Genomic DNA, 56,863 nt, shown 5'->3' on the forward strand with positions numbered 1-56,863 from the left:
GTCGGCCCCTAAGGCGAGGACGAAAGTCGTAGTCGATGGGAAGCAGGTTAATATTCCTGCACCTCGCGTAAGTGCGATGGAGGGACGGAGAAGGTTAGGTGTACCCGGCGTTGGTTGTCCGGGGGAAAGGCGGTAGGTTTGGATCTTTGGCAAATCCGGGATCCTTCAAGACCGAGCACCGAGACGAGTCTTTAAGACAAAGTCACTGATACCACGCTTCCAGGAAAAGCTCCTAAGCTTCAGCTTACGCAGACCGTACCGTAAACCGACACAGGTGGGTAGGATGAGAATTCTCAGGCGCTTGAGAGAACTCGGGTGAAGGAACTAGGCAACATGGCACCGTAACTTCGGGAGAAGGTGCGCCCTTTTTGGTGGCTCATGCGAGCTATAGCTGAAGAGGGCCGCAGAAACCAGGCCGCTGCGACTGTTTATCAAAAACACAGCACTCTGCAAACACGAAAGTGGACGTATAGGGTGTGACGCCTGCCCGGTGCTGGAAGGTTAATTGATGGGGTCAGCCGCAAGGCGAAGCTCTTGATCGAAGCCCCAGTAAACGGCGGCCGTAACTATAACGGTCCTAAGGTAGCGAAATTCCTTGTCGGGTAAGTTCCGACCTGCACGAATGGCGTAACGACAGCGGCGCTGTCTCCACCCGAGACTCAGTGAAATTGAAATCGCTGTGAAGATGCAGCGTTCCCGTGGCAAGACGGAAAGACCCCGTGAACCTTTACTATAGCTTTACACTGAACGTTGAGTTCGTCTGTGTAGGATAGGTGGGAGGCTATGAAACTGTGGCGCTAGCTGCAGTGGAGCCATCCTTGAAATACCACCCTGTCGTGCTTGACGTTCTAACCTGGGCCCATTATCTGGGTCGGGGACCGTGTATGGTGGGTAGTTTGACTGGGGCGGTCTCCTCCTAAAGAGTAACGGAGGAGCTCGAAGGTACGCTCAGCGCGGTCGGACATCGCGCACTGTGTGCAAAGGCATAAGCGTGCTTGACTGCAAGATCGACGGATCAAGCAGGTAGGAAACTAGGACTTAGTGATCCGGTGGTTCTGTATGGAAGGGCCATCGCTCAACGGATAAAAGGTACTCCGGGGATAACAGGCTGATACCGCCCAAGAGTTCATATCGACGGCGGTGTTTGGCACCTCGATGTCGGCTCATCACATCCTGGGGCTGTAGTCGGTCCCAAGGGTATGGCTGTTCGCCATTTAAAGTGGTACGCGAGCTGGGTTCAGAACGTCGTGAGACAGTTCGGTCCCTATCTGCCATGGGCGTTGGAGATTTGAGAGGGGCTGCTCCTAGTACGAGAGGACCGGAGTGGACGAACCTCTGGTGTTCCGGTTGTCACGCCAGTGGCATTGCCGGGTAGCTATGTTCGGAAGCGATAACCGCTGAAAGCATCTAAGCGGGAAGCGCGCCTCAAGATGAGATCTCCCGGGGCACAAGCCCCCTGAAGGAACCATATAGACTATGTGGTTGATAGGTCAGGTGTGTAAGTACAGCAATGTATTGAGCTAACTGATACTAATGATCCGTGTGGCTTGACCATATAACCTCAAGTTGCCTTGGCCGACATGACATGTCGATAGATACCAAGTGCACGCTACGTCACAAGAACTATGAGAGGCAGGCGCAGTATGGCCGTGCTTTTTCCCCAAGGGAAAATCACGACATCGCGACGCTCCAACCGTCTCCCTGGTGAAATTAGCGCTGTGGAACCACCCGATCCCATCCCGAACTCGGAAGTGAAACGCAGCTGCGCCGATGGTAGTGTGGCTCAAGCCATGCGAGAGTAGGTCATCGCCGGGGTTTACACCCCGAAAACCCCGCTGCAGATGAAGTGGGGTTTTCCTTTTTTTGCAAGCCCCCGCTTTTCGGGAGTCTGCACCGGTAGCACACGACCGTCGGTCGTGTGACACGGGAGACAAGAATGCTGAGCTGGCGCACCGCGCTGCTCCAACCGTCTCCCTGGTGAAATTAGCGCTGTGGAACCACCCGATCCCATCCCGAACTCGGAAGTGAAACGCAGCTGCGCCGATGGTAGTGTGGCTCAAGCCATGCGAGAGTAGGTCATCGCCAGGGTTTACACCCAAAAACCCCGCTGCTCACGCAGCGGGGTTTTTTCTTTTCCGCATCGGCTGTTTCCCCGACATCACGTTGCACGCGGTTCCTGCACCTCCATACGCAATTGCCGGATACTGCCCGCTACGGGTAAACACCACCCTGTGGGTATGTCCAGCCCACGTCTCCTCATCGGCCGCCGCTCCATCCAGGGCGCCTGCTACATGCTCACCACCACCGTGGCCGACCGCCAACGCATCTTCATTGATGACGCCACGGTGGAATCCGTCATCGAAGCCCTGCGTTGCTCAGACCGTGAAAAGCGTTCGCGCACGCTCGCCTGGGTGGTCATGCCTGACCATGTCCATTGGCTGATGCAACTGGGCAACGGCAACATCAGCCGGTGCATGCAGGCGTTCAAATCCCGCTCCTCGCGCGCAGTGAATCTGCACCGAGGCGGCCAAGGGGCCTTGTGGCAACGCGGGTTCTACGATCATTGCGTGCGCTCCGACGAATCCCTGCTCGCCCAGGCCGACAACCTGATGCAGAACCCGGTTCGTTCGGGGCTCGCTACAAAGGTAGGCGAGTACCCGTATTGCTGGACGCGGTGGCCCTCCGCTACCGAGTGACCCCCAAAAAAGAAGCGGCGCCCAAAGGCGCCGCTTCCTTTCAACCAGCGATGTGGGCCAGGCTTACTTCGCAGCCGCCTCGGTCTTGCCCTTCATCATCTCGTCGCGGGCCGCCTTGAACGGGTTGCCCTCGTACCAGTTCGGCCACTGGCCGCCCACGGCGATGGCCTTGCCTACGCCGTGCAGCAGTTCCAGGTCTTCCACGGTGCCGTCCAGCTTCCAGGTGCTGGCGTCGTACTCGTCCTTCGGGCCGTGGTAACGGTCGCGGCCGTATGCTTCAGCCGCCTTGCGGCCGGCATCCACGCCACCGTCGAGCAGGTCCTCACCACCGTCGGCATACAGCGCCGGCACGCCGGCCTTGGCGAAGTTGAAGTGGTCCGAACGGAAGTAGAAGCCGCTCTGTACCGAGGTTTCGCCATGCAGCGTGCGACCCTTCTCCGCCGCCAGCGGCTTGAGGATGTCCTCCAGCTGCGAGCTGCCGAAGCCGGTCACGGTCAGGTCCTTGGCCTTGCCGGCCACGGACATCGCATCGATGTTGATCACGCCGGCAATCTTGTCCAGCGGGAAGGTCGGGTGGTTCACGTAGTACTTGGAACCCAGCAGGCCCGATTCCTCCAGCGTCACCGCCAGGAACACCACCGAACGCTCCGGTGCGGGCTGCTCATGCGCCATCGCGTCGGCGATCTCCAGGATGCCGGCCACGCCGGTGGCGTTGTCGATGGCACCGTTGTAGATGTTGTCGCCCTGCTCGCCTTCATGCTTGCCCAGGTGGTCCCAGTGCGCCATGTACAGCACGGCCTCGTCGGCATGCTTGGTGCCCGGCAGCACGCCGACCACGTTGCGCGACTTCTTCTCGGCGATGGTGCTCTTCAGGTCCAGCGAAATCTTCGCCTTCAGCGGCACCGGCTTGAAGCCGCGCTTGTTGGCATCCTTGTAGGCCTGGTCCAGGTCCAGCCCGGCATCGGCGAACAGCTGGCGCGCCGCATCGGCACTCAGCCAGCCCTGCGCCGGCAGGCGGGGTTCCGGATCGTCCTTGGCCGGCAGGTCGTACTGCGGGCCGGCCCACGAGTTCTTGACCACGTCCCAACCGTACGAAGCGCCGGCGGTGTCATGCACGATCAGCGCCGCGGCGGCACCCTTGCGGGCGGCCTCCTCGAACTTGTAGGTCCAGCGGCCGTAGTAGGTCATGCGCTTGCCGTCGAACAGCTTCTCGTCGTTGACGTGGAAGCCCGGGTCGTTGACGAACATGACCACCGTCTTGCCCTTCCAGTCCTGGCCGGCGTAGTCGTTCCACTTCTGCTCCGGCGCATCCACGCCGTAGCCGACGAAGACCAGGTCGCTGCCGTCGATCTTCACTTCCTTCTGGCCACGGCGGGTGCCGATCACCATGTCGGTGCCGAACTTCAGGTCGCGCTGCTTGCCGGCCTGGTCCAGCTTCAGCACGGTGGTCTCATCGGCGGTGGTTTCGGTCATCGCCACCTCCTGGAACCAGCTGTCGCCATTGCCCGGCTGCAGGCCGATGCGCTGCATCTGGTCGCGGATGTACTCCACCGTGCGGTCTTCGCCGGTGCTGCCCGGCGCGCGGCCTTCGAACGCATCCGACGACAGGGTCTTGACCAGCTCGCCGAAGTCGCCGGCGTTGATCTCAGCCGAGAAGGCGTGGCCGGCGGCGGCCGGGGCGGTATCAGCAGCCGGCGCGGCGGCCGGTGCAGTGGTCTCGCCCTTGCACGCGGTGAGCGCGGCGGTGGCGGCCAGGCACAACAGAAGTTTGCGGGACATCATGGATTCCTGGAGACAAAGGGCCGGTGCGCGGGCACCGGGTGAAAGCGTATCAATTGGCGGGCGCGGCGTCGGTGTCGAACGGCACGGGTTCGGCGCCGGTCACCGGGCCGATGCTGGCCGTACGGTGCACGTACAGCACGACCTCCCGCTCGAAATGCAGCTCGCCGGCGACGGACGCCTTCGGGCCGATGATCACGCGCGGCTTGCGCGGCGCGCTGAGCGAGATGTTGAAGTTGGGCTTCTCGACGTGGATGCCGCCCTCGACCTGCGAGCCGACGCCGACGGTAATGTCGCCGTTGACCGTCGTAATGCTGTTGCGCAGGCGCGTTTCGACCAGGCCGATGCCACCGTTGACCGTTTCGATGCTGCCTTCGATCTGGCTGCCGCGATCGGTGAAGATGCTGCCGTTGACCGTTTCCAGGTTGCCACCCGCGATCACGCGGGGGCCGATCACGATCCTGCCGTTGACGGTCGAGACGCTGCCGGTGCGCGCACCTTCGTCCACGGCAATGCTGCCATTGACGGTCTCGATGCTGTGGGTGCTCGCGCCCGCGCCCACCTTGATGTTGCCGTTCACCGTTTCCAGGTCGCCATAGGCCTGGCCGGGTTCAGCAGTAATGCTGCCATTGACCTTGCTGATGTCGTCAGCGGCCCAGGCCGACCCGCAGGGGATCATCAGGGCCAACAGCAGCGGAAGCGGGGAAAGTTTCATGGGGGCATCGTCCGGTATGCGGCTGGCAGGCCGCCTTCAGGAATGTCACCATGCAGCGCTGCGATCCGCATCTGCCTGAAGTCACTGGAAAGCCCTTGCGCCCCAACGTCTTTTCCTCACGCCGGAATAACAATCCGACCGCTGGGCACGGCCGTGGCTCGCGCTGGCCGGTGGCGCTGTCGGCGCTGGCACTGCTGCTGGCCATGGTGGGCGCTGCGCCGCTGGCCGCGCAGAACCCGAAGGAGGCCGAACGCAAGCTGCAGAAGCTGCGTACCGAGCTCAAGGGCGTCGCCCAGGAACGCCGCACGCTGGAAGGGCAGCGTGGGCAGGCCTCGCGCCAGCTGCGCGAGGCCGATGAGAAGGTTGCCCGCACCGGCCGCGTGCTGGCCCAGACCGAAACCGCGCTGGAGCGCGAGACCCGCGCCCTGCAGGAACTGCAGCAGCGCCGCACCGAACTGCAGGCCGGCTTGAAGGCGCAGCGCCAGGAACTGGCCTCGCTGCTGCGCGCCGCCTACCGGATCGGCAACAACGCACCGTTGAAGCTGCTGCTGTCGCAGGACCGGGTGGCCGATGCCAACCGTACCCTGGCCTATCACCGCTACCTGCAGCGCGAACGCGCCCGGCGTATCGGCGCGCTGACCGCCGACCTGACCGAACTGGAAACGGTGGAAGCGCAGATCGAAGAACGCCGGCAGACGCTGGAAGGTACCCGCCAGCAGCAGAAGCAGCAGGCCGCCAGCCTGGCCCAGGACCGGCGCACCCGCGCGCAGACCGTGGCCAGCCTGGACGAACGTTACAAGGACCGCAGCGAACGCGAAAAAGCGCTGGGCCAGGATGCCAAGGCGCTGGAAACGCTGCTGGCCAACCTGCGCGCCGCCGCCGCACGGGCCGAAGCGGAACGCCGTGCCGCCGCGCGCCGCGCCGCCGCCGAAAAGGCCGCCGCCGAGAAGGCCGAGCGCGCTGCCGCCGCCAGTGGCACCAAGCCGCCACCGCGTCCGGGCAAGACCCCGCCCGCCGTGGCCTCGGCGCCGGCCCCCAAGGTGGGCGGCCTGGGCTGGCCGCTGTCGGGCAACCTGCTGGCGCGCTATGGCGGCAAGCTGCCGGACGGGCGTACCAGCAGTGGTGTACTGATCAGCGCGCCCGCGGGCAGCACGGTCACCGCCGTCGCCGATGGCACCGTGGTGTTCTCCGACTGGATGACCGGCTACGGCATGATCCTGATCGTCGACCACGGCAACGGCTACATGAGCCTCTACGCACACAACGACACGCTGCTGCGCGATGCCGGTGGCACGGTGAAGAAGGGCGATGCCGTGGCCAAGGTCGGCAACTCGGGCGGGCAGGGCGTTACCGCGCTGTATTTTGAACTGCGTCGTAACGGGCAGCCGGTGGATCCGTCGTCGTGGCTGCAGCGCCGGTAGCCCGCCGTTCAACGGGAATTTACCGTGCCTTCGCGCATAATCGGGCCACGCATCATTGGTGCGTGTGGTCCCGTCCCCCGCTCAACCTGGAGTGCTTCATGCGCGTAGCCCGTTCCGCCACCCTGCTGCTGGCCCTGGTGCCGGCGCTGTCATGGGCGCAGCAGACCGCCCAGGTTCCGGAACGCGGCGGCGATGCGGCCTCCACCGAAGAGGCGGTGACCTCGCGTGTGCCGCTGGATGAAATCCGCCGCTACGTAGCCGTCTACAACGCGGTGCGTGCCGCGTATGTCGAACCGGTGGACGACAAGAAACTGATGCAGTCGGCCATCCGTGGCCTGCTGCTGGACCTGGACCCGCACAGCACCTACTTCGACAAGGAAGATGCCGAAGCCTTCGACGAACAGGCCGAAGGTGCCTATGAAGGCATCGGCGTGGAGCTGCAGCAGCAGCCCGACAACAGCAGCCTCAAGGTCATCTCGCCGATCGACGACACCCCGGCGGCCAAGGCCGGCATCCTGGCCGGCGACCTGATCATCGCCATCGACGGCAAGCCGATCAGCGCGATCGAAGCCACCGAGCCGCTGCGCGGCAAGGCCGGCAGCAAGGTCATCCTCACCATCGTGCGCGAGGGCAAGCTCAAGCCGTTCGACGTGCCGATCACCCGCGAAACCATCCGCGTCACCAGCGTGCGCAGCCGCATGCTGGAACCCGGCTACGGCTACATTCGCCTGAGCACCTTCCAGGCCGATACCGGCGCCGATTTCCAGAAGCACGTGGCCCAGCTGCAGCAGCAGGCCGGCGGCAAGCTCAAGGGCCTGGTGCTGGACCTGCGCAGCAACCCCGGTGGCCTGCTCACCGCGGCGGTGCAGGTGGCTGATGACCTGCTCGACAAGGGCAACATCGTGAGCACCCGGGGCCGCATCGCGATCAGCGACGCGCGTTTCGACGCCACGCCCGGCGACCTGCTCAAGGGCGCGCCGGTGGTGGTACTGGCGGATGCCGGTTCGGCCAGCGCCTCGGAAGTACTGGCGGGCGCACTGCGCGACAACGGCCGTGCGCGCGTGATCGGCAGCCGCACCTTCGGCAAGGGTTCGGTGCAGACCGTGCTGCCGCTGGACAACGGCGATTCGGTCAAGCTGACCACCGCGCGCTATTACACCCCGAGCGGCAAATCGATCCAGGCCACCGGCATCGTGCCCGACGTGGTGCTGGTGCCGGAGAAGAAGGCGGGCGAAGACGACGACCTGCCGGCCAGCCTGTCCGATTACAGCGAAGCGACCCTGCCGGGCCACCTGCGCGGTGATGAAGAGGGCGGCGAAGGCTACCAGGCCGGCGACGTGCTGCCCGGCGACGGCCCGATCAACGACGCGCTGGCCGAGTTGAAGCAGCCCGGTTCGGTGGCCGCCAAGCAGAAGGCCGAAGCGGCGAAGAAGCCGGCGCCCAAGGTGGAAGCAAAGCCGAAGCCGGAAGCAAAGCCGGAAGCAAAGCCGGAAGCCAAGCCGACGCCCTGACGTCGGCCCCCCGGGGCGCGCACGCTTAAAACCCGTGCCGCTTCCGCAACCGCCGCGCGATCGCCGCGCGCACGTACACCCCATACACCAGCCCGAACACGAACCCCGCGATGTGCGCCCACCAGGCCACCATGCCGAAGGTCGGGCCGATGTACGCGAACACCACCTGCAGCCCGGCCCACACCCCGATCAGCAGGTAGGCCGGCGCCCGCACGAATTCCAGGAACAGCCCCAGCGGGATCACCACCCCCAGCCGGGCGCCCGGGAACAGGGCCAGGTACGCCCCGATCAGCGCCGACACCGCGCCGCTGGCGCCGATGATGATCTGGTCCGGGCTGCCCATCGTGTAGATCGCGGTGAGGTTGGAGATCGCCCCGCCCACCAGGAACAGCAGGATCAGCCGCCACGGCCCCAGCACCCGCTCGGCGGGCAGGCCGAAGATCAGCAGGAACACCAGGTTGCCCAGCAGGTGCGACCAATCCGCGTGCAGGAACAGCGCGGTGAACAACCGCAGCACGCTGCCGTCCTGGAAGGTGGCCCACCAGTCCAATGGCCGGGTCAGCCCGGTGGACAACGCGCCCCAGTCCATCCACAGGCTGCGCCGGGCATCGCCCGGGCGCGAGATCGACCACAGGAATGCGGCCCATAGCGTCGCGAACAGCAGGGGCGTCGCCCAGCGGACGGCGGACTTCTTGCGGGAGGGGAGCGAGACGAACATGCGTGGGCGCTAGCCTAGCGCGGCAACGCGCCTGAAGGAGCGAAGACGCGTTCAGCCTGAATAGCCGGAAAGGGTGATCGCGTTATTGTTTCATTAACTGGTCTGGGTATACTCGCATACGGCGTCGTATGTCGGGAGGGGAATCCGGCGCGTTGTGTCAAGCCTTTCGGGGCCTGGGACAGCGCAGGCGCGCGTTGCCAAACCACACGCATTTCCGGAGAGAACAAACGATGCATACCGCTTCCACCCTCGCCCGCGTCACCGCCCTCGCTGTCGGTATCGCCGGTGTCCTGGCCGTTGGCCACGTCAACGCCGCCGCCTTCCAGCTGAAGGAAAACAGCGCCAAGGGCCTCGGCCGCGCCTTCGCCGGTTCGGGCAGCGCCCAGGGCGACGCCTCGATCATCGCGGTCAACCCGGCCGGCATGCGCCAGCTGGAAGGCACCCAGATCCAGGGCGACCTGAGCGCCATCAGCTTCAAGGCAGAATTCGAAGGCACCGGCCGCAAGCCGACCGGCCAGCCGCAGACCGGCGGTGACGGCGGCGACGCCGGCATGATTGCCCCGGTTCCGGCCGCGTACTTCCACATGCCGATCGGCGAAAAGGCCCACTTCGGTGTGTCGCTGACCGCTCCGTTCGGCTTCAAGACCGATTACGACAACGGCTGGGTGGGTCGCTACAGCGGCTTGAAGACCGACCTGAAGGCGATCGACCTGGGCTTTGCCGCCTCGTACGACGTCAACCCGTACGTGTCCTTCGGCGCGTCGGTGTTCGTTGAGCACCTGACCATCGAACTGAGCAACAACATCGACTTCGGCACCGCGCTGGCCCAGTCCCGTGTGCCGGGCTTCGCCCCGGGCAGCGCCGATGGCAAGCTGACCGTCGAAGGCGACAACAACGCCGTGGGCTGGACCGTCGGCGGCTTGTTCAGCCCCGATGAGAACACCCACATCGGCTTCAGCTACCGCTCCAAGGTCGAGCACAAGATCACCGGCGGCGACGCCACCTTCGACGTGCCGTCCAACGCTGCTGCCGTGCTGGCCGTTGCCCAGCCGGGTCGCTTCGTGACCACCTCGGGCAAGGCCACCGTGACCCTGCCGGCCTCGGCCACCATGAGCGTGACCCACAACATCAACGACAAGTGGACCGTGATGGGTGATGTCACCCGTACCGCATGGTCGACCGCGTTCGACCAGGTCACCATCGACTACGCCTCGGCGCAGCCGGACTCGGTGCTGGAATTCGGCTACCGTGACACCACCTTCGTGTCGCTGGGCGCCGACTACAAGCTGAGCGAGACCCTGACCCTGCGTGGCGGCGTCGCGTACGACCAGACCCCGACCACCGACGCACACCGCGACGTGCGCGTGCCGGACACCAGCCGCAAGTGGCTGTCGTTCGGCCTGGGCTGGACCCCGTCGGCGAACATGGAATACAACTTCGGTTATACCCACCTGTTCACCAGCGACCCGAACGTGAACATTGGCGCCACCACCAACAACCAAGGCAACTCGCTGACCGGCAAGTACAAGGTCCGCGGCGACGTGCTGGCTGCTTCGTTCAACTACAAGTTCTGATCCACGGCGTTCGCGTCGCGTAACAGACGGAAGGCCCCGCGCAAGCGGGGCCTGCTGCGTTTGGGTCTTATCGTTTCAACATTCGGGCGAGCGACCCGCCGCATACAGCAGGCCCTGCCGCAGGTGGGCCAGGAAATCGCGGTTGCGGTACAGGCCCGTGTCATGGCCCAGGCCGGTGTACCAGCTGCGCCCGCCATCGAACGGGTGGCACCACGCGATGGGATGGTCGGCACCCATGGTGCCGCCCTGGTACATGCGCTCGTCCACCGTGGCGATCACCTGCACGGCGCCACGCGGGTTGCTGCGGTAGTTGTACAGCTCGTCGCGTACCGGCCACGAGGTGCCCTGCGGCTTGCCCCCGCGCTCCGGCTGCACGCGGCTGAACTGCAGGCCCTCGGGGTGGTTCTTGAAATACGCGCCCACCAGCTGCCCATACCAGGGCCAGTCGTACTCGGTGTCGGCGGCCGAATGCACGCCCATGAACCCGCCGCCCGCGCGGATGAACGTCTCCATCGCCTGTTGCTGGGCGGCATCGAGCACATCGCCGGTGGTGTTGGCGAACACCACCACCCGGTAGCGGGCCAGGTTGGCATCGTTGAAGTCGGCTGCGTTCTCGCTCTGGTCCACCGCCATGCGCTCCCGCTCGGCCAGCAGGCGCAGCGTGCTCACCGCGGTGGGAATCGAGTCGTGGCGGAACTTGGCGGTGCTGGTGAACACCAGTACACGCTCGTTGGCGGCCGCCATGGCCGCGGGAACGGTGGACAGGAACATCGCCAGCAGCAACGGCAGGACATTTGGGCGCATGGCCGGATCATGCCACAGCCCCGTACAATCCCGGTCCGCGCGCAGCCGGCCGGGTGCCGCCTGCGGCGCAGGAACCGCTTCACGATCCATGACAAGGAAACCACATGTCGCCCGTTCTGCTTCGTTCCACCCTGGCCTTCGCCCTCTCCGCGCTGGCCGCGCCGGCCTTCGCCGCCGCCGATTTCGCCACCTGCTTCACCCTCACCCCGGGCCTGCGCTTCTCCACCGGCGATGAAACCCTGACCATCGAAAAGGCCACCTTCAACGGCCACGACGCGATCAAGGTGCACAGCGCCGGTGGTGGCGTCGGTACGGCCGCCTATTACGATGCCAGCGGCCGCCAGCTGCTGGGCCAGGACCGCTACGGCATCTCCGCCTGGGGCGGCGACGCTTCCCGGCCGGTGATGACCGATACCTTCAAGCCCGCGCCGACCTTCCCGCAGAGCGCCAAGCCGGGCGAGCGCTTCGTGGTCAACGGCAGCGGCGAACGCACCCACCACGTGGAAGAAACGGTCGAGCCGGTCGACTACGACGGCTTCAACGACTACACCTTCGTCGGCTTCGAAGACGTGGAGGCCACGGTCGACGACCAGCCGCGCACCTTCAAGGACACCTGCCACCTCACCGCGACCTTCGAAGACAACCGCATGGAAGCCTGGTACGCCCCGGGGTTCGGCCGCATCAAGTTCGAGCGCTACATGGGCGAAGAACTGCTCCTGCGCGATGAAATCGAGGCGATCCACGCCGAGTGACGGCGCTGGCATCACCCACAAAAAACCCCGCTTTCGCGGGGTTTTTCGTTCAAGCCATTACAACGCCGATCAATCGCCCAGGGTCAGCAGCGAGGCATTGCCGCCGGCCGCCGTGGTGTTCACGGTGACGGTCTTCTCGGTGGCAAAACGAAGCAGGTAGTGCGGGCCGCCGGCCTTCGGACCGGTGCCGGACAGGCCCTGGCCGCCGAACGGCTGCACGCCCACCACCGCACCGATCTGGTTGCGGTTGACGTACACGTTGCCCACGTTCACCCGCGAGGAAATGCGGTCCACGGTTTCGTCGATGCGCGAGTGCACGCCCAGGGTGAGGCCGTAGCCGGTGGCGTTGATCTGGTCGATCACCGTATCGAGCTGGTCGCCCTTCCAGCGGATCACGTGCAGCACCGGCCCGAAGATTTCCTTGTGCAGCTGGTCCAGGTTCTTCAGCTCGTACGCACGCGGGGCGAAGAAGGTGCCGTGCGCGGCGGCTTCGCTGAGCTCGGCAGCGGCGATCAGGCGCGCTTCCTTTTCCATGCGCACCGCATGTTCCTGCAGGATCTGCAGCGCATCGGCATCGATCACCGGGCCGACGTCGGTCGACAGCAGGCCCGGGTCGCCGATCTTCAGTTCGGCCATCGCACCGGCCAGCATGGTCATCACCTTGTCGGCGATGTCGTCCTGCACGAACAGCACGCGCGCGGCCGAGCAGCGCTGGCCGGCCGAGGTGAACGCCGAACCGATCGCATCCTTGACCAGCTGCTCCGGCAGCGCCGAGGAGTCGGCGATGAAGGCGTTCTGGCCACCGGTTTCGGCGATCAGCACGCCAATGGCGGCATCGCGCGCAGCCATCGCACGGTTGATCGCACGCGCGGTGTCGGTCGAACCGGTGAAGGCCACGCCGGCCACGCGCGGGTCGGCGGTGAGCGCGGCGCCCACGGTGGCGCCGTCGCCGGGCAGGAACTGCACCACGCCTTCGGGCACGCCGGCATCCAGCAGCAGCTTCACCGCGTAATAGCCGATCAGGTTGGTCTGTTCGGCCGGCTTGGCGATCACGCTGTTACCGGCGGCAAGCGCGGCGGCAACCTGGCCCAGGAAGATCGCCAGCGGGAAGTTCCACGGGCTGATACACACGAACACGCCGCGGCCGTGCAGCTGCAGTTCGTTGGATTCACCGGTCGGGCTGGGCAGCTTTTCGGCATGCCCGAACTGCTCGCGCGCCTGCTTGGCGTAGTAACGCAGGAAGTCCACCGCTTCGCGCACTTCGGCGATGCCGTCGGGCAGGCTCTTGCCGGCTTCCTTGACGCACAGCGCCATGAACTCGGGCAGGCGTGCTTCCAGCTGGTCGGCGGCGTGCTCGAGGATTGCCGCGCGGCTGGCGGCCGGGGTGCGGTTCCACTGCGGCTGTGCGGCCACGGCGTTGGCCAGGGCCTTTTCCACGGTGGCGCTGTCGGCCGGCTGCCACTGGCCCACCACCTGGCGCGTATCGGCCGGGTTGACCACGTTCAACAGTGCGCCGGTGGGCTGTGCACCCGGCACCAGCGGGGCGGCCTGCCACGGCTTCACGGCCGCGTTGAGCTGCTCGGCCAGGGCGCGCAGATCGTTGTCGTTGGCGAGATTGACGCCCATGGAGTTCTTCCTGTCGTGGTTCTGGCTGCGCAGCAGGTCAACCGGCAGCGGGATTTTCGGGTGCGGAATGGAGTCGAACGAGGCCACGGCTTCGACCGGATCGCGGATCAGGTCGTCGATGGCCACTGCGTCGTCGGTGATGCGGTTGACGAAGCTGGAGTTGGCGCCGTTCTCGAGCAGGCGGCGCACCAGGTACGGCAGCAGGTCTTCGTGCGAACCCACCGGTGCGTACACGCGGCACGGCACGTTCAGGCGGTTGGCCGGCACCACTTCGGCATACAGGTCATCGCCCATGCCGTGCAGCTTCTGGTGTTCGTACTGGCCACCCTGCGCGATCGCCTGCACCGCGGCGATGGTGTGCGCGTTGTGCGTGGCGAACATCGGGTAGATCGCATCGGCATGGGTGAACAGACGCTTGGCGCAGGCCAGGTAGGACACGTCGGTGTTCTGCTTGCGGGTGAACACCGGGTAGGCCGGCAGGCCGTCGATCTGGGCGCGCTTGATTTCCGCATCCCAGTACGCGCCCTTGACCAGGCGCACCTGCAGGCGGCGACCGATGCGGCGGGCCAGGTCGGCCAGGTAGTCGATCGTGTAAGGGGTGCGCTTCTGGTACGCCTGCACCACCACGCCGAAGCCTTCCCAGCCGGCCAGCGAGGCATCGCTCACCACTGCTTCGATGATGTCCAGCGACAGTTCCAGGCGGTCGGTCTCCTCGGCATCCACCGTGCAGCCGATGCCGTACGACTTGGCCAGCTGCGCCAGTTCCAGCACGCCCGGGACCAGGTCGGCCATCACGCGCGCGCGCTTGGCGTGCTCGTAGCGCGGGTACAGCGCCGACAGCTTGATGGAAATGCCGGGGGCCGAATTGACGTCGCCGTCCGGGCGGCCGCCACGGGCCTTGTGGTCGCCACCGATGGAGTGGATCGCGCGGCGGTAGTCTTCCAGGTAACGCTTGGCGTCCTTCATGGTCAGCGCGCCTTCGCCGAGCATGTCGAATGAATAGCGGTAGCTGGCGTTGTCGCCCTTGTGCGAGCGCGACAGCGCTTCGTCGATGGTGCGGCCCATGACGAACTGGTGGCCCATGATCTTCATCGCCTGGCGCACGGCCAGGCGGATCACCGGCTCACCCACGCGGCCCATCAGGCGCGCGAACGCACCCGGCACGTCGGCGCGGGTGGAGTCGTTGATCTGCACGATGTGGCCGGTGAGCATCAGGCCCCAGGTGGAGGCGTTGACCAGCACCGAATCGCTGCCGCCCAGGTGCTTCTTCCAGTCCGCTTCGCCGAGCTTGTCGCGGATCAGCTTGTCGGCGGTGTCCTGGTCCGGAATGCGCAGCAGCGCTTCGGCCACGCACATCAGCAGCACGCCTTCCTCGCTGCCCAGGTCGTACTGGCGCATGAAGGCTTCGATCGCGCCCTGGTCCTTGGCACGCACGCGCACGCGCTTGACCAGGTCGGCGGCAGTGGCCTGCACCGTGGCCTGTTCGTCGGCGGGCAGGCGCGCCTGCGCCAGCAGCTCGCGCACGTGGCTGGCCTCGTCCTTCATCCAGGCATCGGTGATGGCCTGGCGGAACGCATTGGGAACACCCGGCAGCTCGGGGGACAGCAGCGGCGGGCGGGAGGCGCCGGACGGGGCCGGGGCAGGGGGAAGCGCGGAAGGTGCGGTCATGCCGGTTGGCTCGTGGAAAACTTGACCATTTTAATCGCTTTTTCATCCGTGAAAGCAATCGGAGCTGCGCCGCGGATCGCGTTCATAGCCTTTCATACAGGGGGATTCGGCGGATCCAGTGGTGTCGTTAAAAACTGTGCCGATTTCGTCAAAACCGTCGCCGATGCTTATGCTGTATTGCACCATTCCCAAAACTGTGAATGGACCCTTGCCGCTCGCGCGAGATCAGGGCTACCATCGAGACGTTTCCTGCGGCAGGAAAACGCGTCCCCCACGGGCGCTCGAATGAACGGAGTGTGCGGAGATGAACCCGCACCCGGTCGATCGCCGGTGTTCAGTGCATACCCCCATGGGGTGGGGGCTGATCGTCGGCGGGAAGAGAACCAGAAGGCTTGCTAGTGGCCAGCGATGGCTGCAACCGACGACGCTAAGGGTCTAGGCAATGAAGCAACGCAGAAAGTGGGGCACGCAGTTCGCAAAGGCAGTGGGGTGTGGGGCAGCGCTGATGGCGCCGGCACTGGCGTGGGCCCAATCGGCCGACCCGGTACCGTGGCAGCTGAACATGGGCAAGGGGGTCACCCAGAGCTCGCGGTTGGCCTGGGAATCCAACATGTTCTCGCTGTGGGTGTGTACGGTCATCGGCGTGCTGGTGTTCGGCGCGATGTTCTATGCCATCTTCAAGTTCCGCAAATCCAAGGGGGCGGTGGCCGCCACCTTCAGCCACAACACCAAGGCCGAGATCGTCTGGACCGTCATACCAGTGATCATCCTGGTGGTGATGGCGTGGCCGGCCACGGCCAACCTGATCAAGTTCTACGACACCCGCGATGCCGAAATGACCGTCAAGGTCACCGGCTACCAGTGGATGTGGAAGTACGAATACCTGGGCGAAGAGGTCACCTTCACCAGCCGCCTGGACCGCGAATCGGACCGGGTCCGGCAGAGCGGCAAGGTGCCCGACCGCGATAGCCACCCGCATTACCTGCTCGACGTGGACAACCGCCTGGTGTTGCCGGTCGACACCAAGGTGCGCTTCGTCATCACCTCCGATGACGTGATCCACGCCTGGTGGGTGCCGGCGCTGGGCTGGAAGCAGGATGCCATTCCCGGTTTCGTCAACGAAGCCTGGACCAACATCGAGAAGGTCGGCGTGTACCGCGGCCAGTGCGCCGAGCTGTGCGGCAAGGACCATGGCTTCATGCCCATCGTGGTGGAAGCGGTGTCCAAGGAAGATTTCCAGAAGTGGCTGGCCGCCAAGCGGCCCAAGGCGCCCGATCCGGCGCCGGCACCGGCCGCACCGGAAGCCACGCCTGCACCGGCAGACCCGGCGGCGCCCGCACCCGAGGCTGCACCCGCAGCTGCACCGGCGCCTGAAAACGCCTGATACGAACCGCGCGTGCCGCACGGCGCGCGCTGAAACCGAACCAACGAGGTGGTGTGGCGATGGCGCATTCCGCAGTTGATCACGACGGGCATCACGGGCATCAGCAGTCGTTCTTCGAACGTTGGTTCTTCTCGACCAACCACAAGGACATCGGCACGCTCTACCTGCTCTTCAGCTTCATCATGTTCATCATCGGCGCAGCGATGAGCGTGATCATCCGCGCCGAGCTGATGCAGCCGGGCCTGCAGTTCGTGAAGCCGGAAACCTTCAACCAGCTCACCACCGTGCATGCGCTGGTGATGATCTTCGGTGGCGTCATGCCGGCCTTCGTCGGCCTGGCCAACTGGATGATCCCGCTGCAGGTCGGCGCGCCGGACATGGCGCTGCCGCGCATGAACAACTGGTCGTTCTGGCTGCTGCCGGTGGCCTTCAGCCTGCTGCTGCTCACCTTCCTGCTGCCCGGCGGCGCGCCGGCCGGCGGCTGGACCCTGTACCCGCCGCTGTCGCTGCAGGGCGGCTACAACGTGGCGTTCACCGTGTTCGCCATCCACGTGGCCGGCATCAGTTCGATCATGGGCGCGATCAACATCATCGCCACCGTGCTCAACATGCGCGCGCCCGGCATCGACCTGCTGAAGATGCCGATCTTCTGCTGGTCCTGGCTGATCACCGCCTTCCTGCTGATCGCGGTGATGCCGGTGCTGGCCGGTGCGGTGACCATGCTGCTCACCGACAAGTTCTTCGGCACCAGCTTCTTCAACGCGGCCGGCGGCGGCGACCCGGTGATGTTCCAGCACATCTTCTGGTTCTTCGGCCACCCGGAGGTGTACATCATGATCCTGCCGGCGTTCGGCGTGGTCAGTGAAATCATCCCCACCTTCAGCCGCAAGCCGCTGTTCGGGTACCAGGCCATGGTCTACGCGATCGCCGCGATCGCCTTCCTGTCCTTCATCGTCTGGGCCCACCACATGTTCACCGTGGGCATGCCGCTGGGCGGCGAAATCTACTTCATGTTCGCCACCATGCTGATCTCCATCCCCACCGGGGTGAAGGTGTTCAACTGGGTGAGCACCATGTGGCGCGGTTCGCTTACCTTCGAAGCGCCCATGCTGTGGGCGGTGGCCTTCGTGATCCTGTTCACCATCGGCGGCTTCTCCGGCCTGATGCTGGCCATCGTGGTGGCCGACTTCCAGTACCACGACACCTACTTCGTGGTGGCCCACTTCCACTACGTGCTGGTGACCGGCGCGGTGTTCGCGCTGATCGGCGCGGTGTACTACTGGTGGCCGAAGTGGACCGGGCGCATGTACAGCGAGTTCTGGGCCAAGGTGCACTTCTGGTGGTCCATCCTCTTCGTGAACCTGCTGTTCTTCCCGCAGCACTTCCTGGGCCTGGCCGGCATGCCGCGCCGCATTCCCGATTACAGCGTGGCCTTCGCCGACTGGAACCTGATCAGCTCCATTGGCGCATTCGGCATGTTCGTGACCCCCTTCATGATGGCCGCGATCCTGATCGCCTCGCTGCGCAACGGCGAAAAGGCCGCTGACCGTTCGTGGGAAGGCGCACGCGGGCTGGAATGGACGGTGCCGTCACCGGCACCGGCGCATACCTTCACCGTGCCGCCGACCATCCGCCCGGGCGATCTGGCCCATGACGACATCACCCACTGAGGTCCGCCATGCATGACGTGCACCAACAGGATCTGGCTGCCCGCCGCCAACGCGCCCGCCGTACCGCGCTGTGGGTGGGTGCGGTAGCGATCCTGGTCTATGTCGGCTTCATCCTGAGCGGGGTGCTGGGGCGATGAGCGAAACCCGCCCCGCACCGCATGCCGGGCTGCCGCGCCTGATCGCGGTGGCGGTGGCGGTGTTCGTGCTCACCTTCTCGCTGGTGCCGCTGTACCGCATTGCCTGCGAAAAGGTGTTCGGGGTGCGGCTGGAGCGTGGCCCCGGTGCGGCGGCCGTCGGCGCGCCCGGCGCGGCCAAGCGCACCGTGCGGGTGCAGTTCGATGGCGGCGTGAACTCCAAGCTGCCGTGGGCCTTCCACCCCGAACAGCTGACCATGGACGTGGTGCCCGGCGAGCTCAACGAAGCGCTGTACTACGCGCGCAACGACAGCGACCGCGCGCTGGTGGGCAGCGCCGTGCCATCGGTGGCGCCGGCCAAGGCCTCGGGTTACTTCAGCAAGACCGAATGCTTCTGCTTCACCGCGCAGACCCTGGTGGCGGGCGAGAAACGCGACATGCCGGTGCGTTTCATCGTCGACCCGGACCTGCCGGCCAACATCAAGACCATCACCCTGTCCTACACGTTCTACAAGAACGACGCGCTGTCGGCGCAGCTGGCCACGGCGACCCCGCCGGCCACCGCGCGCTCGGCACCCTGATACGTACCCGGATACCGATCATGGCCACCCAGCACAGCCCAGACGCCAACGTGTACTTCGTGCCCACCCACAGCAAGTGGCCCTTCATCGGCTCCATCGCGATGATGGTGACCATGGTGGGCGTGGCCAGCTGGCTCAATGATGCCGGCTGGGGCAAGTGGACCTTCTATGCCGGCATCGCCATGCTGGTGCTGACCCTGTTCTGGTGGTTCAGCGACGTGGTGCGCGAATCGCAGGCCGGGCACTACAACCACCAGGTCGACGGCTCGTTCCGGATGGGCATGGTGTGGTTCATCTTCTCCGAAGTGATGTTCTTCGGTGCCTTCTTCGGCGCGCTGTTCTACACCCGCAACCTGGGCCTGCCGTGGCTGGGCGGCGAGGGCGACGGGGTGATGACCAACGAACTGCTCTGGGATGGCTATTCGGCCGCCTGGCCGACCAACGGCCCGGGCGCCATCGGCGGCCACTTCCAGACCATTCCGGCCTGGGGCCTGCCGCTGATCAACACGCTGATCCTGCTCACCTCCGGCGTCACCCTCACCATCGCCCACCACGCGCTCAAGGCCGGCCACCGCCGCCAGCTGCTGGTGTGGCTGGGCATCACCGTGCTGCTGGGCGCGTTCTTCCTCACCCTGCAGGCCGAGGAATACATCCACGCCTACAAGGAGCTCAATCTCACGTTGGGCTCGGGCATCTACGGTTCGACGTTCTTCATGCTCACCGGCTTCCACGGTGCGCACGTGCTGCTGGGCACGATCATGCTGATCGTGATGTGGCTGCGTTCGGCCAAGGGCCACTTCACCCGCGACAACCACTTCGGTTTCGAAGCCGCCGCGTGGTACTGGCACTTCGTCGACGTGGTGTGGCTGATGCTGTTCCTGTTCGTCTACGTGCTGTAGCGTCGGGCGGTATCAGCCGCCCACGCCGTGGGGTTTGATCCAGCCGCTGTAGATGCCGATGGCCACCAGCACGATCAGCGCCACCGATACCGCGATGCGGCGGGTGAGCGCATTGACCGTGCGTTTGGTCTGGCCACGGTCGACCAGCAGGTAATACAGCCCCGCGCCCAGATTCCAGACGATGACGATCAGAAACGCGATTACCAGCAGGGTCTTCAACGAATCATTCATGCGCAGCTCGAGGGCAGGGCGGGTATGCCTATCTGACCGCGTTTTGCCGGCGTTGTCATGATGCGCAAGCACACGCGCCTGATCGGCTGGGTCGCCGCCGTGCTGGTGATCATGGTGTTCTGCCAGCTGGGCCGCTGGCAGCTGCAGCGGATGCATGAAAAACAGGCGCTGCTGGACCAGCAGCTGCCCGCTCGCGCGCAGACCCTCAGCCTGGCCCAGGCGCAGGCCGCACCGGTGCAGCTGCGCTGGGTGGAGGACCACGGCCGCTTTCTGCCCGGCACGCTGCTGCTGGACAACCAGACCCGCGAAGGCCGCGCCGGCATCAAGGTGTACCAGCCGTTCCGCAGCGATGGCGGCGCGGTGGTGCTGGTGGACCTGGGCTGGCTGCCGATGCCGGGCGACCGCACCCTGCCGGCCATCGTGCCGCGCGAGGGCACCGCCCACGTGGCCGGCCTGCTGGCGCCGCCGCCGGCCAGCGGCCTGGTGCTGGGCCCGGCATTCACCCCGACCCCGCAGCCAGGCGTGTGGCTGGCCAACCGCATGCCGCCCGCGGAAGTGGCCACCGCGCTGGCACTGCCCGCGGGCAGCCTGCACGGCCCGGTGCTGCGCCTGGACCCCGCGCTGCCCGGCCGCTACGCCCGTGACCTGGAGCTGCTGCCCAACACCCTGCCGCCCAGCCGCCACCTCGGCTACGCCGTGCAGTGGTTCGGCCTGGCCCTGACCGTGCTGATCGTCGCCCTCGTCCTCGAATGGCGCCGGCGGCGCCCGGCACGCCCCCTCCTTCCATGAGAAAATCCCACGCATGAATGCCATCACCCCGGAACAGCTCAAGGCCCGCAACCGTGGCCGCTGGACCCTGGTAGCCCTGTTCGGCCTGTTCTTCGGGGCCATGGCGCTGGCCGGCGTGCTGCGCTTCGCCGGCTGGCAGCCGGCCGCCCACCGCAACACCGGCGAAGTGTTCACCCCGGCGGTGGACGCGCGCGCGCTGCCGCCCACCCTGGCCAACGGCCAACCGTACCCGTGGAACCCCGATGCCCATGTCTGGCGCATCCTGGTGGCACCCGCCCCGGGCTGCGCAGCCGAGTGCGTCACTTTGTCGCAGGGATTGGACAAGGTGTGGCAGCTGTTCGGCCATAGGGCCGATAATGTCGAGATCCTGTGGCTGGGTACGCCGCCGGCCGAGGTCCAGGGCTTTCCCGCCCTGCGCGTGCTGGCCCCCCAGCCGAACCTGCGTGCCGTGTTGCCCGCCGTGGATGACGCCGCCGGCACGCCTGTGTATGTCATCGACCCGAACGGGTTCGTGATCATGCGGTATGCGCCGGGATTCGAATTGGCCGGTCTGCGCAAGGACATGGCCACGCTGTTGAAACTGAAGTGAGTTCCGTTTGATGAACCCCACCGCGCGCCCGGCGCTGCATCGCAATTTCCACCGTCTGGCGTGGTTCGCCCTGATCATGACGGCCAGCACGATCATGTTCGGTTCGTTCGTGCGCCTGTCCGATGCCGGCCTGAGCTGCCCGGACTGGCCGACCTGCTATGGCCGCGTGACCTGGCCGCAGCATGCGCAGGAAGTGATCGGCCACGAAGCGGCCAAGATCCGCCCGCTGGAAACCCACAAGGCGTGGCGCGAGCAGGTGCACCGTTTCCTGGCCGGCGCGCTGGGCATTGAAATCCTCACCCTGGCGCTGCTGGCCACGCGTCGCCGGCGTTGGGGCACCACCGCCGTGGTTACTGCGTGCGTGCTGGTGGCTACCGGCATACCGCTGTACATGATGGGCATGCACGTGTCGGCCAGCATCCTGGCCATCACCGGCGAAGTGATCCTGCTGATCGCCGCGTTGCGCTGGAACAACATCGACCTCTCGCGCGCGGCCTTGCTGACGCTGGCGGTGGTGATCTTCCAGGCGCTGCTGGGCATGTGGACGGTGACGCTGCTGCTCAAGCCCATCGTGGTGATGGGCCACCTGCTCGGCGGCATGCTGATGTTCGGGCTGCTGGTGTGGATGGCCTGGCGCGCCACGCACATGCCGATCACGCTGGTGCAGGCGCCGAAGCTGAAGTGGCTGCTGCGCATCGGCGTGGCCGTGCTGGTGATGCAGATCGCGCTGGGCGGCTGGGTGAGCGCCAACTACGCCGCGCTGGCCTGCGGTGGCGGCAGTGCCTCGCTGGATAATTTCCCGCGCTGCGTGAGCCAGTGGTGGCCGCAGCACGACTTCAAGGAAGGCTTCACCCTGTGGCGTGGGATCGGGGTGGATTACGAAGGGGGCGTGCTCGATGGCGCTTCGCGTATCGCCATCCAGATGGCGCACCGCATGTTTGCCGTCGTCGTGGCCGTGTACCTGCTGTGGCTGGCGGTGCGCCTGTACCGGCTGCCGAGCATGCGCGGCTGGGCCAGCGCGCTGGGGCTGCTGGTGGTGCTGCAGATCACCCTGGGCATCCTGAACGTGAAGCTGGCGGTGCCGCTGGAAGTGGCGGTGGCGCACAGCGGCGGCGCGGTCGCGCTGCTGTTCGTGCTGGTCACACTGATGGCGCGCCTGCGTTCTCCTTCCGACGTAGTCGATGAAAGTGCAGGAACAGAGCCCCCGAAGTTCGGGGGCGGCGCCGAAGGCGCGGGGGCGTGGAAGAACGCCCCTCATGGTCGCGATTCGCACAGCGAATCGCGGGAGCTCCAGCGCGAAGCAGCTGGAGCGACACCATGAGCGTCCGGCAGTATTGGGATCTGACCAAGCCGAAGGTCGTGGCCCTCATCGTGTTCACCGCGCTGGTGGGCATGTTCCTGGCTATTCCCGCGTTGCCCACCGCCGAGCAGGCCGTGCGCGGCGCGCTGGGGTTCCTCGGCATCTGGCTGGCAGCCTCCGCCGCAGCCGCCATCAACCAGCTGCTGGACGCGCAGATCGACGCGCAGATGGCGCGCACCTCGTGGCGGCCGCTGGTGGTGGGCAAGGTGAAGCCGTGGCAGGTGCTGGTGTTTGCCAGCGCGCTGATCGTGCTGTCGATGACCATCCTGGTGGTGTGGGTCAACGTCATCACCGCCGTGCTGACCTTCGCCTCGCTGATCGGCTACGCGGTCATCTACACGGTGTACCTCAAGCGCGCGACCTCGCAGAACATCGTGATCGGCGGCCTCGCCGGCGCCACCCCGCCCCTGCTGGGCTGGGCGGCCATCACCGGCATGCAGGGCCCGATGGACTGGGCCTACGCCTCGCTGCTGGTGCTGATCATCTTCATCTGGACCCCGCCGCATTTCTGGGCGCTGGCGATCTTCCGTCGCGAGGATTACGCCAAGGCCAAGATCCCGATGCTGCCGGTGACCCACGGCGTGGCCTACACCCGCAAGTCGATCATGGCGTACTCCATCGCCCTGGCCATCGTCAGCATCCTGCCCGCTGCGGTGGGCATGAGCGGCATGTTCTACCTGGGCGGCGCGGTGGTGCTCAACGCCGTGTTCCTCTGGTACGCCTGGCGCATGCTCAACCCGCCGGATGAGCTGTTCTCGATGAAGATGTTCGGCTACTCCATCGTCTACCTCATGGCGCTGTTCGCGTTCCTGATGGTGGACCACTGGATGCTGCCGTTCCTGTGAGCTTCCTGCGCCGGCCTTGAAAGCGGCCATCCCGTCGCCATTGCTTTCATGACCCCAACAGGACGTGACGGCATGAAGCGATGGCTCTGGATGGCTGTGATGGTGGCTTCGATGGTGTGCGGCCCGGCCGCTGCCGCGCCGGCAGGCGGTGTCGGTGACACCGCAACGCAGATAGTGACCCTGGCGGGCAACCACCGGCTGGTGGTGCTGGGCGAATACCACGGCACCGCCGAGACACCGCTGCTGGTGGCCGACCTGATGGAACGCTACAGCCGCGACAACGCACCGGTGCGGCTGGGGTTGGAGCTGCCGATGAGCGAGAACGCGGCACTGGCGCGGTACCTCCGCTCCAATGGCGATGCCGATGCGCGCGAAGCACTGCGTACCTCGCCATTCTGGCGGGTGAAAGATGGCCAGCATGACGGGCGCCGTAGTCGCGACATGCTGGCGTTGATCGAAACGCTGCGCGTGCTGCGGGCGCAGGGTCGCGATATCGGCGTAGCGGGCTACGACATGGAAATCAGCGCGTACGACAGCGACGTGGATCGCGACGCGGAGATGGCCACCCATGTGCGCCAACAGTTCAACGCCCTGCCCAGCGCGGCGCGGATGCTGGTACTGACAGGCAACGTGCATGCGATGCGCCACCCGTTCGAAGATGCGCCCCCGGAAATGCAGCATCGCACCATGGCGGCCTTCCTTCTGGACCTGCCGCTGTACAGCGTGCGCGTGGAGGCACTGCGTGGCCACACCTGGCATTGCATGAGCCCCTGCCGCGCGATGCCGCTGCTCGAGCGGCCGGCACGTGATCCGGTTGCCGACACGGACCTGGACCGCTCGTACGACGTATGGGTGTACCTGCCGGAGCTGAGCGTAGGCACGTTGACCGACCCGTAACGCGGCCAGATCCAGGCGATGCGGTGCTCCGGTAGGGTCGCTTCCCAAACGACCGCCCTCGGCAACGATCGCCGCGATTGCGGCATGACCCTGGCCGGCGCCACGTCGTAATGCGCAGCCGCGATGATTTTCATGCCCACCATCGGCTGATCACCGTTATCGGCGGTCGTTTGGGAAGCGACCCTACCAACATCGTCGCGTACCGCGTGCTGCGCCGTCACTCCAATGGCGCTGGGTTCACCACCGGGTCGCGTGCGTAGCGCTGTGCGATCACCGCGCAGACGATCAGCTGGATCTGGTGGTAGATCATGATCGGCAGCACGATGGCGCCCAGGCTGCCGCCGGCAAACAGGACCTTGGCCATCGGTACGCCGGTGGCCAGGCTCTTCTTGGAACCGCAGAACAGGATGGTGATGCGGTCTTCGCGGTTGAAGCCAAGCCGCCGTGACAGGAAGGCAATCGTCGGCATGGCGATGCCCAGCAGCACCGCAGCTACCACCGCCACGGTGAGCAGCGACAGCAGCGGGGTCTTGCTCCACAGCCCTTCGTTCACCGCTTCGCCAAACGCCGAGTACACCACCAGCAGGATGGTGCCCTGATCCGTGTAGCGCAGCAGCGCGCGCTGGCGTTCCACCCAGCGGGCGATCCACGGGCGCAGCAGGTGGCCGGCCACGAACGGCACCAGCAGCTGCAGCATGATGCTCAGGATGGCCTGGCCGGGGTTGTGCATGCCGCCTGCGGTACCCGCCAACAGGGCCAGCAGCAGCGGGGTGAGGAACACGCCGAGGATGCTGGACAGAGAAGCGCTGACCACCGCCGCCGGCACGTTGCCGCGCGCCAGCGAAGTAAATGCGATCGAGGACTGCACCGTGGACGGCAGCGCGCACAGGAACAGCACGCCGATGTACAGCTCGGGGGTGAGCAGCCAGCCATCCAGCGGTTTGAAGGACAGCCCGAACAGCGGGAACAGCACGAACGTGCAGGCCAGGATGGTCAGGTGCAGGCGCCAGTGCAGCAGCCCGCCCATGATCGATTCGCGCGGCAGGCGCGCACCGTGCAGGAAGAACAGCGCGGCGATGGCCACGTCGGTGACATCGTCCAGCACCATGGCCGCAGCACCGTGCATGGGCAGGAACGATGCCAGCAGCACGGTGCCGAGCAGGGCCAGGGTGAAATTGTCCGGTCGCAGGCGCGACCACCAGCGGGTCATGGTGGGCAGGCTCCTGTAGAGCAGGGGGAAAGGGGGTGATGCGGCAGCAGGCTCAACGCGTGGTGTCCTGCTCGAGCAGGGTGCGGGTCTGGGCGTCCAGCGAGGTCATGCCGGCGTCGCGGCCGAACTGCAGGGCCTGTTCGGTGGATGCGCCCTGTTTCGCTTTCATCAGCGCCAGCAGCGCGCCGACGCGGTTGCCGGAGGCGCAGTGCAGCAGTACCGGGCCGTTGGCCTGGGAAAGTGCGGTCTGTAGAGCCTGCACGTTGGCGGGGGTCAGGCCGGCAGCACCGGCGACCGGGATGCGCACGTAATGCAGGCCGAGCGACCCAGCCGTGGCGGTTTCGTCGAAGCCGCGGTCTTCGCTGGGTTGGCGCAGGTCGATCACGGTGGTGATGCCTGCGGTGGCGGCCCGCTGCAGTTGTTCTGCAGTGGGTTGTCCGCCGGTGTAGAGGTCTTCGGCGGGATTCCTGAAGGTCCGGGTCAGGTCGGCTTCGGCCAGCGAGGCAGGGCCTCGCTCTACCAGCCGAGCATCCGACCCATCCTGCGTAGAGCGAGGCCCTGCCTCGCTGCCGCCAGCAACAGAACCATCCCCGGTAGAGCGAGGCCCTGCCTCGCTGCCCACCGGAGCCAGGGTAACCAGACACAGCAGGAAGGCACTGAAGAAGGCGGGGCGGTTCCAACGTCGCATCACTTCACCTTCCTCCTTCATCGGTCAACGCAGCGTGGCGCGCGCCTTCAACAGCTCGCGCAGTTCGTACTTGTCAGTATCGTCCAACCCCTGCTGCCGCTGCTTTGCCTGAAGCTCCTCAAGACGTTGCAGCAACAGCTGTTTTTCCAGCTGCGCCACCGCATCGTGCAGCTCCTGGTTCCACATCGCCTCATCGCCGGGCAGCGTCTGCGCGGCCAGCTTGTGCAGCGATTCCTGCTCTTCGCGGCCTTCGAAATGCTCCAGCAGCGCGCCGGTGCTGATGTCCGGGCGCTGTTCCACCAGGGTCAGCAGCTCGATCAGCAGCTCCACGCCCGGCAACCGCAGGCCGCTGAAGTGGTGGCCTTCCAGCGTCATCGCCAGCGACGGCTGCTGCAGCAGGATGGCGATGGCCGCACGCACCAGGCTGCGGCGCTGCGCGGGTGCCACGGCGCGTGCCGGCGGGCGTGACACCGGCGTGGCGGCCGGCTTGGCGCCCAGCCCGGTCAACGTGGCCAGCTGCTGCTTCATCAGGTCGCCGAAGGCGCCATCGGGAATCTGCGCCAGCATCGGGCGCGCGCGCTCGGCCAGGCGCGCCTTGCCATCCAGCGTGGCCATGTTCACTTCGCGGGTGAGCTCGTCGAAGAAGAACTGCGACAGCGGCGTGGCCTGCTTGAGGCGCTCGTCGAAGCCATCCTTGCCTTCCTTGCGCACGATGGTGTCCGGGTCTTCGCCATCGGGCAGGAACAGGAAGAAGGCCTGGCGGCCATCCTTCATGCGCGGCAGCACCGATTCCAGCGCGCGCCAACCGGCGCGGCGGCCGGCGGCGTCGCCGTCGAAGCAGAAGAACACATCCGGCGCATTGCGGAACAGCAGCTCGGCATGGTCCGGCGTGGTCGCCGTGCCCAGCGTGGCCACCGCCTGGGTGACCCCGAACTGGAACAGCGAAACCACGTCCATGTAGCCTTCCACCACGATCAACCGTTCGATCTTCTGGTTGGCCTGGCGCACCTGCCACAGCCCGTACAGCTCGCGGCCCTTGTGGAACAGCGCGGTTTCCGGTGAATTGAGGTACTTCGGGCCGTCGTCCTTCTCCATCACCCGGCCGCCATAGGCGATCACGCGCCCGCGCCGGTCGAAGATCGGGAACATCACCCGGTCGCGGAACTTGTCGTAGACATGGCCGCGGTCGTTCTTGGAAAACAGCCCGGCACGATCAAGCAGCTTCATGCGCCGCTCGTCCTTGCCCAGTGCATCCTTCAGCGCGCTGTAGCCATCGGGCGCGTAGCCGATCGCAAAGCGCGTGCGGTTTTCCTCATCCACGCCGCGCTGGTCCAGGTAGGCACGCGCGGTGTCGCTGCCTTCCAGCGATTTCTGGAAGAAGCGCGTCGCCGCATCCAGCGCGGCGTACAGCTCGCGGCTGTCGTCCTGCTGCTGGGCGGTGCGCGGTTGCGTGTCGCGCGGTACTTCCATGCCCACGCGCTTGGCCAGCTCATCGACCGCGTCGAGGAACTCCAGGCGGTCGTAGTTCATCAGGAAGCTGATCGCGGTGCCGTGCGCGCCGCAGCCGAAGCAGTGGTAGAACTGCTTGGTGGGCGAGACCGTGAACGAGGCCGAACGCTCGTCATGGAACGGACAGCGCGCCGAATATTCCTTGCCCTGGCGCTTCAACGGCACGCGGCTGCCCACCACTTCGACGATGTCGGAGCGGGCCAGCAGGTCGTCGATGAATGCGTCGGGGATACGGGCCATGGGCAGCAGCAGGGGGCACGGCCGGCAACGGCCACGCACGGAAGCGGGGGACCCCGCTAGTCTACTAGCTGGCGGTGCCTTCGCCCGGTTTCGGCGGCACGATGCCGGCCTCGGCCAGGTGGACGCGGGCGCGCAGGCGCTCGTCGATCACCGCCGTCATCAGCGCGCCCACGAAGAACACCACCGTGGCGTAGTAGATCCATACCAGCGAGATCACCAGCGCGCCCATCGAGCCGTAGGCACTGCCCGGCGCCACCGTGGCGATGTACAGCCCGATGCCATAGCGACCCAGCGCGAACAGCGCCGAGGTGATCGCCCCGCCGATGAACGCCTGCCGCCATGCCACGCGGCGGTCGGGCAGGTAGTGGTAGAGGAAGGCAAAACCCACCGTGTACAGCAGCAGGCTGGTCAGGTAGCCCACCGCCGGCAGGACCGAAGGCAGCTGCGCGAACGCCACCTGCAGCATGGTGGTGGCGGTCATCGACAGGATCAGCAGGAAGCCCAGCGCCAGCACCACGCCAAAGGAGAACACGCGCTTGCGCAGCCACGCCACGATGCCGTCCAGGCGTTCGCCGCTGGTATTGAAGATCAGGTTGAGCGCGTTCTGCAGCTGGGCGAACACCGCCGTGGCGCCGATGAACAGCAGCAGCGTGCTCCACATGCCGGCCAGCGAGCCCATCGAGGGCTGGTTGTCGGCGTTCTTGAGCACGGTATCGGCCACGGTGGCCGCGCTGCTGCCGGCGACATCGTTGATCTGGCCGATCAGCGCCTGCTGTGCGGGCGGGTACAGCGAGGCGGTCAGCCACAGCAGCAGCACCAGCAACGGCGCCATCGACAGCAGGGCATAGAAGGACACCGACGCGGCCTGGGTCAGCACGTCCACATCGACGAAGCGTTTGCCCACGGCAACCGGGAAGCTGCGTTCAAGCCGGTCTACGTACTTGCGCAGGCGGGGCGGAACGCGGGAAGGATCGTGCGCGGGCTCGGGCGCGGGGGAAGGCGGCAGCGAAGACATGCCTGGATTTCTAGCAGGCCCGGTTCGAAGACCGGGTGAAACATGCACCGACCAACGGTCGGTGCCTACCGCATGGTGCGAAGCCGCCCGAGTACGACACCGGCCGTGGGGACCGTGACGCCACCCAATGGACGACACCGGCTGCGGGGACCGTGACGCCACCCGGTAGGACACGACCGTTGGTCGTGTCCCTCTCAAACTCAACCGGCGAAGTGCGCCTTCACCAGCTTGGACACCAGGCCCATGTCGGCCTGGCCGGCCAGCTTCGGCTTCAGCGCACCCATCAGCTTGCCCATGTCGGTGGCGCTGGCGGCGCCGGTTTCGGCAACGGCGGCCTGGATCGCAGCCACGATCTCGGCTTCGCCCATCTTGGCCGGCAGGTAGGTGTCGATCACCACCAGTTCGTCGCGCTCGATCTGCGCCAGGTCTTCACGCTGGGCCGCTTCGTACTGGCTGATCGAGTCCTTGCGCTGCTTGACCATCTTGTCGAGCACGGCGATGACAGCGGTGTCGTCCAGCTCGATGCGCTCATCCACTTCGCGCCGCTGGATTTCCGCCTTGATCAGGCGGATCACGGACAGCTTGTGCTTGTCGCCCGCCTTCATGGCGGCCTTCATGTCTTCGGTGAGCTGCAGCTTCAGGCTCATGGAACACCTCGTATCGATGAAAAGGGTGGAAACGCAAAAAGCCGGTAACGCTCGCGCGTTCCGGCTTCGGCTCCGCCGCGACAGGACACGCCTGCCGCATCGAAGTTGCGTCCGATCAGTACAGGCGCTGACGCTTGGTGACGTCGCGCGACGAGCGGCGCAGCTGACGCTTCACAGCAGCGGCAGCCTTACGCTTGCGCTCCTGGGTCGGCTTTTCGTAGAACTCGCGCTTGCGGGTTTCGGCCAGCACGCCGGCCTTTTCGCAGGTGCGCTTGAAGCGACGGAGCGCAAACTCGAAGGGCTCGTTCTCGCGGACTTTAACGCTGGGCATGGAATCTCCGGGACACAGTAGAACCGGGTCACGCCCGGTGAGAGCCGCACATTATAGCGGCGAGAAAAGAAGTTGCAACCCACCCCGGCAAAGTTCCTGGCCTGGGGTAGTGAAGGGCACGTCGGCGGTACGTCTGCCAAGGCCTCAAGAGGTCCATAATACCCGTTATGCGAGTCCTTGGTATCGAATCTTCCTGCGATGAGACCGGCGTAGCGGTGTATGACACCGCCGTGGCCGGCCCGGACGCTCTGCGCGCCCATGCCGTGTACAGCCAGATCGCCCTTCACGCCGAATACGGCGGGGTGGTGCCTGAACTGGCCAGCCGCGACCACGTGCGCAAGCTGCTCCCCCTGATCCGCCAGACCCTGGCCGAGGCCGGGCTGGGCGTGGGCGACATCGACGGGGTGGCCTACACGGCCGGCCCGGGGCTGGTCGGCGCCCTGCTGGTGGGCGCGGGCGTGGCCCGTTCGCTGGCTTGGGCGCTGGAAGTGCCTGCGGTGGGTGTCCACCATATGGAAGGCCACCTGCTGGCCCCGCTGATGGAACAAGACCCGCCGGAACCGCCGTTCGTGGCCCTGCTGGTGTCTGGCGGGCATACCCAACTGGTGGCGGTGGACCGCATCGGCCAGTACCGCCTGCTCGGCGAGACCCTGGACGATGCCGCCGGCGAAGCCTTCGACAAGACCGCCAAGCTGATGGGCCTGCCGTACCCGGGCGGCCCCCAGCTGGCAGCCCTGGCCGAAAAGGGCACCCCGGGCAGGTTCAAGTTCACCCGCCCTATGACCGACCGGCCCGGGCTGGATTTCAGCTTCTCCGGCCTGAAGACCCAGGTGCTGCTGGCCTGGCGCGACAGCGACCAGAGCGAGCAGACCCGCGCCGACATCGCGCGCGGCTTTGAAGATGCCGTGGTCGAAACGCTGGCGATCAAATGCGAGCGCGCGCTGGATGCGGCGGGCACCGACGTGATCGTCGTGGCCGGTGGCGTGGGCGCCAACAAGCGCCTGCGGGCCCGGCTGCAGCAGATGGCCGAACGCCGTGGCGGCCGTGCCTGTTTCCCGCGCCCCTCGCTGTGCACCGACAACGGCGCCATGATCGCCTTCGCTGGCGCGCTTCGCCTGGAGGCCGGCCAGCACAACCCGCCGCAGGTGCAGGTCACCCCGCGCTGGGACATGGCGACGCTGCCGGCGGTGTAGCGCGGCCGGGGCGTTGCCCGAGCACGCTCGTCACCGATTGGTGATCCTGCATCCATATGCCGATGTGTGGGCAACGAAGCCCTACGACGCGGATGATCGTCGTCAGGTCTTCGCGCAGGTCCCGCGCGAAGATCGGCTCATGGTGCGCGATGCGATTGCGCAATTGGCGTACCCGCTCAAGATCAGTGTACGCTCCGGCCCGCGTTCGGCGCGCGTCGCCATGAGAGCCAGGGAGCACGCTCTGTAGCGTTCCTGACCACAGCGACTGATCGAATCGCTGGGTGAACATCTGTTGCCAGAATGCAAAGCGCAATGCAGCTACCACCCCTGCGGTGGAGGAGCACCCACTCGCGGCACGACGTAGTTCCTCGCGCGCGTTGTACCCGTGGACACTGCTCGGCAGGCTCAGCCGAAAGCTCTCCCGCCAAGGCCACGCCGGCCCATGTCTCAGCGCAATGGCTTCGGCCACGGCATTGCGGATGACTATCTCGCAGGTATGCAGCGGAAGCATGAAAGCGCCGCTGATCTGCATGTTCCATTGATAGAGTTCGAAAGGATGGATACGGGTCGCATCCCGTGCTGCCGCAGCCTCGTACGTCTGCATGCGCTCAGCCGAGAACGATCGTCGTATGAGGTGCCAGTCACGCATCCCGTGCTCCATTGGATCTACATTGCCTCATCCTGGTAACAGCGGACGATTGGCCCAATCAGGAAAGTCGCCTTCATGGTGTGGGCATCCCCGGGCCGTACATGCAACGCGCGCCGCGTCTCAAAAATGAACCTAGGTGGTTGACCGCGCGCACGCAGCCAGCTACGGTCGCTGCGTGTGCCGCCGGGGCCAGTTCATGGGGAGACCCATTTCCCCCGGGGACGTTGGCAGTAAGCAAAGGGCCCCGCGCGGGGCCCTTTGTCTTTTTCGGCCCGCATTTCACATCGGGCGCTGCCAGGCACCGGTTCGAGGCACGTTCGGGGCCGTCCCGTTACCATGGTCGCCATCTTCTACGTGGCACTCCTATGGACAAGGTATTCATCGAAGGGCTTGAGATCGATGCCCTGATCGGGATCTACGACTGGGAACGGCGGATCCGCCAGACCCTGCGCTTCGATCTGGAAATGGGTTTTGACAACCGCAGGCCGGCGGCCAGCGACGACATCGCCGACACCCTGAACTACAAGGCCGTGAGCAAGCGCATCGAGCAGTTCGTGCGCGAATCCGACTTCGGCCTGGTCGAAACCCTGGCCGAGCGCATCGCCGAGATAGTGCTGCGCGAATTCAACGTGCAGTGGCTGCGCCTGAAGCTCAGCAAGCCCGGTGCCGTGCGTGGCGCCAAGGCCGTTGGCGTGATCATCGAGCGCAGCGCCGCCTGAGCTGCCCCGGTAGCGCCGGCCGTTGGCCGGCCCTGGCAGTAATGAGAGACCCCCAAGAAATGACAGATGCAGTAATCGCCGTGCAATGGCTGGAAGGCCTGCAACAGACCCTCGAACCCTGGCCCTGGGCCTACACCACCTTCGTCCTGTGCGCGCTGGCGCTGGCCGCCTGGCTGGCCAACTTCGTCACCAAGCGCATCCTGCTGCGCGGCCTGCGCCGGCTGGTGCGCCGCCTGCCGGGCACGGAAGGCGGCAGCAACCTGCGGGTGATCTCGCGCCTGTCCAACGTGGTGCCCAGCATGGTCATCGCCGCCGGCATCCGCATCGTGCCGGACCTGCCGCCGCAGCTGGTGTCGGGCGTGGTCAGCGCCTGCCAGGCCTGGGCAGTGCTGACCGTGGCGCTGGCCGTCTCGCACGCGCTGGATGCGGCCAACGAGCTGTACGAACGCCGCCCCGATGCCCGCAGCAAGCCGATCAAGGGCTACCTGCAGGTAGTGAAGATCGTGGTGTTCGTGGTGGCCGGGCTGTCCATCGTCGCCACCCTGCTGGGGGTGAAGCTGGGCCCGATGGTGGCCGGCCTCGGCGCCGCTACCGCCGTGCTGATGCTGGTCTTCCAGGACACCATCCTGTCGCTGGTGGCCAGCGTGCAGATCAGTGGCGATGGCCGCGTGCGGCTGGGCGACTGGATCGAAATGCCCAGCCAGAACGCCGATGGCGATGTGATCGATATCGCCCTGCATACCATCACCGTGCAGAACTTCGACAAGACCATCACCACCATCCCGACCAAGAAGCTGGTCACCGAGTCGTTCAAGAACTGGCGCGGCATGCAGGAAGCCGGCGGCCGCCGGATCAAGCGCGCGCTGTACCTGGACCAGCACAGCGTGGGCTTCCTGGACGCGGCGGCGCTGCAGCGGCTGGAGCAGTTCGCGGTGCTGGGCGACTACCTGCGTGAAAAGCAGGCCGAGCTGACCCAGTGGAACACCCAGCTGCAGGCCCAGGGCGTGGCGGCGGTGAACGCGCGCCGGGTCACCAACCTGGGCACCTTCCGCGCCTACGTGGAGCGCTACCTGCGCCAGCACCCCGGTATCCATACGGATATGACGTTGCTGGTACGGCAACTTCAGCCCACCACCGAAGGGCTGCCGCTGGAGGTGTACTGTTTCACCCGCACCACCGCCTGGGGGGACTACGAAGGCATCCAGTCGGATGTGTTCGATCACCTGCTGGCGATCCTGCCGGCGTTCGGGTTGCGGGTCTTCCAGGCCTCCAGTGATGCCATGTTGATGGCCGCGCAGCAGCAGCGGGCCGCCGCAGAGTAAGCTCCTGTGCCCCGCGCTTTGCTTTGGTGGCGCCGGGAACGCTAGAATCTCGGCCTTGTAAACGTTTTCATAAGGATAGCCGGTGGCCTCCGATCGCATCGAAACCCTCATTGCCCAGATGACCGTCGAAGAAAAAGTCGGCCAGCTGGGTGTGTTCGCGGACATGGTCCGGCCGTTCGCGCCGGACGTGAACCCCGAAGCCAATGTCAGCAACGCCGACCAGGTGCTGCAGCAGGTGCGCGAAGGCAAGGTGGGCTCGCTGTTCAACGGCGTGGGCGTCGACGCCGGCCGCCGCATCCAGCAGGTCGCCCTGGAAGAAAGCCGCCTGGGCATTCCGGTGATCCTGGCCGCCGATGTCATCCACGGCATGCGCACCGTGTTCCCGATCCCGCTGGGTGAAGCGGCCAGCTTCGAACCGGACCTGGCCGAGCGCACCGCGCGCGCCACCGCCGTCGAAGCTACTGCAGCCGGCCTGCACTGGACCTACGCACCGGCGGTGGACATCGCCCGCGATCAGCGCTGGGGCCGCGGTGCCGAAGGCGCCGGTGAAGACGTGGTGCTGGGCTGTGCGTTCGCCGCCGCCCGCGTGCGCGGCTTCCAGGGCCCGGACCTGCGCGCCGCCGACGCGCTGCTGTCCACGCCCAAGCACTTCGCCGCCTACGGCGCGGTGATGGCCGGCATGGAATACAACATGGTGGACATCTCGCCGCAGACCCTGCGCGACGTGCACCTGCCGCCGTTCAAGGCCGCGTTCGAAGCCGGCGCGATCACCGTGATGTCCTCCTTCAACGACATCAACGGCGTGCCCGCCAGCGCCAACGCCGAACTGCTCACCGACATCCTGCGCGGTGAGTGGCAGTTCCCGGGCGTGGTGATCTCCGATTACACCGCCGACATGGAACTGGTGGCGCACGGGTATGCCGCCGACGACCGCGACGCCACCGCCAAGGCCTTCACCGCCGGCCTGGACCTGAGCATGCAGAGCGGCTTCTATGCCGAACACCTGCCGGGCCTGATCGACAGCGGCGACGTGCCGATGGCCACGCTGGATGAATCGGTGCGCCGCATCCTGAACCTGAAGGAAGCGATCGGCCTGTTCGACGATCCCTACCGTTCGCTGGATCCGGTGCGCGAAGCCGATACCTCCTACATCGCCGCGCATGACGAACTGTCGCGCGATGCCGCGCGCCGTTCCATCGTGCTGCTGAAGAACGAAGGCAACGTGCTGCCGCTGCGCAAGGACGGGCAGAAGATCGCCCTGATCGGCCCGTTCGTGCAGGACCGCGACAACATCGAAGGCTGCTGGACACTGTTCGGCGACAAGTCGCGCTACCTCACCCTGGAAGCCGGCGTGCGCGCGGCGATCAGCGATGAAAGCCTGCTGGAAATCGTGCCCGGCTGCGACCTGGAAGCGGCCGTGCAGGATGGCATCGAACAGGCCGTGGCCGCCGCGCTGCGCGCGGACGTGGTGGTGCTGGCACTGGGCGAACCGCAGCGTTACAGCGGTGAAGCGCAGTCGCGCGTTGAAATCACCCTGCCGGCGGCGCAGCAGGCGCTGGCCGAGGCGGTGGCAATGACCGGCAAGCCGCTGGTGGTGCTGCTGCGCAATGGTCGCGCGCTGGCCCTGCAGGGTGCGGTGCGCAATGCGCAGGCCGTGGCCATCACCTGGTACCTGGGCACGCAGACCGGCCCGGCCGTGGCCGATGTGCTGTTCGGCGATTACAACCCGTCCGGCCGCCTGCCGGTGAGCTTCCCGCAGGTGTCGGGGCAGCAGCCGTTCTTCTACAACCACCCGCGCACCGGCCGCCCGGAACTGCCGACCATGTCGGAGTTCAAGGCACGCTGGCGCGAGATTCCGAACGCGGCGCTGTACCCGTTCGGGCACGGCATTGGCTACACCAGCTTCGGTTATGGCGTGCCGCAGTTGAGCAGCGCCCAGCTGGGCTGGGATGACACGCTGGAGATCACCACCACCCTGACCAACACCGGTGCGGTGGCGGGTGAGGAAGTGGTGCAGCTGTACATCCACGACCGCGTGGCCAGCCGCGTGCGGCCGGTGCGCGAGCTGAAGGATTTCCGCAAGGTGGCATTGCAGCCGGGCGAGAGCACGCAGGTGCGCTTCACGCTGGATCGTCATGCGCTGGGCTTCACCGGCCGTGATGGCGTGTTCCGTGCGGAGCCGGGCCAGTTCGATGTGTGGGTGTGTGCGTCGTCTGCCGCCGGTGAGCCGGTGATCTTCGAGCTGCTGGCGGGCTGACGGATTGCCAGGCACGGCCTGGCACTACCATCATGGGTGCTGCACGCATTACCGGCTACGCTGGCATCTTCGCGATACCGACGGAGCCGTGCATGCGCCTGATCAAGATCCTGCTTCCCACGTTGATGCTGGCTGCCTGCAGCCAGCCCACGCCGCCGGCCAATGAGAGGGCGGCGCCATCTACCTCGCCGCCGGCCACCGCGCCCACCGCCGCTGAAGATGCGCCGCAGGCCGGGTTGTCACCGGATGCGGTGGAGCCGAGCACGGCACCCACGCCGGATACTGCACCGCCGGTGGCGGGGACGGATTCGGCGGCGACGCCCGCTGCGGATGCATCTGCCGAAGCCGAGGGTGGCGCGCGCGAGCGCATCACCAAGCTGCTGGGTGATGCGGCTCCCTACGAAAGCGTGTTCAACGAACTGCAGCGTGGCGTGGCCGCAGGTGACCGTGCCGCCGTGGCCGGGCTGATGCGGTACCCGGTGCGGGTCACCATCGCTGGGAAGAACCAGAAGGTGGCTGACGCCGCCGCTTTCCAGCGCGACTACGACAAGATCGTGACCCCGGCGCTGGCGAAGCTGATCGCAGAGCAGACGTTCGACACCCTGTTCGTCAACTGGCAGGGCGTGATGCTGGGCCAGGGCGAGGTGTGGATCAACGGCACCTGCCTGGACAAGGAATGCACGAAGAGCGAGGTCAAGGTCAACAACATCGGGCAATAACACGACGGCGTGCGGACCAACGGTCCGCACCTACCGTGGCGTGTTGGCCGGTGCATGTGCGGACCAACGGTCCGCACCTACCGAGGGTGTGTCACCGGTAGGTGTCGACCGTTGGTCGGCACTTGCTGTTCACCCCTTCGGGGTGAGCTTCAACAGCTTGCCCTTGCTGCCATCTTCCAGCAGCCAGGTCGCGCCGTCCGGGCCCTGTTCCACTTCGCGGATGCGTTCGCCCATCAGGAACCGCTCGGCTTCGCGCGCGTTGTCGCCGTCGAAGGCCACCCGCACCAGCGAGGTGGACGACAGCCCGCCGATGAAGCCACTGCCGGTCCACTGCGGGAACAGCTTGCCGCTGTAGATGATGAAACCGGCCGGCGAAATCACCGGGGTCCAGGTCACCTTCGGCGCGGCGAATTCCGGGCGCGTGCTGTGGTCGGGAATGTCGCGGCCGTCGTAATGGTTGCCGTTGGACACGATCGGGTAACCGTAGTTGGCCCCGCGCGTGATCAGGTTCAACTCGTCGCCACCGGCCGGGCCCATCTCGTGCACCCACAGCTTGCCGCGCGCATCGAAGGCGATGCCCAGCGCATTGCGATGGCCCAGCGACCACACCTGCGTGGCCACGCCGCCTTGGGAAGCAAACGGGTTGTCGGCCGGCACGCTGCCGTCATCGTTGAGGCGGATGATCTTGCCCAGGTTGCCGGACATGTCCTGCGCCGGGTCGAACTTCTGCCGCTCGCTGGAGGTGATCCACAGCTTGCCGTCCGGTCCGAACGCCAGGCGGTGGCCGTAATGGCCCTTGCCTTCCACCTTCGGGGTCTGGCGCCAGATCACCTTGAAGTCTTCCAGCTTGCCGCTGCCATCGGCGGCCAACACCAGTTTGGCGCGGCCCACGGCGGCGCCGCGGGTGTCGTTGTCGCCTTCCTCGGCGTAGCTCAGGTACACGAAGCCGTTTTTGGCGAAGTCCGGGTGCGGCAGCACATCACCGAAGCCGCCCTGGCCGCCGTAGGCCACCTTGGGCACGCCGGTGATCTCCGCGCTCTTGCGGGTGGCCACGTTGAAGTGCTTCAACCGGCCTTCCTTCTCGGTCACCAGCAGGGTGCCATCGGGCAGGAAGCTCATCGCCCAGGGCTGGTCGAAGGTGGCAAATTCGGTGGCGGTGAACGGCCACTGCGCCTTTTCCAGCGCGGGCGCGGAGGCCGCACCGGGCGTATCGGCGGCCACGCAGGCGGTGGTGAACAGGGCCGGGGTGGCGGCGAGGGCAAGGCTGAGCAGCAGGCGGCGGGTCATGGGAAATCTCCGGAAGGGGACGCGAATGGCCAGCCGTTGTTGTACACCATGGCCATCAAAGGGGCGTGGACCATACGTCACCCCCGTAGGCGGGTGCGGGGGAATCGGCTACCGTAGGCGCCATCAAAAGGGAGTTTGAACAATGAAGCCTCAGGTCACCAAACCGTCTCCGGCGTTCATCGCCGCCTCGTGGACCGCACTGCTGCTCGGCGCCGTGGCTTACCTGGTGGGCCTGTTCAATGCCGAGATGGCCCTGAACGAAAAGGGCTACTACCTCACCCTGCTGCTGTTCGGTCTGTTCGCCGCGGTCTCACTGCAGAAGAGCGTGCGTGACCGGGTGGAAGGCATTCCGGTGAGTGCGCTGTATTACTCGCTGTGCTGGTTCGCGCTGCTGGTGTCGTTGTTGCTGCTGCTGGTCGGCCTGTGGAACGCCACCCTGCTGCTCAGCGAAAAGGGCTTCTACGGCATGGCCTTCGCCCTGAGCCTGTTCGGCGCCGTTGCCGTACAGAAGAACACCCGCGACCTGATGGCCGCAGGTGATCGTGAGATCCCGCCGATTCCGCGCGCGGAGTAAATCCGGCGTCGCGCCGCGCGGTACTCAGGTGCCGCGCGGTACGCCCTTGTCCAGGTGGGCCTGGTGCAGGGCGGTGGACTCGTCCCAGCCGCGGCGCACCGCGTTGCGGGCCTGGGCCCAGGTCAGTTTGCTGGTGGCCTGTTCACGCGCCCAGCGCGATTCGAGTTCGGCTTCCACCTGTTCGTAGGCCTGGATGATCTCATCGGCGCGGGTACCGCCCAGGCGCGCGCTGTGGCCCAGGTAATAGGCCGGTTCGTAATCTTCGAACGTCTGCTCGCTGTCGTAATACGGCTCGGCGCTGAAGCGCTCGCGCCAGTAATCGGACACTGCTTCGCGCGGTACGCCGTCTTCCGGCACCCGGCCGGGAATCTGGTAATCAGGGCTCATGTCTGGCTCCGGTGGGGTGAGGCTTCACCGTACCCAGCACCGGGTTAACGCCATGGGCGCGCGGAGTGAACAGCAGATCAAGCGCGGTTCCTCACGCCTCCTTGCGCGGCAGCAGGTAGATCACCCCGCCCACCGCGAACGCGATCAGCGCCGCGGCGATGTTCTGCCAGCTGGCACTGGCAAACAGCGCCAGGCACAGCACCAGCGCCAGGATCGGAATCAGCGGGCCGCCGGGCAGCTTCAGCGCGCCGGGGCGGTCGCGGAAGCGGCGGGCCAGCACGATGACGGCTGCCGCCGTGCCGATGTAGGCGAACAGGCGCGTGGTCATCGACAGCAGCGCCAGCTGCACGAACGAGCCGGACAACGCCAGCACCAGCGCGATCAGGCCCTGGGTGATGATCGCCGCGGCCGGCGTGCGGAAGCGCGGATGCACCTGCGCCAGCAGCTTCGGCCCGTAGCCATCGCGCGCCAGCGCGAACAGGAAGCGCGGGCCCATCATCATCGTGTTGCTGTTGGTGCCCAGGATGGAGATCGTCGCGCCCACCGTGAGGATCAGGGCCAGCGCCTCGCCGCCAAAGCCGGCGGCGGCATCGGCCAGCGGCGTGGCCGAATCGGCCAGGCCCGGCAGCGTGCCCTGCGCGATGAACTGCACCGCGCCGTAGATCACCGTCACCGTGATGATCATGGTGATCAACGCGAACGGAATGTCGCGGCGCGGGTTGCGGTATTCACCGGCCGCGGCCGGGATGTTCTCGAAGCCGGCGTAGGCATACAGCAGCAGCAACGCCGCCTCACCCATGCGCTGCAGGTCGTGCGGGTCCGGGCGGGTGCCGGAGAAGGCCAGGTCGGTATCCACGTAGAACGCGCCGATCGCCACGAACAGCAGCAGCGGCAGCATCTTGCCGATCACCAGCACGATCCCGGTGCGCGCCGCCGAGCGCACGCCGGCCACGTTCACCGCGGTCAGGAAGCCCAGCGAGGCCACGATCACCAGCACCCGGCCCACATCGTGCCCGGCCCAGGGCCAGAACCGTGCCACCGAATCGGCCAGCGCGTTGCTCAACGCCGCCGCCGAACTGATCCGGGTCAGCCAGATCATCCAGCCGATCTCGAACCCGGCAAAGCGCCCGAACGCCTCGCGCGCATACAGGTAGCTGCCGCCGGGTTCATCGAAGTAACTGGCCGCCTGCGCGTAGCAGAGCACCAGCAGCGCCACCACGATGCCCGCCGCCACCACGCCCCACAGGCTGAACGGCCCCAGCAGGAGCACGGTAGCGGCTGGCAGCAGGTAGATGCCGCTGCCGATCACATCGTTGATCGACAACCCCACGATCTGCCAGCGGCTGACCGCGCGTTCCAGTTGCGGTTCGGGTGCGGCGCTCATCGTGCGGCCTTCGGCAGCGCCGGCAGCTGCCAGTCCTGCTGCAGCCGCTGGTACTGCGCGCGCGGCAGCAGCACGAACACCGGGTGCTGGGCCGGGTCCAGCCAAGCCAGCAGGCCCTGCATGTGTTCGGGCTGCATCGCCGTGCAGCCGGCAGTGGCCTCACCCGGCGTGCGCCACAGGTGCGCGAAGATGCAGCTGCCCCGGCGCGGTTCCGCGTTCGGGTTGTGCTCGATCACGAAGCCCTCGCGGTAGCGCACGTCGCCCTTGTTGTGCAGGTCCAGCCGCATCGGTTCGGTGGAGCCTTCCACCGCATCGGCGCCCACGACCTCGGCATCGACGATGCGGTTGTAGTACTTCGAATCGGGTACATCCATGCAGTAGCTGCTCTCCAGCATCGGCTGGTAGGGCATCGCGCTGGTGATCTTCGGCGCATAGCCGAATGCCGGGCCGACCCTGAACATGCCGGCCGGGCTGCGGCCGTCGCCTTCCTGCTTCACCGGCTCGCCGGGCTGCTGCGGACCCGCCCCGTTCGGCGCCGGCAGCACGCCCACGCCCCACGCGCTGCCATTGCGGCCCACCGCCACATCGAAGGCGGCGCCGTGCGGCTGCCAGCCCTGTGGGGTGCGTGCATACGCCTGCAACCTGCCCTGGGTGGCATCCCAGCCATCGGTGGTGACCACGATCATCTGGCCGTTGTCGTGCAGCGGCGTGGCCACCGGGGTGAGTGCCGAGGCGGGCAGGGCGCTGGCAACCAGCACGGTGGCAAAGGCGGTACGCAGCAGCGACAGCATCGGGTGCACTCCGGGAATCAGGTGTCGATCAGGTGTTCGATCCGTTCCAGGTTCACCCCGAGCTGGCGGTGGCGGTCCGGGTTGGCGTGGCAGAGCAGCACGAACACGAAGTCCAGCAGCGACTGCAAGGCAGAACGGTACAACAGTTGCGCCACGTGCGGCGCCAGGTCGTGCGCGCACACCACCAGCGCGCCATCGGCGTGAGCGCGCAGCGGGTTGGCGCTGTGCCGGGTGATCGACACCACCTTGCCGCCCACGTCCTGGAACTGGCGCGAGAGCTGGAACAGCTGCGGCAGCTTGCCGAATTCGGAAAACACCAGCAGCACATCGCCCGGCCGCGCCGCCGACAGGTTGGCCATCATCAGGATCGGGTCGGCGTGGTGCACCGTGAGCATGCCCAGCAGCGACAGCCGCATCGCGAACTCGCGCGCGTACAGGCCATCGTCGCCCAGCCCGTACACGAACAGCTTGGGCGCGCCGTCGATCAGCTGCACGATCGCTTCCACTTCCGCCTGCGGGTTGGCCAGCCGGGTTTCCTCGTCGGCCGCGGTGCGGCTCAGGCGCAGGCGCTCGGCCAGCTGGTCGTAATCGTTCCCCGGTGCGGCGGCCGGCGGGCCGGCGGCCGGGTCGTTGCCGGCGCGGGCCACGGCCTGGCCGATGGAATACTTCAGGTCCGGGTAGCCCTTGAAGCCCAGCTTCTGGCTGAACTTGACCACGCTTGACTGGCTGATGCCCAGCGCGCTGGCCAGCTGCTGCGACGAGTAATCGCGCAGCAGGTGGGCATTGTCGAGGATGAAATCGGCGATGCGGCGTTCGATCGCCGACATGTGGTCACGCTCGGAGCGGATTTTCACCAGGGGCGGCATGGAGGACGCGTTGGTTCCTATGTGTGGGAGGTGTAGAGCCACGCCCTGCGTGGCTGACGTACACCGGGAGGTTACCAGCGCGGGGGTGTAATCATCTCCAAACCCCGTACTTCCGTTATGCCCAAGCCCGGCGCGTCGCTGATGGTGATCTCCGACTCGTTGAAATGTACCCCGCCGGTGACCGGATTGAACTGCCCCAACGACGGTCCGTCCAGGTCCACCTTGGTGATCACCTCGCTCTTGGCCACCGCAAGGTGCACGGCCGCCGCCACGCTGATGCTCGATTCGATCATGCAGCCGATCATGCACGGCACCCCGTAGATGGCGGCGATGTCGGCAATCCGGATCGCGTTGGACAACCCGCCGGTCTTCATCAGCTTGATGTTGATGATGTCGGCCGCGCGCTGCTGGATCAGGTCGAACACCTGGCCCGGGTTGAACACGCTCTCATCGGCCATCACCGGCGTGTTGACCCGGTCGGTCACGTACTTCAGACCGCTGATGTCGGCCGCCTTCACCGGCTGCTCCAGCAGTTCCAGTACCACCCCGGCCTCTTCCAGCGTGCGCATGGCGTGCACCGCCTGTTTGGCGGTCCAGCCCTGGTTGGCATCCAGCCGCAGCAGGGCGCGGCCCTGCACGGCGGCGTGGATCGCCTTCACCCGCTCGATATCCAGCCCGATGTCCTTGCCGACCTTGATCTTCAGCGACTCGAAGCCGCGGTCGATCGCCGACAGCGAATCGGCCACCATCTTGTCGATGTAATCCACGCTGATGGTGATGTCGGTGGTGATCACCGGGTCGCCACCGCCCAGCATCTGGTACAGCGGCGCCTTGTGCAGCTGCGCCCACAGGTCGTACACCGCGATTTCCACCGCCGCCTTGGCGCTGGTGTTGCGCTCCATCGACGACTGGATCAGCGCGCAGTTGCGGTTGAGTTCGGCCACGTCCTGGCCGACCAGGCGCGGCTTGATGAAGGTGTTGATCGCCTCGATGATCGAACCGTGGGTATCGCCGGTGATCACCGCCGTGGCCGGCGCCTCGCCATAGCCGGTGTGGCCGGTATCGGTGCGGACCAGCACCACCACGTCTTCCACCGTATCCACGGTGCGCAGTGCGGTCTTGAACGGGGTTTTCAGCGGCACGCGCAGCATGCCAAGTTCAATGTCGGTGATTTTCATCAAGGAGTCTGGGGCCGGATGCGCTGGATGTTGGTGATGCGGTCGATGTAGCTCACGGTGTCGCTGGCCATCATCGGCTGCAGCGGAGTCACCGAAACGCCGTTGAGGTGGGCCTGCACGCGCTTGCTGTCCGGGCCGAACCAGCTGCCGCCGGCGGTGTCGTGGATCATCCACGTCTGTCCGTCGAGCTGGCCGAGGGTGACCATCACGTGGCCGGGAATGTAGACCAGGTCGCCCACCTTCAGCTGCTGCACGGCCGCGTTGCGTTTGGACTTGCCGTCCTTGTCGCTGAAGGCGATGCGGTCCAGCGCCGGGCTGACCGCCTGCGCGCTGGTATTGCGCGGCACCAGCACGCCGAAGCTGCGGTAGATCTCGGAGACGAAGCCGCTGCAGTCGCGGGTGTCGTACGAATGGCCCCAGCCGTAGCGCTCGCCCAGGAACTTGAAGCTCTGGGTGAGCAGGTTGCGCGGGGTCAGCGGCAGGTAATCGCTGGCGGTGTCCTGCGAACGCGGCAGCAATGCCGGCACCAGTGCCAGCGTGCCGTCGTCGTTGCGCACCGGCAGCTGCACCACATGCGCGCCGTGTGCCTGCTGGCCGTTCACGGCCTGCGCCACCGGCCAGTCGGCCAGCACCGGCAGGCGCACGCCCATCTCCAGCTGCAGCCGCGACACGCGCGGCTCTTCCGGGGTGAACGCGGTATACGCCGTGGCGCCGGTCACCACCCGGTACGGACCGTGCTGGCCGTACCCCAGCACCGTGGCCGCATCGCCCACGCCAACGAAGCGCTTCTCGATCCATGCCGAATAGCGTTCGCTGGTGATGAACAGCCATTGGCCGTCGGCGCTTTCATGCAGCACCGCCACCGCATCGCCGGGGAACAGCGCGGACTCCTGGAAGCGGTCGATATCGGTATCGCCCTGCGAGGTGAACACCCGCAGCGCGGTAGGGAACGCGCGCAACGCGGCGCGGTGGGTGACCAGGCCGTACTGCAGCGGGCGCTCGGTGGGAATGGCGTCCAGCGCCAGGTTGGCCTCGATCGCGGGACGCGCGGTGGCGGCCACCGGTTTGCCGTCCTCACCGAACAGCGGCTTCTGCGGCCAGCGCGAGAGCGCCTGGATGTCGGCCAGCACCTTGGCGCGCGGCAGGCGCGCGGGCAGGGCGCGCAGGTCATGAATGGAGTCGTCTTCGGCGCGCATGCGCGCGTTCTGCGCCGCAATGCCCGCGCGGTCCAGGATCACCCGGTCGGCATCGGGCAGCCGCGCCGCCCAGAACGCCGGGTCCAGATAGGTCTCACGCAGGCCCACCACGCCAGCAAAGTCGGAAGGGCCGGCCAGTGGCGCCTCGGCCCACGCGGCAGCGCCGGGCAGGGCAAGCACAGCGGCCAGCAAGGCACGCGCCGGCCACGCAAGCCGCGCAGGGCGGCGGGGGGAAGCCTGGATCATGGAGCGGTCACCCTCCTCGAAAGCGTCAGGAATATTTATTCCTTTTTCCAGCGAAAGCAAGAATAAATTATTGACCACCTGTCAGGCCCGTGTTACACAGCGATTACCACCTGCACCTTGGGAAGTGTCGCCGTGGATCTGCCCGTACGCAAACCGCGTTCTTCTGCCTCGACCTTCGCCCGGCGCGCCGCGACGGCGTGCCTGCTGCTGGGCATCGGCTCGGCCGGGGCGCAGGGGCCGGCGCTGGATGCGGTGGTGGCGCAGATCGACCAGGGCGACTTTGCCGCCGCCGATGCCCGCATCGCCACGGCGATCAACGACCCCGCGCTCAGCGAAGACGCACGTGCCGCCTATGCGTTCCAGCGCGAGCGCATGCGCCGCATGCGGCTCGATTTCACCTTGGACGAAACCGCCGCCAAGGCGCTGGTGCGCAAGCAGATCCCGGACCTGCGCGATGACGAATTCGCGCGCTGGGATGCCGCCGGGCTGATCGAACACCTGGATATCGACGGGCAGCGCCGCTACTTCAAGCGCGCGCCGGCCAACCTGTTCCGGGTCAGCGCCGAAGCCAAGGCACGCCGCGCACCCAACGTTCCGCTGCCGGTGGATGGTCCGTACGAGAACCTCGCCCCGCACCATGAAGAAGTCATCGCGGCGGCCAAGGCCAGCGGCGCCAGCAGCGTGGTGCCGCGCCGTGTGGAAGTCACCCAGTCGATCACGGTCAAACCCGATGCCGTGCCCGCCGGTGAACTGCTGCAGGCGTGGATTCCTTACCCGCGCGCCATTCGCGGCCAGCAGGAAGACATCAGCTGGATCGGCCCGAACAGCGGCGCGGTGATCGCGCCCGAAGCTGCCCAGCAGCGCACGGTCCACCTGCAGCAGAAAGCGGTGGCCGGAAAGCCGACCCGCTTCGAGATCCGCTACGCGGTCACCGTGTATGCGCGCCACATCGAGATCGATCCGGCCAAGGTGCTGCCCACGCCGCCCGATGCCGCGCTGCAGCCCTACCTGGCCGAACAGCCGCCGCACGTGGTGTTCACCCCGGCATTGCGCGCGTTCTCGCAGCGCGTGGTCGGCAATGAAACCAATCCGTACCGTATCGCCCAGAAGCTGTTCGACGCGGTCGACCAGATCCCGTGGGCCGGTGCGCGCGAGTACTCCACCATCTCCAACATCAGCGATTACGCCCTGCATGCCGGCCATGCCGACTGCGGCCAGCAGACGCTGCTGCTGATCGCCCTGCTACGCCTGAACGGCATTCCCGCGCGCTGGCAGTCGGGCATGGTCTATTCGGACGATGCGGTGGGTTACAACAACCTGCACGACTGGGGCGCGCTGTACCTGGCCCCGTATGGCTGGGTGCCGATGGATGTCACTACCGGCCGCCTGCAGAGCGCAGACCCGGCGCTGCGCAACTTCTACTTCGGCGGGCTCGATGCCTACCGCATCGCCTTCAACGATGACGTCCAGCAGCCCTTCCAACCGGCCAAGCAGCACCCGCGCTCGGACACCGTGGATTCGCAGCGCGGCGAAGTCGAATGGGCTGGCGGCAACCTGTACTTCGATCAATGGAATTACGACTTCCAATCGCACGTGGTGCCTGCGAAGTCGACGCGGTAATCGGCGGTATCACTATTTCACCCTTGAAGGAGAGAGCAGGGAATGAAAGCGAACGGTTTGAAGCGGGCGGCGCTATGCGTCGCGTTGGGTGCGTGTTTCGGCAGCATGCTGCCCACGGTTGTGTACGCGCAGGCGGTCAGTGGTGCGGTGGCCGGTCGGGCCAGCGCCGGTGACCAGGTCACCGTGGTCAGCAACAGCACCGGCCTGACCCGCACCGTCACCGCCAGCGCCGATGGCAGCTATCGCCTCGGCCAGCTGCCGGTGGGCGATTACCAGCTGCAGCTCAGCCGCGACGGCCAGAAGCTCGGCGACCCGGTGGCGGTCAGCGTGGCGATTGGCGGCACCACCACCGTGAACCTGGCCAGTGGCGGCGGCGTGGTCAACCTCGACGCGCTGCAGGTGATCGGCACGCGCGTGGTCAACCGCGTGGACGTGTCCACCACTGAAACCTCGTTCAACGTCAACCGCCAGGAACTGCAGCGCCTGCCCGTGGCGCAGGACCTCAGCGCGGTGGCGCTGCTGGCGCCGGGCGTGGTCGGCGGCAACTCCACGTTCGGCGGCCTGTCCTTCGCCGGTTCGTCGGTGGCCGAAAACGCGGTGTTCATCAACGGCCTCAACGTCACCGACATGTACACCCGGCGCGGCTTCTCCAGCGCACCGTTCGCCTTCTTCAGCGAATTCCAGGTCAAGACCGGTGGCTACTCGGTGGAGTTCGGCCGTTCCACCGGCGGTGTGATCAACGCGGTGACCCGTTCGGGCAGCAACGAACTGCAGGGCGGCGTGGAAGTCACCGCCGAACCCAGCGCGTGGCGCTCCAGCGGCCGCGACCATTTCCACCGCGACGGCACCGCGCATTCCTACGCCAGCCGTGACGACAGCTCGTTCTTCAAGACCAATGTCTGGGGCTCGGGCGCGCTGGTGCAGGACAAGCTGTTCCTGTTCGCCATGTACGAAGACCGCAACGACCATGGCCACAACACCTCCAACGATGCGCTGACCTGGTTCAAGAACGAAGCCAACAACGGCTTCTGGGGCGCCAAGCTCGACTGGAACATCACCGACAACCACAGCCTGGCCCTGTTGGCGTTCTCCGACGAAGGCGATGTCACCAACGCCTCCTACAACTACGACTGGGACGAAAGCGAGATCGGCGCCTGGGGCGGCGACTCGGTCACCGAGAGCGGCGGCCGCAACTACTCTGCCACCTACACCGGCCACTTCGGCGAGAACTTCACCGCGCGTGCCATGGTCGGCCAGAACAACCAGCGCGCGTTCACCCGCTCCTCGCTGGATGAAGCCTGCAGCCCGGTGTTCACCGATGCCAGCTATGCCCCGCGCCTGGGCCAGCTCAACGGCCTGCGCCCTGGCTGCCACCCCACCGGTGCTGCCGTGGCCGAGCGCGACGACACCCGCGACGTGGCCCGATTGGACTTCGAATGGCAGCTCGGCCGCCACCTTCTGCGGTTCGGCGTGGACCGCGAGCTGATGACCACCGAGCAGTCCACCCGCTACCCCGGCCCGACCCAGCTCAGCTACACCGCCTACGTGGCCCGCCCGGGCGATGAAGTGTGGGATGGCGCCAACGCCTACGTGCCGCCGGGTGTCACCGAGATGCTGCGCGGGCGCAACCGCGTGTCCGGCGGTACCTTCGAAACCGAAGCCAACGCCTTCTACCTGGAAGACATCTGGAACGTCACCAACAACCTCATGCTCAACCTGGGCGTGCGTTGGGACCGCTTCGAGAACCGTACCGCCGATGGCAACGCCTTCATCAAGATGGACGACCTCATCGCACCGCGCGTGGGCTTCTCCTGGGACGTGAAGGGCGATGCCACCACCAAGCTGTTCGGCAACGCCGGCCGCTACTACCTGCCGGTGACCAACAACATCAACGTCAACTTCGCTGGTGGCCTTACCGACGAATACTCCTACTTCGTGCTGGAGGGCTGGCAGCAGCAGGCCAACCCGGTCACCGGCGCGCCCTACATGGCGCCGATCATCGGCCAGCAGATCGGCCCGGTGGATACCCGCATGAACACCGGCGCGGCCGACCTGCGCCAGAGCGTGGATCGCGACCTCAAGGCCGTGTACCAGGACGAATACATCCTCGGCTTCCAGAGCATGATCAACCAGGCCTGGTCGTGGGGCGTCAACGCCACCTACCGCACCATGGACCGCGCGCTGGACGACATGCGCCTGAACTACACCCCGTGCGGCCCGACCGGCACCACCCTGTGGCCGATCGCCAACCCGGGTGAGAGCCTCACCATCTGGGGCGACTCGAGCATCGGCTGCACCACCGAAGGCTGGATCACCATCGATACCGCCAACAGCGGCTACCGCAAGGGCGGCAGCGGTGAAGTGGTGGGCTATTCCAATCCCAAGCGCACCTACAAGGCGCTGGAATTCCAGATCGACCGCGCATGGGACGAGAAGTGGCTGTTCAATGCCTCCTACCTGTGGTCGCGCAGCGACGGCAATTTCGAAGGCCCGGTCAACTCCGATACCGGCTACGGCGACACCGGCATGGTCCAGCACTGGGACCACCCGTCCAACAACGAACGCTATGGCGTGCTGTTCAACGACTTCCGCCACCAGTTCAAGCTGCGCGCCGCCTATGCGCTCAATGAACAGTGGTCGTTCGGCACCACGCTCCAGGTGCAGTCCGGTGGCCCGATCACCGCGTTCGGCGTGATGTGGCCCAACGACACCGTGGCCGGCGGCAGCACCTCCAATGAAAGCGGCGGCGGTGGCACCGGCTGGCTGTGCGTGGCCAACTGCTCCGGCCCGTACGACCAGCGGCAGTTCGAATACACCCCGCGCGGTGCCTACGGCCGGCTGCCATGGACCTGGACCATGGGCGCCAACGTCACCTGGCGCCTGCCGGTGGAGGGTATCGACCTGAGCGCCCGGCTGTCGGTGTTCAACCTGTTCAACAACCAGACCGTCATCAACGTCCACCAGCGTTACGAAGCCCAGCCGGGGCAGTACCGCGAGAACACCTTCAACACCGGCACGCGCTGGCAGGCCCCGCGCTACACCCAGCTGATGGTGACCTGGAACTTCTGATCGACAGCGCGGGGGACGGCAGTCCGTCCCCCGCGGATACGGTGAACATGCACGCGCCCCTGTTCCGTTCCACAACGCTGCTGCTGTCCCTCGCCCTGGCGGCTTCGCTGCCGGCGTCAGCGGCCGACCTGTCCCCGTTCGCCCCGATGCTCGACAGCACCGTCGAACACCATCATCTGCCGGGCATCGCCATGGCGGTGGTCGACAACGGCCAGGTGGTGTTCACCGGCACCCGTGGCGAACGTCGCGCCGGCAGCGGCGAACCCATCGACGCCGACACCCTGTTCAAGATCGCGTCCAACAGCAAGGCCATGACCGCGGCAGTACTGGCGCGGCTGGTCGACCGTGGCCTGCTGTCCTGGGACGACCCCGTTACGAAGTACCTGCCGCAGTTCCGCATGCACGACCCATGGGTCACCGAGCACATGCAGGTCCGCGACCTGCTCATCCACAACAGCGGGCTCGGCCTGGGCGCGGGCGACCTGATGCTCTGGCCCGAACCCAACGCCTTCACCCGCGCCGACATCATTGCCGGCCTGGAACATCTCAAGCCGGTCACCAGTTTCCGCAGCGGCTACGCCTACGACAACCTGATGTACGTGGTGGCCGGTGAAGTGGCCGCCGCCGCCGATGGCAAACCCTATGACCAGCTGCTGCGCGAGGAAGTGTTCATCCCGCTCGGCATGACCCGCTGCCAGGCCGGCGCGTGGTCGGTGGCGAAGGTGGGCAACGTGGCGCAACCGCATGCCCCGCGCGAGGGCGGCAACGTCGTCGTCAACGCCGACAGCGACATCGCCCCGGACCTGACCTCGATGGCCGCCGGCGGCATCCGCTGCAGCCTGCGCGACATGACCCGCTGGATGCAGGTGCTGCTGGATCCCACCCTGGTGCCCGGCTGGCTCAGCGATACCCAGCGCCGCACGCTGTGGACCGCGCACATGCCCATGCCGCTTGGCGAACGCCAGCGGCGCTGGGACAACGCGCATTTCTCCGCCTATGGCTACGGCTGGCGGCTGTCGGACATGGACGGGCAGTGGAAGGTCGCCCACACCGGCACGCTGTCCGGCATGTATTCCTCGCTCGCGCTGCTGCCGGACCGCAAGGTGGGCGTGGTGATCCTGATCAACGGCGAAGGCGAGGATGCGCGCACGGTGTTGATGCAGGCCGCGCTCAAACACTACACCGCACCGGCGCAGCGGCAGAGCGTTGCCAGCTACACCGAACAGCTGCAGGCCGAACGAACCCAGCGCCGCAACACCACCCACGCGCTGCCAGATACGACCACCCGCAAACCCGTAGAGCCACGCCCTGCGTGGCTGAGCAGCGCCGACCATCCTGCAGCCACGCAGGGCGTGGCTCAACGCGGTGGCGGCCATCCCGCAGCCGTGCAAGGCCTCTATCGCGACCCCTGGCTCGGCCAGGCCAGACTCTGCCCGGAAAACAACACCCTGCGCTTCAGCGTGGACAAATCGCCCACACTGCGCGGAACCGTGATGCAGCTCGATACCCGCTGGCTGGTGCAGTGGGATACCCTCGGGGCGGATGCAGAACCCTGGCTGCAGGTGGAGCCGGGCACCCCGCCGACGCTCCGCCTGAGCGCGATCGATCCGGATATCGACTTCAGCTATGACTATCAGGACCTGCACTTCACCCGCATCGGCGATTGCCCTTAGCCTGCTGTTCGCCCTGGCCGCGCCGGCGATGGTGTCGGCCCAGCCGGTGCACATCGCCCTGGTGCGTACCGCCGAGCAGGCCGGCCTGGTCGACATCACCACGCTGGCGCCGGACATCAAACTCGACATCCGCTACGCCGGCAGCAACAACTTCACCGGCCGCCCGGTGCCGGGCTACGAAGCCCCCAAATGCTTCCTGCTGCGCCCGGCGGCGAAGGCGCTGGCCCAGGTGGAAGCCGACCTGCGCGCCAATGGCTACGGCCTGCAGCTGTTCGACTGCTACCGCCCGGCGCAGTCGGTGCACGCGTTCGTGGCCTGGGCCAACGACCCGCTGGAGCAGTCGCGCAAGGCGCAGCAGTACCCCGGGCTGGACAAGCCGGCGCTGCTGGGCGGCTACATCGCCGAAACCTCCGGGCACAGCCGCGGCGCCACCGTCGACCTGGGCCTGCTCGACTGCCGCAGCGACCCGTGCAGCGTGGTCGACATGGGCACCGACTTCGACTTCTTCGGCCCGCGCGCGCACACCGACGCCACCGACATCACCCCCACCCAGTACCGCAACCGGCAGACCCTGCTGCAGGCCATGCAGCGCCAGGGCTTCGCCAACTACCCGCAGGAGTGGTGGCACTACACCCTCACGCCCGAGCCCAGCCCCCGCACGGCCTACGACGTCCCGGTGCGCTGAGCGCCTACAATGCGCGCTCACCGAACCCACGGATCACGATGAACCTGCCGCTGCACTTTGGATTGCTGGGCACGCTGGAAGCCGGGCTCATTGCCCTGCTGCTGGGCGTGCTGGTGTATGCGTTGTGGCACCGCGTGTGCCGCTGGGCCGGGTGGTCGGATGGGCACGCCATCGGCTGGGCCTGCGTCATCAGCGTAGTGGGCGCGGCCGGCATCGATGCCTGGAACCTGTTCTACATGGGCATGATGCGGCTGGAGTCGCCGCTGTACGCGCGCCTGTTCCTGGCCACCATCCACGATCCGAACGAACTGGGCTCGCGCGTGGTGATTGAAGTGGCCGGTGCGCTCGGTGGTGTTGCACTGGGCTGGCTGATATTCAGTTCCCGCTCAGGCGAAAAAAGCGCCAGCAACTCCTGAGTTTTCGTTCGCATCCGGTTAAATCCGGGCCCATTGAATGATCGTCTTACCAACCACTCACCTGCGCGTAACCGCAGGGGTAACGGAGCGCTGCGCGCGTGTGGTTAAGACCGCGTGCGCAGGCCGGTTGCAGGGCAAGGTCGATTCACAAACGGGGTGTCAGTGTGGGGCCGTGCGGAAAACAACGAGCCGCGCAACATCCCACAAGGAGACCACCCAAATGACTATTCGCAACCGCAAGCCCCTGATCGCCCTGATCGTCGCCGCCGGCAGTGTTCTGGCCATTCCGGCGATGGCCCAGACCGCACAGCAGAGTGCCGCGCAGGCCCAGACCCAGGCCGCGCAGGCCCAGCAGTCGGCGGCACAGGCAGACCAGGCGGCAGATGCGGCCACCGGCGCGGCCGCCCAGGCCTCGGCGCAGGCCGGCGGCGGCGGTGGCGGCCAGACCTGGGCCAGCGTCGATACCGACGGTGACGGCGCCATCAGCAAGACCGAGGCCCAGGTGAACGCCGGCCTTGCCCAAGTGTTCGACCAGGCCGACACCAACAAGGACGGCAAGCTCACCCCGGACGAGTACAAGGCCTACGTTGCCGCCCAGCAGGGCGCCGCAGCCGGTGGCAACGCCTCCCCGGGCCGCTGAGCCAGCCAACAGCCAGCGCGTAACACCTGCGGTAGCAGCCGACCGTTGGTCGGCTGAATTCACCCGGAGCCCGTAACCCAGCAGCAAGCCTGAAACCGCTGGACAACGGTGAATGGCCCGGAAGGGCGGCTTGGGCCGCCCTTCCTTCTTTTTGGCTTGGTATCCTTGCCCGATGATGACCTCCATGCCCGCGCCCACCGGCGCCATCGGTCTGGTCGGTTTTGACGGTGACGACACGCTGTGGAAGAGCGAGGACTATTACCGCAAGGCCGAGCAGGATTACCTCGACATCCTGTCGCGCTACATCGACGTGCACGACACCGCCACCGCGCGCCACCTGCTGGAAGTGCAGCAGCGCAACCTCGGCGTGTTCGGCTACGGCGTCAAGGGCATGACCCTGTCGATGCTGGAAGCGGCCATCGAGATCACTGAAAAGACCATCGCCGCACGCGATCTGCAACTGATCCTGGACATCGGCCACGACACCCTGCGCCACCCGGTCGACATCATCGACGGCGTGCGCGAGTCCGTCGCCGAAATCGCCCGCGATTACCCGGTGGTGCTGATCACCAAGGGCGACCTGTTCCACCAGGAAGCCAAGATCAAGGTCGCCAACCTGCGTGACCTGTTCCCGCGCATCGAAATCGTGTCCGAGAAGGATCCGGAAACCTATGCGCGCGTGCTCGAAGAGTTCGACCTGCCGATGGAGCGTTTCGTCATGGTCGGCAATTCGCTGCGCTCGGATATCGAACCGGTGGTCACCCTGGGTGGCTGGGGCATCCACACCCCGTACGCGGTGACCTGGGCGCATGAAACCCAGCACGGCGTGGCCGCCGATGAGCCGCGCATGGTCGAAGCGGCCACCGCGTTCGAGTGGCCGCAGGCCCTGCGCGCCATCGAAGCCAAGGCCGCGGGCGGCTGAGCCGGTGAAGCGCCTGCGCCTGCTGCTGGTTGCCGTGCTGCTGTGGCTGCCGTTGCTGGCGGCCGCGCAGCAGACCCCGGAAAAGTCCCAGGCCTACCAGATCCACACCGGTGACGCCTGGGTCGATACCCAGCTGCAGGACATCAACCACTACGCCGAGCGCTACCCGGAGAGTTTCCTCGACGAGGTAGCGCGCTACGCCAGTGTTCCGCGCGACTACATCGCCGCGCTGTTCTACACCCATGGCTGGCAGGCAGGCGACATCTACTTCGCCTGCTTCTGGGCCAAGGCCACCGAGCGTTCGTGCCGGGATGCCGTGCAGGCCTGGTCGCGCTTCGTCCCCGACGAAGGCGATGACAAGCGCTGGGCCGAAGTGGTGACCACGATGCCGGTCACCCCCAGCAACACCCACTGGCGCACCCTGCGCCACGCCATCGTGGCCAGCCACGACCACTGGGACCGCCCGGTCACCCTCGACGCCACCCTCAAGCGCCAGCTCGGCGACCGCGCCCAGCGCGACAAAGCCGCAGCAGACGCCGAAACCAAACGCGCCCGCTGATCCGCTGGCCCCTATGCTGCTGTGCACCTCGCCGGGTACAGGGCACCTCGGCGACAATGGGCGATTGCTGTTCCCCCGTGATCCGTTGCCGAGTACGTAATGAGCGCCGACCGTTTCGTTTCACCCGACGATATCCGCAGCCTGTTCGCCCAGGCCATGTCCACCATGTACCGCACCGAAGTGCCGCTGTACGGCACCCTGGTCGACCTGGTGGCCGAGATCAACGATGCCGTGCTCACCGACAACCCGGCGCTGGCCGAGCAGCTCGAGCGCAATGACGAGCGAGGCCGCCTGGCGCAGGAACGCCACGGCGCCATCCGCGTCGGCACCGCCGACGAGCTGGCCACGCTGGGCCGCGTGTTCGCGGTGATGGGCATGCACCCCATCGGCTACTACGACCTCTCCGTGGCCGGCGTGCCGGTGCATTCCACCGCCTTCCGCCCGCGCACCGCGTCCGCGCTGGCCGCCAACCCGTTCCGCGTGTTCACCTCGCTGCTGCGCCTGGAACTGATCGAAGACGAAGCCCTGCGCGACGAATCCGCACGCATCCTCGCGCGCCGCCGCATCTTCACCGATGATGCGCTGGCGCTGATCGACCAGGCCGAACGCGATGGCGGGCTGGACCAGAACGACGCGCGCCGCTTCGTGCTGGCTGCGCTGGAAACCTTCCGCTGGCACAGCGATGCCACCGTCTCGCTGGCCACCTACCACGCCCTGCACGACGCCCACCGGCTGGTGGCCGACGTGGTCAGCTTCCGTGGCCCGCACATCAACCACCTCACCCCGCGCACGCTGGATATCGACGCCGCGCAGGCCGGCATGCTGGCCCGTGGCATCGATGCCAAGGCCGTGGTCGAAGGCCCGCCGCCGCGCCGCTGCCCGATCCTGCTGCGCCAGACCAGCTTCAAGGCGCTGGAGGAAACGGTGAACTTCCCCGATGGCGAAGGCGGCGATGCCGGCACCCACACCGCGCGCTTCGGCGAGATCGAACAGCGCGGCCTGGCCCTCACCCCCAAGGGCCGCGCGCTGTACGACCAGCTGCTGGCCCAGGCGCGCGATGCCGGCGGCGCCGGCAGCACCGGGCAGGATTACCCCACGCGCCTGGCCGCGGCATTCACCGCATTCCCGGACGACCACGACACCCTGCGCCGCGAAGGGCTGGGCTACTACCGCTACGCGTTGACCGACGCCGGTCGCGCCAATCCGGCCGCCGTGGGCGACCTGCCGGCCGAAGCGCTGGTGGCGGCAGGGCTGGCCAGTGCCGACCCCATCGTCTACGAAGATTTCCTGCCGGTCAGTGCCGCGGGTATTTTCCAGTCGAACCTCGGCGGCGAAGAGCAGCGTGCCTATGCCGCGCATGCCAACCGCGATGCGTTCGAGCAGGCGCTGGGCATGAAGGTAGAAGACGAGTTCGTAATCTACGAACGCCTGCAGCAGGAATCGCTCGACCGCCTGCGCGGTTGACCGTTTTATTCTTACCTACAAAAAACGCCGGGAAATCCCGGCGTTTTTTGTTGCAACCACTCAGGCCTTCATCGTGCCCGTGTCCAGCCATCGCTGGTGCCACGACAACGCTTCGGGCAGCAGGTGCGGGGTGTGCTTGCCATAACTGTCGCGGCTCGCCCGCTCGAAATAATCGTTGAGCTGGTCGCGGAAATCCGGGTGCGCACAATTGTCGATCACCACCCGCGCGCGCTTGCGCGGCGGCAACCCGCGCAGATCCGCCAGGCCCTGCTCGGTCACGATCACCGACACATCGTGTTCGGTGTGGTCCACGTGGCTCACCATCGGCACGATCGCCGAAATGATGCCGTTCTTCGCCGTGGATGGGCTCAGGAACGCCGACAGGAACCCGTTGCGCGCGAAGTCACCCGAACCGCCAATGCCGTTCATGATCCGCGTGCCCATCACATGCGTGGAATTGACGTTGCCGTACAGATCCACCTCGATCATGCCGTTCATGCCGATGCAGCCCAGCCGGCGCACCAGTTCCGGGTGGTTCGAAATCTCCTGCGTGCGCATGATGATGCGCTCGCGGTAGAAATCGATGTTCTCCTTGAACGTCTCGTTGGCCTGCGGGCTCAGCGCGAACCCGGTGCACGAGGCATAGCTCAGCACCCCGTCGCGCAGCAGGTCCAGCATGCCGTCCTGGATCACCTCGGTGAACGCGCTCAGGTCGCGGAAGCCGCTCTTGCCCAGGCCCGCCAGCACCGCATTGGGAATGTTGC

Annotated in this window: 50 protein-coding genes, 3 rRNA genes and 1 pseudogene (2 of these 54 running past the window's edge); 33 read left to right on the forward strand and 21 right to left on the reverse strand. The window is 66.4% G+C overall.

From position 1 onward, the window contains the following. The 4 genes from NMB40_RS20430 to NMB40_RS20445 all read left to right on the forward strand — a co-directional run. A 23S ribosomal RNA gene (locus NMB40_RS20430) occupies positions 1-1,555 on the forward strand; it begins 1,324 nt to the left of the window's first position. A gap of 145 nt (positions 1,556-1,700) precedes the next feature. Continuing rightward, positions 1,701-1,815, forward strand: a 5S ribosomal RNA gene (gene rrf / locus NMB40_RS20435). 158 nt (positions 1,816-1,973) lie between these two features. After that, positions 1,974-2,088 (forward strand): 5S ribosomal RNA (gene rrf / locus NMB40_RS20440). Positions 2,089-2,237: 149 nt separating this feature from the next. Next, entirely contained in the window at positions 2,238-2,696 is a 459-nt protein-coding gene (locus tag NMB40_RS20445; protein WP_494359673.1) for an REP-associated tyrosine transposase, read from the forward strand. A 63-nt stretch (positions 2,697-2,759) separates the two neighbouring features. On the opposite strand, the gene NMB40_RS20450 is transcribed toward NMB40_RS20445, so the two are convergent. Next, complete coding sequence (locus NMB40_RS20450) at positions 2,760-4,475, reverse strand: M28 family metallopeptidase (RefSeq protein ID WP_494359674.1); 1,716 nt, start codon at positions 4,473-4,475, stop codon at positions 2,760-2,762. Positions 4,476-4,527: 52 nt separating this feature from the next. After that, positions 4,528-5,190: a DUF4097 family beta strand repeat-containing protein gene (locus NMB40_RS20455; protein ID WP_494359675.1), complete on the reverse strand. Its 663-nt coding sequence runs from the start codon at positions 5,188-5,190 to the stop codon at positions 4,528-4,530. Positions 5,191-5,285: 95 nt separating this feature from the next. On the opposite strand from NMB40_RS20455, the gene NMB40_RS20460 reads away from it, so the two are divergent. Next, on the forward strand, positions 5,286-6,611 hold the full coding sequence (locus NMB40_RS20460; RefSeq protein WP_494359676.1) for a murein hydrolase activator EnvC family protein: 1,326 nt from the start codon (positions 5,286-5,288) through the stop codon (positions 6,609-6,611). Between the two features lie 98 nt (positions 6,612-6,709). Next, on the forward strand, positions 6,710-8,122 hold the full coding sequence (locus NMB40_RS20465) for a S41 family peptidase (RefSeq protein WP_494359677.1): 1,413 nt from the start codon (positions 6,710-6,712) through the stop codon (positions 8,120-8,122). 25 nt (positions 8,123-8,147) lie between these two features. Here NMB40_RS20465 and NMB40_RS20470 read toward each other — a convergent pair whose 3' ends face one another. Next, positions 8,148-8,840, reverse strand: a complete 693-nt coding sequence (locus NMB40_RS20470) for a rhomboid family intramembrane serine protease (RefSeq protein ID WP_282247678.1) — start codon at positions 8,838-8,840, stop codon at positions 8,148-8,150. A 230-nt stretch (positions 8,841-9,070) separates the two neighbouring features. Here NMB40_RS20470 and NMB40_RS20475 point away from each other — a divergent pair, with 230 nt between their 5' ends. Beyond that, positions 9,071-10,414, forward strand: coding sequence for an outer membrane protein transport protein (locus NMB40_RS20475; protein ID WP_296232227.1), 1,344 nt, complete (start codon positions 9,071-9,073; stop codon positions 10,412-10,414). A 75-nt stretch (positions 10,415-10,489) separates the two neighbouring features. Here NMB40_RS20475 and NMB40_RS20480 read toward each other — a convergent pair whose 3' ends face one another. Next, entirely contained in the window at positions 10,490-11,218 is a 729-nt protein-coding gene (locus tag NMB40_RS20480; RefSeq protein ID WP_296232225.1) for a ThuA domain-containing protein, read from the reverse strand. A 104-nt stretch (positions 11,219-11,322) separates the two neighbouring features. On the opposite strand from NMB40_RS20480, the gene NMB40_RS20485 reads away from it, so the two are divergent. Beyond that, positions 11,323-11,970: a hypothetical protein gene (locus tag NMB40_RS20485; RefSeq protein ID WP_282247681.1), complete on the forward strand. Its 648-nt coding sequence runs from the start codon at positions 11,323-11,325 to the stop codon at positions 11,968-11,970. A gap of 69 nt (positions 11,971-12,039) precedes the next feature. On the opposite strand, the gene putA is transcribed toward NMB40_RS20485, so the two are convergent. After that, positions 12,040-15,264, reverse strand: coding sequence for a bifunctional proline dehydrogenase/L-glutamate gamma-semialdehyde dehydrogenase PutA (putA, locus tag NMB40_RS20490; RefSeq protein WP_448141823.1), 3,225 nt, complete (start codon positions 15,262-15,264; stop codon positions 12,040-12,042). A 442-nt stretch (positions 15,265-15,706) separates the two neighbouring features. Between putA and coxB the strand changes: the two genes are divergently transcribed. Genes coxB through NMB40_RS20515 form a run of 5 tightly spaced genes read left to right on the forward strand, consistent with a single transcriptional unit; the run spans position 15,707 to position 19,932 of the window. After that, positions 15,707-16,648, forward strand: coding sequence for a cytochrome c oxidase subunit II (gene coxB / locus NMB40_RS20495; RefSeq protein ID WP_494359678.1), 942 nt, complete (start codon positions 15,707-15,709; stop codon positions 16,646-16,648). A gap of 59 nt (positions 16,649-16,707) precedes the next feature. Then, positions 16,708-18,318 (forward strand): cytochrome c oxidase subunit I, encoded by a 1,611-nt coding sequence (gene ctaD / locus NMB40_RS20500; RefSeq protein WP_282247948.1) that lies wholly within the window; start codon positions 16,708-16,710, stop codon positions 18,316-18,318. 8 nt (positions 18,319-18,326) lie between these two features. Next, complete coding sequence (locus NMB40_RS20505; RefSeq protein ID WP_256947664.1) at positions 18,327-18,455, forward strand: hypothetical protein; 129 nt, start codon at positions 18,327-18,329, stop codon at positions 18,453-18,455. Beyond that, positions 18,452-19,033 carry a cytochrome c oxidase assembly protein gene (locus NMB40_RS20510; RefSeq protein ID WP_282247950.1) on the forward strand — a complete coding sequence of 194 codons (582 nt, stop codon included), beginning with the start codon at positions 18,452-18,454 and terminating at the stop codon, positions 19,031-19,033. The genes NMB40_RS20505 and NMB40_RS20510 overlap by 4 nt, the downstream gene beginning before the upstream one ends. A gap of 20 nt (positions 19,034-19,053) precedes the next feature. Further along, positions 19,054-19,932: a cytochrome c oxidase subunit 3 gene (locus tag NMB40_RS20515; protein WP_282247951.1), complete on the forward strand. Its 879-nt coding sequence runs from the start codon at positions 19,054-19,056 to the stop codon at positions 19,930-19,932. 12 nt (positions 19,933-19,944) lie between these two features. Here the strand turns inward: NMB40_RS20515 and NMB40_RS20520 are convergent, their stop codons facing one another. Beyond that, a complete protein-coding gene (locus tag NMB40_RS20520; protein ID WP_068848753.1) occupies positions 19,945-20,163 on the reverse strand; it encodes a twin transmembrane helix small protein in 219 nt (72 codons plus the stop codon). Between the two features lie 57 nt (positions 20,164-20,220). Between NMB40_RS20520 and NMB40_RS20525 the strand changes: the two genes are divergently transcribed. From NMB40_RS20525 to NMB40_RS20545, 5 genes and pseudogenes are all read left to right on the forward strand, one after another. After that, positions 20,221-20,952 (forward strand): SURF1 family protein, encoded by a 732-nt coding sequence (locus tag NMB40_RS20525; RefSeq protein WP_494359679.1) that lies wholly within the window; start codon positions 20,221-20,223, stop codon positions 20,950-20,952. A 13-nt stretch (positions 20,953-20,965) separates the two neighbouring features. After that, the gene (locus tag NMB40_RS20530; protein WP_093532971.1) at positions 20,966-21,541 is read left to right on the forward strand and encodes a redox-active disulfide-containing membrane protein; all 576 of its coding nucleotides are present in this window, start codon (positions 20,966-20,968) and stop codon (positions 21,539-21,541) included. A gap of 10 nt (positions 21,542-21,551) precedes the next feature. Continuing rightward, positions 21,552-22,709: pseudogene (locus tag NMB40_RS20535) on the forward strand (COX15/CtaA family protein); the annotation flags it as partial. A gap of 149 nt (positions 22,710-22,858) precedes the next feature. After that, on the forward strand, positions 22,859-23,746 hold the full coding sequence (cyoE, locus tag NMB40_RS20540) for a heme o synthase (protein WP_282247954.1): 888 nt from the start codon (positions 22,859-22,861) through the stop codon (positions 23,744-23,746). A 72-nt stretch (positions 23,747-23,818) separates the two neighbouring features. Further along, positions 23,819-24,643, forward strand: a complete 825-nt coding sequence (locus NMB40_RS20545) for a calcium-binding protein (protein WP_494359680.1) — start codon at positions 23,819-23,821, stop codon at positions 24,641-24,643. Positions 24,644-24,860: 217 nt separating this feature from the next. Here NMB40_RS20545 and NMB40_RS20550 read toward each other — a convergent pair whose 3' ends face one another. From NMB40_RS20550 to rpsU, 6 genes are all read right to left on the reverse strand, one after another. Further along, the gene (locus tag NMB40_RS20550) at positions 24,861-25,853 is read right to left on the reverse strand and encodes a bile acid:sodium symporter family protein (protein ID WP_494359681.1); all 993 of its coding nucleotides are present in this window, start codon (positions 25,851-25,853) and stop codon (positions 24,861-24,863) included. A 52-nt stretch (positions 25,854-25,905) separates the two neighbouring features. Next, positions 25,906-26,541, reverse strand: coding sequence for a protein tyrosine phosphatase family protein (locus NMB40_RS20555; RefSeq protein WP_494359682.1), 636 nt, complete (start codon positions 26,539-26,541; stop codon positions 25,906-25,908). A gap of 24 nt (positions 26,542-26,565) precedes the next feature. Further along, positions 26,566-28,290: a DNA primase gene (dnaG, locus tag NMB40_RS20560; RefSeq protein WP_494359683.1), complete on the reverse strand. Its 1,725-nt coding sequence runs from the start codon at positions 28,288-28,290 to the stop codon at positions 26,566-26,568. Between the two features lie 64 nt (positions 28,291-28,354). Continuing rightward, positions 28,355-29,305 (reverse strand): YihY/virulence factor BrkB family protein, encoded by a 951-nt coding sequence (locus NMB40_RS20565; RefSeq protein WP_494359684.1) that lies wholly within the window; start codon positions 29,303-29,305, stop codon positions 28,355-28,357. A gap of 200 nt (positions 29,306-29,505) precedes the next feature. Continuing rightward, positions 29,506-29,952 (reverse strand): GatB/YqeY domain-containing protein, encoded by a 447-nt coding sequence (locus NMB40_RS20570; protein WP_494359685.1) that lies wholly within the window; start codon positions 29,950-29,952, stop codon positions 29,506-29,508. Positions 29,953-30,067: 115 nt separating this feature from the next. Then, positions 30,068-30,283, reverse strand: coding sequence for a 30S ribosomal protein S21 (rpsU, locus tag NMB40_RS20575; protein WP_002808376.1), 216 nt, complete (start codon positions 30,281-30,283; stop codon positions 30,068-30,070). Positions 30,284-30,450: 167 nt separating this feature from the next. Here rpsU and tsaD point away from each other — a divergent pair, with 167 nt between their 5' ends. Beyond that, on the forward strand, positions 30,451-31,476 hold the full coding sequence (gene tsaD, locus NMB40_RS20580) for a tRNA (adenosine(37)-N6)-threonylcarbamoyltransferase complex transferase subunit TsaD (RefSeq protein ID WP_494359686.1): 1,026 nt from the start codon (positions 30,451-30,453) through the stop codon (positions 31,474-31,476). Here tsaD and NMB40_RS20585 read toward each other — a convergent pair. Next, on the reverse strand, positions 31,436-32,125 hold the full coding sequence (locus NMB40_RS20585) for a hypothetical protein (RefSeq protein ID WP_494359687.1): 690 nt from the start codon (positions 32,123-32,125) through the stop codon (positions 31,436-31,438). The genes tsaD and NMB40_RS20585 overlap by 41 nt on opposite strands. A 365-nt stretch (positions 32,126-32,490) precedes the next feature. Here NMB40_RS20585 and folB point away from each other — a divergent pair, with 365 nt between their 5' ends. The 4 genes from folB to NMB40_RS20605 all read left to right on the forward strand — a co-directional run bounded on the left by folB (position 32,491) and on the right by NMB40_RS20605 (position 37,142). Next, the gene (gene folB, locus NMB40_RS20590; protein ID WP_093532979.1) at positions 32,491-32,844 is read left to right on the forward strand and encodes a dihydroneopterin aldolase; all 354 of its coding nucleotides are present in this window, start codon (positions 32,491-32,493) and stop codon (positions 32,842-32,844) included. Between the two features lie 59 nt (positions 32,845-32,903). Then, positions 32,904-34,166, forward strand: coding sequence for a mechanosensitive ion channel family protein (locus NMB40_RS20595; protein WP_494359688.1), 1,263 nt, complete (start codon positions 32,904-32,906; stop codon positions 34,164-34,166). A gap of 82 nt (positions 34,167-34,248) precedes the next feature. Continuing rightward, positions 34,249-36,423, forward strand: a complete 2,175-nt coding sequence (gene bglX, locus NMB40_RS20600; RefSeq protein ID WP_494359689.1) for a beta-glucosidase BglX — start codon at positions 34,249-34,251, stop codon at positions 36,421-36,423. Between the two features lie 92 nt (positions 36,424-36,515). After that, on the forward strand, positions 36,516-37,142 hold the full coding sequence (locus NMB40_RS20605) for a hypothetical protein (protein ID WP_494359690.1): 627 nt from the start codon (positions 36,516-36,518) through the stop codon (positions 37,140-37,142). A gap of 129 nt (positions 37,143-37,271) precedes the next feature. Here NMB40_RS20605 and NMB40_RS20610 read toward each other — a convergent pair whose 3' ends face one another. Continuing rightward, a complete protein-coding gene (locus NMB40_RS20610) occupies positions 37,272-38,429 on the reverse strand; it encodes a PQQ-dependent sugar dehydrogenase (protein ID WP_494359691.1) in 1,158 nt (385 codons plus the stop codon). Positions 38,430-38,571: 142 nt separating this feature from the next. Here NMB40_RS20610 and yiaA point away from each other — a divergent pair, with 142 nt between their 5' ends. Further along, a complete protein-coding gene (gene yiaA / locus NMB40_RS20615; protein WP_282246944.1) occupies positions 38,572-39,003 on the forward strand; it encodes an inner membrane protein YiaA in 432 nt (143 codons plus the stop codon). 24 nt (positions 39,004-39,027) lie between these two features. Here the strand turns inward: yiaA and NMB40_RS20620 are convergent, their stop codons facing one another. From NMB40_RS20620 to NMB40_RS20645, 6 genes are all read right to left on the reverse strand, one after another. Beyond that, positions 39,028-39,390 (reverse strand): hypothetical protein, encoded by a 363-nt coding sequence (locus NMB40_RS20620; protein WP_282246945.1) that lies wholly within the window; start codon positions 39,388-39,390, stop codon positions 39,028-39,030. Positions 39,391-39,481: 91 nt separating this feature from the next. Then, the gene (locus NMB40_RS20625; RefSeq protein WP_494359692.1) at positions 39,482-40,774 is read right to left on the reverse strand and encodes an APC family permease; all 1,293 of its coding nucleotides are present in this window, start codon (positions 40,772-40,774) and stop codon (positions 39,482-39,484) included. Then, positions 40,771-41,565, reverse strand: coding sequence for a L,D-transpeptidase family protein (locus tag NMB40_RS20630; RefSeq protein WP_494359693.1), 795 nt, complete (start codon positions 41,563-41,565; stop codon positions 40,771-40,773). The genes NMB40_RS20625 and NMB40_RS20630 overlap by 4 nt, the downstream gene beginning before the upstream one ends. A gap of 17 nt (positions 41,566-41,582) precedes the next feature. Then, positions 41,583-42,431, reverse strand: a complete 849-nt coding sequence (locus tag NMB40_RS20635; protein WP_494359694.1) for a MurR/RpiR family transcriptional regulator — start codon at positions 42,429-42,431, stop codon at positions 41,583-41,585. Between the two features lie 71 nt (positions 42,432-42,502). Then, complete coding sequence (locus NMB40_RS20640) at positions 42,503-43,609, reverse strand: dipeptide epimerase (protein ID WP_494359695.1); 1,107 nt, start codon at positions 43,607-43,609, stop codon at positions 42,503-42,505. After that, positions 43,609-45,051 carry a C40 family peptidase gene (locus NMB40_RS20645; protein WP_494359696.1) on the reverse strand — a complete coding sequence of 481 codons (1,443 nt, stop codon included), beginning with the start codon at positions 45,049-45,051 and terminating at the stop codon, positions 43,609-43,611. Before NMB40_RS20645 ends, NMB40_RS20640 begins: the two co-directional genes overlap by 1 nt. A 132-nt stretch (positions 45,052-45,183) precedes the next feature. Here NMB40_RS20645 and NMB40_RS20650 point away from each other — a divergent pair, with 132 nt between their 5' ends. The 9 genes from NMB40_RS20650 to hglS all read left to right on the forward strand — a co-directional run bounded on the left by NMB40_RS20650 (position 45,184) and on the right by hglS (position 56,099). Further along, positions 45,184-46,671, forward strand: coding sequence for a transglutaminase-like domain-containing protein (locus tag NMB40_RS20650; RefSeq protein WP_494359697.1), 1,488 nt, complete (start codon positions 45,184-45,186; stop codon positions 46,669-46,671). Between the two features lie 42 nt (positions 46,672-46,713). Next, entirely contained in the window at positions 46,714-49,740 is a 3,027-nt protein-coding gene (locus NMB40_RS20655; RefSeq protein ID WP_494359698.1) for a TonB-dependent receptor, read from the forward strand. A 47-nt stretch (positions 49,741-49,787) separates the two neighbouring features. After that, on the forward strand, positions 49,788-51,413 hold the full coding sequence (locus NMB40_RS20660; RefSeq protein ID WP_494359699.1) for a serine hydrolase domain-containing protein: 1,626 nt from the start codon (positions 49,788-49,790) through the stop codon (positions 51,411-51,413). Beyond that, the gene (locus NMB40_RS20665; RefSeq protein WP_494359700.1) at positions 51,367-52,098 is read left to right on the forward strand and encodes a M15 family metallopeptidase; all 732 of its coding nucleotides are present in this window, start codon (positions 51,367-51,369) and stop codon (positions 52,096-52,098) included. Before NMB40_RS20660 ends, NMB40_RS20665 begins: the two co-directional genes overlap by 47 nt. A 38-nt stretch (positions 52,099-52,136) precedes the next feature. Further along, entirely contained in the window at positions 52,137-52,514 is a 378-nt protein-coding gene (locus tag NMB40_RS20670; RefSeq protein ID WP_494359701.1) for a hypothetical protein, read from the forward strand. A gap of 220 nt (positions 52,515-52,734) precedes the next feature. After that, positions 52,735-53,154 (forward strand): EF-hand domain-containing protein, encoded by a 420-nt coding sequence (locus NMB40_RS20675; protein ID WP_494359702.1) that lies wholly within the window; start codon positions 52,735-52,737, stop codon positions 53,152-53,154. Between the two features lie 172 nt (positions 53,155-53,326). Beyond that, complete coding sequence (locus NMB40_RS20680; protein ID WP_494359703.1) at positions 53,327-54,076, forward strand: HAD family hydrolase; 750 nt, start codon at positions 53,327-53,329, stop codon at positions 54,074-54,076. Positions 54,077-54,080: 4 nt separating this feature from the next. Beyond that, a complete protein-coding gene (locus NMB40_RS20685; RefSeq protein ID WP_494359704.1) occupies positions 54,081-54,635 on the forward strand; it encodes a hypothetical protein in 555 nt (184 codons plus the stop codon). Positions 54,636-54,734: 99 nt separating this feature from the next. Then, the gene (gene hglS, locus NMB40_RS20690) at positions 54,735-56,099 is read left to right on the forward strand and encodes a 2-oxoadipate dioxygenase/decarboxylase HglS (RefSeq protein WP_494359705.1); all 1,365 of its coding nucleotides are present in this window, start codon (positions 54,735-54,737) and stop codon (positions 56,097-56,099) included. Positions 56,100-56,159: 60 nt separating this feature from the next. Here the strand turns inward: hglS and scpC are convergent, their stop codons facing one another. Next, a protein-coding gene (scpC, locus tag NMB40_RS20695) for a succinyl-CoA:acetate CoA-transferase ScpC (RefSeq protein WP_494359706.1) crosses the window boundary here: on the reverse strand, positions 56,160-56,863 show its final stretch. It continues 811 nt past the right edge of the window; the window shows 704 of its 1,515 coding nt (coding positions 812-1,515); its start codon lies off the right edge, out of view; it ends in the stop codon at positions 56,160-56,162.

It is taken from the genome of Stenotrophomonas sp. FBCC-B152, assembly GCF_059134105.1.

What these genes read in the sequence shown, in the direction of transcription:
- NMB40_RS20635 (WP_494359694.1), bottom strand. Translation starts at nt 42,431, where the DNA reads ATGCCGCCCCTGGTGAAAATCCGCTCCGAGCGTGACCACATGTCGGCG.
- NMB40_RS20610 (WP_494359691.1), bottom strand. Translation starts at nt 38,429, where the DNA reads ATGACCCGCCGCCTGCTGCTCAGCCTTGCCCTCGCCGCCACCCCGGCC.
- NMB40_RS20670 (WP_494359701.1), top strand. Translation starts at nt 52,137, where the DNA reads ATGAACCTGCCGCTGCACTTTGGATTGCTGGGCACGCTGGAAGCCGGG.
- dnaG (WP_494359683.1), bottom strand. Translation starts at nt 28,290, where the DNA reads ATGGCCCGTATCCCCGACGCATTCATCGACGACCTGCTGGCCCGCTCC.
- NMB40_RS20485 (WP_282247681.1), top strand. Translation starts at nt 11,323, where the DNA reads ATGTCGCCCGTTCTGCTTCGTTCCACCCTGGCCTTCGCCCTCTCCGCG.
- cyoE (WP_282247954.1), top strand. Translation starts at nt 22,859, where the DNA reads ATGAGCGTCCGGCAGTATTGGGATCTGACCAAGCCGAAGGTCGTGGCC.
- folB (WP_093532979.1), top strand. Translation starts at nt 32,491, where the DNA reads ATGGACAAGGTATTCATCGAAGGGCTTGAGATCGATGCCCTGATCGGG.
- NMB40_RS20530 (WP_093532971.1), top strand. Translation starts at nt 20,966, where the DNA reads ATGAATGCCATCACCCCGGAACAGCTCAAGGCCCGCAACCGTGGCCGC.
- NMB40_RS20505 (WP_256947664.1), top strand. Translation starts at nt 18,327, where the DNA reads ATGCATGACGTGCACCAACAGGATCTGGCTGCCCGCCGCCAACGCGCC.
- NMB40_RS20655 (WP_494359698.1), top strand. Translation starts at nt 46,714, where the DNA reads ATGAAAGCGAACGGTTTGAAGCGGGCGGCGCTATGCGTCGCGTTGGGT.
- NMB40_RS20480 (WP_296232225.1), bottom strand. Translation starts at nt 11,218, where the DNA reads ATGCGCCCAAATGTCCTGCCGTTGCTGCTGGCGATGTTCCTGTCCACC.
- NMB40_RS20630 (WP_494359693.1), bottom strand. Translation starts at nt 41,565, where the DNA reads ATGCTGTCGCTGCTGCGTACCGCCTTTGCCACCGTGCTGGTTGCCAGC.
- NMB40_RS20570 (WP_494359685.1), bottom strand. Translation starts at nt 29,952, where the DNA reads ATGAGCCTGAAGCTGCAGCTCACCGAAGACATGAAGGCCGCCATGAAG.
- NMB40_RS20665 (WP_494359700.1), top strand. Translation starts at nt 51,367, where the DNA reads ATGACTATCAGGACCTGCACTTCACCCGCATCGGCGATTGCCCTTAGC.
- putA (WP_448141823.1), bottom strand. Translation starts at nt 15,264, where the DNA reads ATGACCGCACCTTCCGCGCTTCCCCCTGCCCCGGCCCCGTCCGGCGCC.
- NMB40_RS20465 (WP_494359677.1), top strand. Translation starts at nt 6,710, where the DNA reads ATGCGCGTAGCCCGTTCCGCCACCCTGCTGCTGGCCCTGGTGCCGGCG.
- NMB40_RS20445 (WP_494359673.1), top strand. Translation starts at nt 2,238, where the DNA reads ATGTCCAGCCCACGTCTCCTCATCGGCCGCCGCTCCATCCAGGGCGCC.
- NMB40_RS20675 (WP_494359702.1), top strand. Translation starts at nt 52,735, where the DNA reads ATGACTATTCGCAACCGCAAGCCCCTGATCGCCCTGATCGTCGCCGCC.
- NMB40_RS20605 (WP_494359690.1), top strand. Translation starts at nt 36,516, where the DNA reads ATGCGCCTGATCAAGATCCTGCTTCCCACGTTGATGCTGGCTGCCTGC.
- NMB40_RS20470 (WP_282247678.1), bottom strand. Translation starts at nt 8,840, where the DNA reads ATGTTCGTCTCGCTCCCCTCCCGCAAGAAGTCCGCCGTCCGCTGGGCG.
- ctaD (WP_282247948.1), top strand. Translation starts at nt 16,708, where the DNA reads ATGGCGCATTCCGCAGTTGATCACGACGGGCATCACGGGCATCAGCAG.
- hglS (WP_494359705.1), top strand. Translation starts at nt 54,735, where the DNA reads ATGAGCGCCGACCGTTTCGTTTCACCCGACGATATCCGCAGCCTGTTC.
- NMB40_RS20595 (WP_494359688.1), top strand. Translation starts at nt 32,904, where the DNA reads ATGACAGATGCAGTAATCGCCGTGCAATGGCTGGAAGGCCTGCAACAG.
- NMB40_RS20645 (WP_494359696.1), bottom strand. Translation starts at nt 45,051, where the DNA reads ATGATCCAGGCTTCCCCCCGCCGCCCTGCGCGGCTTGCGTGGCCGGCG.
- coxB (WP_494359678.1), top strand. Translation starts at nt 15,707, where the DNA reads ATGAAGCAACGCAGAAAGTGGGGCACGCAGTTCGCAAAGGCAGTGGGG.
- NMB40_RS20520 (WP_068848753.1), bottom strand. Translation starts at nt 20,163, where the DNA reads ATGAATGATTCGTTGAAGACCCTGCTGGTAATCGCGTTTCTGATCGTC.
- tsaD (WP_494359686.1), top strand. Translation starts at nt 30,451, where the DNA reads ATGCGAGTCCTTGGTATCGAATCTTCCTGCGATGAGACCGGCGTAGCG.
- NMB40_RS20515 (WP_282247951.1), top strand. Translation starts at nt 19,054, where the DNA reads ATGGCCACCCAGCACAGCCCAGACGCCAACGTGTACTTCGTGCCCACC.
- NMB40_RS20680 (WP_494359703.1), top strand. Translation starts at nt 53,327, where the DNA reads ATGATGACCTCCATGCCCGCGCCCACCGGCGCCATCGGTCTGGTCGGT.
- rpsU (WP_002808376.1), bottom strand. Translation starts at nt 30,283, where the DNA reads ATGCCCAGCGTTAAAGTCCGCGAGAACGAGCCCTTCGAGTTTGCGCTC.
- yiaA (WP_282246944.1), top strand. Translation starts at nt 38,572, where the DNA reads ATGAAGCCTCAGGTCACCAAACCGTCTCCGGCGTTCATCGCCGCCTCG.
- NMB40_RS20565 (WP_494359684.1), bottom strand. Translation starts at nt 29,305, where the DNA reads ATGTCTTCGCTGCCGCCTTCCCCCGCGCCCGAGCCCGCGCACGATCCT.
- NMB40_RS20585 (WP_494359687.1), bottom strand. Translation starts at nt 32,125, where the DNA reads ATGCGTGACTGGCACCTCATACGACGATCGTTCTCGGCTGAGCGCATG.
- NMB40_RS20555 (WP_494359682.1), bottom strand. Translation starts at nt 26,541, where the DNA reads ATGCGACGTTGGAACCGCCCCGCCTTCTTCAGTGCCTTCCTGCTGTGT.
- NMB40_RS20455 (WP_494359675.1), bottom strand. Translation starts at nt 5,190, where the DNA reads ATGAAACTTTCCCCGCTTCCGCTGCTGTTGGCCCTGATGATCCCCTGC.
- NMB40_RS20550 (WP_494359681.1), bottom strand. Translation starts at nt 25,853, where the DNA reads ATGACCCGCTGGTGGTCGCGCCTGCGACCGGACAATTTCACCCTGGCC.
- NMB40_RS20620 (WP_282246945.1), bottom strand. Translation starts at nt 39,390, where the DNA reads ATGAGCCCTGATTACCAGATTCCCGGCCGGGTGCCGGAAGACGGCGTA.
- NMB40_RS20660 (WP_494359699.1), top strand. Translation starts at nt 49,788, where the DNA reads ATGCACGCGCCCCTGTTCCGTTCCACAACGCTGCTGCTGTCCCTCGCC.
- NMB40_RS20450 (WP_494359674.1), bottom strand. Translation starts at nt 4,475, where the DNA reads ATGTCCCGCAAACTTCTGTTGTGCCTGGCCGCCACCGCCGCGCTCACC.
- NMB40_RS20640 (WP_494359695.1), bottom strand. Translation starts at nt 43,609, where the DNA reads ATGAAAATCACCGACATTGAACTTGGCATGCTGCGCGTGCCGCTGAAA.
- NMB40_RS20545 (WP_494359680.1), top strand. Translation starts at nt 23,819, where the DNA reads ATGAAGCGATGGCTCTGGATGGCTGTGATGGTGGCTTCGATGGTGTGC.
- NMB40_RS20475 (WP_296232227.1), top strand. Translation starts at nt 9,071, where the DNA reads ATGCATACCGCTTCCACCCTCGCCCGCGTCACCGCCCTCGCTGTCGGT.
- NMB40_RS20625 (WP_494359692.1), bottom strand. Translation starts at nt 40,774, where the DNA reads ATGAGCGCCGCACCCGAACCGCAACTGGAACGCGCGGTCAGCCGCTGG.
- NMB40_RS20525 (WP_494359679.1), top strand. Translation starts at nt 20,221, where the DNA reads ATGATGCGCAAGCACACGCGCCTGATCGGCTGGGTCGCCGCCGTGCTG.
- NMB40_RS20510 (WP_282247950.1), top strand. Translation starts at nt 18,452, where the DNA reads ATGAGCGAAACCCGCCCCGCACCGCATGCCGGGCTGCCGCGCCTGATC.